Here is a 54,363-nt window from a genome sequence, read left to right as displayed (position 1 = left end):
GAAGAGAAGCAACGTGGTATTACTATCGCGTCTTCACACCAAGAGTATGAATCAAAGAATCGTCACTATGCACACGTTGACATGCCGGGACACGCTGACTACGTCAAGAACATGATCACCGGTGCTGCTCAGGTTGACGGTGCGGTATTGGTTATCGCTGCAACTGACGGCCCAATGCCTCAGACTCGTGAGCACGTTTTGCTTGCAAAGCAGGTTGGTGTGCCAAAGATCGTTGTCTTCTTGAACAAGATGGACATGGCTGATGAAGAAATGGTTGAGCTGATCGAAGAAGAAGTTCGCGAACTTCTTGAAAAGAACGGCTTCGACAAAGACGCTCCAATTATCAAGGGTTCTGCACTTAAGGCTCTTGAAGGTGACGAGAAATACGAAGACGCTATTATGGAATTGGTTGACGCAATGGACAGCTACATTCCAGAGCCAGCACGTGACATGGACAAGCCATTCATTATGCCAATTGAGGACGTCTTCTCAATTAAGGGTCGTGGTACAGTAGCAACTGGTCGTATCGAGCAAGGTGTTGTTAAATTGAACGACGAAGTTGAAATCGTTGGTTTGAAGCCAACTCAGAAGTCAGTTGTAACTGGTATTGAGGCCTTCAAGAAATCTCTTGACCAAGGTCAAGCAGGTGACAACGCAGGTGTCTTGCTACGTGGTATTGAGCGCAGTGACATTGAGCGCGGTCAAGTTTTGGCAAAGCCAGGCACAATTACTCCACATACTGAGTTTGAAGCTGAAGTTTACATCTTGAAGAAGGAAGAAGGCGGTCGCCACACTCCATTCTCAAAGGGCTACAAGCCACAGTTCTACTTCCGCACAACTGACGTTACTGGTGAAGTTGAATTGCCAGCTGACAAAGAAATGGTTATGCCAGGCGACACTGTAACCTTCAAGGTTAAGTTGCTTGCACCAATCGCTATGGAGCAAGGTTTGAACTTTGCTATCCGCGAAGGTGGCCGTACAGTTGGTGCTGGTGTTGTTACAAAGATTAACAAATAATCTTGATAACACAAGCCTAATTAAATCCCCCGAAAATTCGGGGGATTTTTTGATTGCCGCAAGAAGGAGTTAATTGACAAAGCGGTAATGTTTATGGCAGAATAAAGACATCTAATATAAAACAGAAAAAGGAGATTTTGGTGAATAAACAGAAATTGCTAATTGTTGGCGCAGGCGGAATGGTCGGTGCGACGGCGGCTTATGCGTGCGCGTTGCGTAGTGTTATCGAAGAGATTGTGTTGATTGACCGTAATGAGGATTTGGCTTGGGGTCAAGCGGCCGACATTAATGACGCGATGGGAATTGACAGAAATGTCGTGGTTCATACGGGAAATTATTCTGACATCAATGACGATGACATCGTTGTGATTACCGCGGGTGCGCCGCAGCTTCCTGGTCAGACTCGGTTGGAGCTGATTGACGTTAATGCAAAAATTATGCGTGATATCGTGAAGAATATTATAGCGAATGGCGCGAAGCCGTATTTGGTAATTGTCAGTAATCCCGTTGATGTTTTGACTTACGTGGCGCTTAAGGAATCTGGTTTGCCGAAAAATCGTGTGTTCGGGACGGGCACGACGCTTGATACTTCGCGAATGAAGTCGTATTTGGCGGACGCGTTCAATGTTGATAGCAAAGCGGTTGATGCTTATATTTTGGGCGAGCATGGCGATTCATCGTTTTCGACAATTGAGACGGCGCAAATTGGTGAAGTGCCAATTAAGGAATATCCCGGATTTACAGAGGAAATGATTGACGGAATTGAGCAGAAGGTTCGCGACCGAGCTTATCGGGTGATTGAAACAAAGAAATCGACATATTTTGCGATTGGGTTTGTTGTATCTAAGATTGTTTCGGCGCTCCGAAAATCGACACACACGGTTTATCCTGTTTGCTCTTTGGCTGAAGGTGAATATGGATTGAATAATGTTGTGCTTGGATTGCCATCAACAATCAGCAGCGACGGCGTGAAGATTTTGGCGGGCTATCCGCTTACTAAGCGAGAAAAAGAATCGCTGAATAAATCCGCTGGAATTATTGCGGAAATGATTTCTCATCTTGATAAAGCCAAAAATTGCTGATATAATCGCATAGTTAATAATAATTTATCTCGAGAACTCGATTGACTGTAAATAGGGCAATTAGAGGTTACGAGATTGCACATAAGAGGAGGAGCTATGGCTCAAGATACAGGAATTAAAATCCGTATTCGTCTGAAGGCTTATGACCACAAAGTCATTGACCAATCAGCAAAACAAATTATCGACACCGCAATTCGCACAGGTGCTAACGTGGCTGGTCCAGTGCCTTTGCCAACTCGACGCAGCACTTACACTGTCGTAAAGAGTCCGCACGTTTACAAAACTGGTGGTGAATCTTACGAGCGCCGCGTTCATAAGCGTCTAATTGACATTACAAACGCTACACCAAAGACGATTGACAGCTTGCAGAACTTGAATTTGCCAGCTGGCGTTGATGCTGAAATTCGTATGTAATTTAACGATATATAAAATTTCCGCCTCTTGAATGGGGCGGATTTTTTATGCTATAATTTCATTTAGCTTATGACAAAACAAAAAACTCGTACTTATGCTCGCAACCGCTCGAAGTCTAGCGAGCTATTTAGTCGCAAAGGGCGCGAACGCATTTATGACAATGACGGTTCATTTTTCTTGAAATTGGTGGTTTTTGTGATATTAAGTGCGCTGTGGCTTCGTCTAAAAAATCCAGTTGAAGTTGGCGGTTTGGTTGTCCAGGCTATTCCTGTCGGGCTATTTATTGCGTTGCTGCTGGTATTAAAGATTGAGAAATATCAATTCAACCGGAAAATTTGGTACGTCACGATAATTTTCATGGCAATTCTGACCTCGTTTACGCCGGTTGGCGTGATGATTTAGCTTATGCTTACGAAATATTAAGGGATATATTAATAATCTCTGCTATTAATGTAAATACTATGATTGACATTTTAGCTATTTTTTAGTATAATAAAAACATGGAAAACACTAGATCTAACTCTTCGTCGATCCCAACTATTTTAGACGGTATTAAAGCTGCTGATATAAAGGTTAATTATGGGCCGGATCTGCCATCAGATCCAGAGGTTGTAGAGTATTTTGACAAACTACGTCCAGATACTTGGTCTATAATTCCACCAGAAGAGGAGTTGAATCCTCAACAGAGAGAAGCCTTGGCTGTCTTCGGCAATGCTGACAATTTACGGGAAGATCCCGGCTATAAAATCATAACGACTACATCTCGTATGTTAGTAGAGGCAGAGGCAAGACGCCTCAGTAGGCAAAAAACAACACAGGTGGTAGATAAATGTATAAAGTCAGGGATGATTGCTAAAGAAAATAGAGATCGCTTGATAGATAGGCACGCTAAAGTAACTGAAGGGACGATCCTTACTCTGCGCCGTCAAGTGCTCGACGACGAACTAGATGAGGACAGCCTTCTTTGTGAATATCTTCAGCTTGGAGCTTTAAACTTAGGTAGGCTAGCTATACTGGAGTGTCTTGGCTTTAGCAAAGCGAGCGTCCGAGGAGCTATATCATGCGGGAGCATAGATGATTACGAGAGTAAGAAATCTAAAAGTGAAGAGTTTTTTGCCTTAACTGATAAGGAGCGTGAAGAGAAATTAGAAAAGCTTCTTAAACAATCCGAACGTGTAATCAAGCAACGGCGAGCAGACAGAAAAAAGCGCGAACAAGAAGCTGCCCTGGAAGCCGCCTATAAGAAAATGTTCGGGGATGACTTGGAAGAGGCTACTCGGCGGATCGAGAGAGACGCAGAATCACTGCGACAAGATGGCTATACATTACTAGATCTATCAGCAAAGCTTACACGTATTAGAGAGAAGGCCGAGCTCACTAAAGGAAGTCTAGCAGAGCTGCGCCAAGCCTTTCCAGATTTATGTTACCCAAGCGGACTAAACGCGCTTGATTATTTAGCAGAAAAATATTTCGCAGACACAGACACAGAAATAGCAGTGTTGGTTGGCGCTCAAGTTATGGGAACAGGTAAAGTATGCGCTCTTGATACAAACTTAGCAACTATTTATAAAAAATCAGATTCCTCAGAGGGCTGACCCTAGTCGGACTCGTTGACAGTCTATAGCTTCATGTGCTATAATTACGAGGTAATTTCTATTACGCGTAATATCAACTGTTCTCCTTGGTGAATGAGCAGGTCTGGTTATGAACGGGTGTTTATATTTAATATCCTCTCAGAATCCAGAAACCGCACATCATCAGGAGTATTTAAGTGGGAGTGAGGAAAAGTGAAAACACTTCTCGGTACCAAACTTGGTATGACCCAGCTCTTGGCTGAAGACGGCAAAGCCATTCCGGTAACGCTGATCCAAGCCGGCCCTGTCACCGTTACTCAGGTGAAGACTGTCGAAACCGACGGTTACAATGCGGTACAGGTAGCTTTTGGAGAGGGTAAGAACCTGAGCAAGGCCGTGGCTGGACACGTTAAGCCAGCCCAAGTGACCCCGAAACATATTCGGGAATTCCGTGTCGACCAGATTCCAGAGGATCTGAAAGTTGGCAGTGAAATTAATGTTTCCGCGTTTGAAGTCGGCGATTTTGTCGATGCAACCGGAACCAGCAAAGGTAAAGGTTTCGCTGGAACCATTAAACGCCACAACTTTAAGCGTCATCGTAAGACGCACGGTGGTAAAGGTAATACTCGTAAGCCAGGTTCAATTGGCTCGATGTATCCACAAAAAGTTTTCAAGGGTAAGACGATGGCTGGCCATATGGGTCACGAACGTGTTACTGTTAAGAACTTGGAAGTGGCATATGTTGATCCAGAGACCAATCTAATCGGGGTTAAGGGCGCTGTTCCTGGACCACGAAAGGGGCTGATTATTTTAGGAGGTAACAAGTAATGGCAGATTCAACCAAACTTCCTAAAGACATTTTTGCTGTGGAAGTGCCAAATCACGAATTGTTGAAATTGGCATACGACAGCTACTTGGCAAACGCACGCCTAGCTAGCGCTACAACCAAGCAGCGCGGCGAAGTTTCTGGTGGTGGTAAAAAACCATGGAAGCAAAAGGGAACTGGTCGAGCACGTTTTGGCTCAACTCGTAACCCAATCTGGCGCGGCGGTGGTGTGGTATTTGGCCCACGCGGCAACGAAAATTACACTAAAAAATTGTCAAAGACTGCTAAGAAAGTGGCAGTTCGCCAAGCTTTGACCGTAGCTAACGAAGCTAAGAAAATTGTCGTTAAAGATGTTAAGACTACTGGCAAGACCAAGGAAGTCGCAACATTCCTAGCCGACAACAAGTTCGAGCGCCGTGTTCTGATCGTTGTAGATGAGAAGACGCCAGAACTTATGCGCGCTACAAATAATATTCAGAACGTTTTGGTGGTTCGCGCTAATTATCTAAGCGTTTATCACATTCTGAATGCGGATACAATCGTTATAACACCGAAAGCTCTACCTGTAATTACTGCATGGTTGGGTAAGGAGGAAGCGTAATATGAAACAGACGATTATTATCCCACGCGTTAGTGAAAAGGCTTACGCACAGAGCGCTAACGGCGTATATGTGCTGCGAGTTCCACTTAACTTGAATAAGAACGAAATCAAATCAGCAGTAGAAGAACAATTTGGCGTTACTGTAGTTAAGGTTAAAACCTTAGTACAAGACGGCAAAGCTGTACGCTTCTCACGTGGCAAGAATCGTTATCCTGGCACAACAACGCGCAAGGATTGGAAGAAGGCTTACGTGACGCTGAAAGAAGGCGATAAGCTCGATGTGTTTGACGCAGTAGAGCAGCAGATGGAGGAGACCAAGTAATGCCAGTGAAAGCTTACAATCCAACCACTCCTGCTCGTCGCGGCATGACGAGTCAGGATTTGTCAGACATTACAACAAGAAAACCTCTTAAAAGTCTGATTAAAGCTAAAAAGCAAAATGCCGGTCGCAACAACCAAGGTCGAATTACTGTTCGTCATCGCGGAGGCGGCGTTCGTCGTCACTACCGCTTGGTGAACCATAATTTGCCAGCAGGCTTGACCTTGACGATTGAAGAAATCGAATACGATCCAAACCGCTCAGCTCGTATTGCTCGAGTTAAGGATCAGTACAATTTGTACCACTACATCTTGGCTGACACCTCAATGGTTAAGGGTAAAACTATCCGAACTGGCGAAGAAGCTCCAATTGAGGCTTCAAACCGCTTGCCATTGTCAGTTATTCCTGTTGGTACGATGATTTACGCTATTGAGTTGACCGCTGGTAAGGGCGCACAAATGGTACGCGCTGCCGGTGCTAAAGCTCAGTTGATGGCGAAAGAAGGCAACTACGCAACTATCAAATTGCCATCTGGCGAAGTTCGCAAAGTTCGCTTGGAAGCTACCGCTGCTATCGGTGTAGTCGGTAACGTTCAGCACCAAAATGTTAAGATCGGTTCAGCTGGTCGCAAACGCCGCAAGGGTATTCGCCCAACCGTTCGTGGTGTCGTTATGAACGCCGCAGACCACCCACATGGTGGTGGTGACGGTGGTCGCCACGGTACTGGTAAGGCACCACGTACTCCTTGGGGTCAATTGACATTAGGTTATCGAACTCGTCGCCGTAAAGGCTCGAATAAATTAATCGTACGCACGCGTCACGACGCGAAGAGGAAGAGGTAAATCACGATGAGTCGTTCATTAAAGAAAGGTCCATTCGTCGATGTAAAGCTAGCAAAGAAAATTGCTGCTCTTAGCCTTGACGATCGAACCGTTATCAAAACGTGGGCGCGCGCTTCGACTATTACACCAGAGATGGTTGGTCGAACGATTGCTGTTCACAACGGTAGAGTGCACGTACCAGTGCTGATTACCGAAAACATGGTTGGTCATAAACTCGGTGAGTTTAGTCCAACTCGTAAATTCCGTAAACACGGTGGAAAGGATAAGAAGTAATCATGGCTGATACAACTTATACTGTCCGTGCTTACGCAAAAGGTGTCGATCAGGCGCCACGTAAGGTAAGTCTAGTCGCAGCTTTGGTGCGAGGTCGTACTGTAGCTGATGCGCTAGTTATCTTAGAGCACGTTCCAAAGCGCGCTGCTAGCCCAGTTAAGAAGGCTATCGAAAGCGCTAAGGCAAACGCCATCAACAACCACGGCTTGGACGCTAAAAGTTTGATAATTACTACTTTGAGTGTTACTACTGGTACGCGTTTGCGCCGCTTTAAGCCTGCATCACGTGGCCGCGCTTTGCCATTCCAGAAAAAGACTTCAAATATTTTAGTTGAAGTAACTGGCACGGAAAAGCCAAAGAAAGCGCCTGCAAAAAAGGCCGAAGCTAAGGCAGAAGCAAAAACTGCTAAGCCTGCAGCTAAAAAAGCCGCTAAACCGGCAGCAAAAAAGGAGGAGAAGTAAATGGGTCAAAAAGTGAATCCAATCAACTTCCGCCTACAGGTCAATAAGAACTGGAGCTCTCGTTGGTTTACGGCCAATAAAAAAGAGTTTGCAGAGGCGATTCGTCAGGATCACGAAATCCGCGAGTTGATTGAAAAGAAATTTGCCTCACGCCCAACTATCAATCGCATTGAGATTGAGCGTAGCGCTAACTTGATCACGATTACAATTCACACGGCAAAAGCTGGTGTTGTTATCGGTCGCGGTGGTGCTGGCGTGAACGAATTGAAGAAGCAAGTTGAGAAGATTGCTGGCCAGCCAGTTCGTATCAACATTGAAGAAGTTCGCCGTCCAGAATTGGCAGCCAAATTGGTAGCTGAGAATATCGCTCGCCAATTGGAGCGCCGAATCAACTTCCGCCGTGCAACTAAAATGACCGCACAAAACACCATGAATGCTGGCGCGAAAGGTATTCGTATTGAGGTGGCTGGTCGTTTGAACGGTGCTGAAATGGCACGTCGCGAAAAGGTAATTGAAGGTTCAGTGCCTCTACACACCTTGCGCGCTGATATTGACTTCCACTGTGCTCGTGCTCAGACACCAGCTGGTATCATTGGCGTGAAAGTGTGGATTTATAAGGGAGAAAGGAGTCGCTAAATGCTGTTACCAAAGAAAACTAAGCACCGCAAAGTGCGTATTGGAAAAAACCGCGGTCAAGCAACTCGTGGCAATTACATCGCGTTCGGCGACTTTGCATTGCAATCACAATCAAACGAGCGCATCAACTCCCGCCAAATCGAGTCTGCTCGTCAGGCGATGACTCGTTACATCAAGCGTGGTGGTAAGATTTGGATTCGAATCTTCCCTCACACTCCAGTTACCCGAAAGCCACTTGGCTTGAAGATGGGTGGCGGTAAAGGTAACCCAGAGTTCTTCGTTGCTAAGGTAAAGGCTGGTACTGTTCTGTTTGAGATGCAGGGCGTTTCAGAGGAAGTTGCTCGCGAGGCAATGCGTCTGGCTAGCCATAAATTGCCAGTCAAATGTAAGTTCATCAAGCGGGAGGACGCATAATGGCTGAAACGAAGAAATCTGTTAAAGCAGCAGTTGTTAAGACGATTGACGACTTGAAGAAGGAATTGGCTGAAAAGCGAAACGACCTACTTCAAGCAAAGCGTTCTCACTCTGCTGGCGAATTAGTTAATCCAAAAGCGTTGCGTTCACTCCGAAAGGAAATTGCACGCCTGCTGACACAAATTAATAATACAAAGGAGAGCAAGTAATGGCCCGACGAACATTGATTGGCGTCGTAACGAGTGCCAAGCGCGACAAGACCATCACTGTGACGGTCACTAGCCGCGAAACGCATCCGCTATACGGCAAGCAGTACACCGTGACTCGCAAATACACTGCTCACGATGAAACCAACGAAGCAGGTGAAGGCGACAAGGTGCAGATCGAAGAGACTCGCCCAATTTCCAAGACTAAGAGCTTTACTCTAGTTAAGGTGATTGAAAAGTCTCGCGGTTCTATCAAACTAAAGGACGAAGTTTCTGGCGAAACTAAGGAAGAGGCCAAGGAGGACGACAAATGATCCAACAAGAATCTCGCCTTAAGGTAGCCGACAACTCAGGCGCTAGGGAAGTTTTGTGTATTCGCGTTCTTGGCGGTACACGACGCCGTTACGCTCGCGTTGGCGATGTAATCGTCTGTTCAGTAAAAGACGCTAGCCCAACCGGTAATGTTAAGAAAAAATCTGTTGTTAAGGCTGTAGTTGTTCGTACTCGCGATCAAATTCATCGCAAAGACGGCTCAACAATCTGTTTTGACGACAACGCCGTAGTGATTATCAACGATGACAAGCAACCAAAAGCTACTCGTGTCTTCGGTCCAGTTCCACGCGAACTTCGCGATATGGGCTACATGAAGATCGTCAGCTTAGCTCCGGAGGTACTCTAATGGCTCGAATTCATAAAGACGATACCGTAAAAATTATTGCTGGTAAAAATAAAGGCACAACTGGTAAAGTCCTGAAAGTTAACACAAAAGATCAAACTGTTTTGGTCGAAGGTGTTGGCGTTGGACATCGTCACGTTAAGCCAAGCCAGTACAATCCAAAAGGTGGCAAGAAAGATATTCACGTACCAATGGATATCAGCAAAGTCGCTTTGGTTGTTGATGAGAAATCAGGCAAAACCAGTCGGGTTGGTTTAGTAAAGAATGCTGACGGCGGCAAAACTCGTGTTGCTCGCCAGGTAAAAAATAAGGAGATTAAATAATGGCAGAAAAGAAAACTGTCGTGCCAGCTCCTCGCTTGAAAGCCTTGTATCAAGGAACTTACCTTAAGGAACTACAAGCCGAATTGAATCTAAAGAACGTGCATGAAGTGCCAGCTTTGGAAAAGATTGTCGTGAGCGTTGGTACCGGCAAAAAGAAAGATGACAAGCGTCATTTTGAAATTGTCAAAAACACTGTCGAGAAAATTACCGGTCAAGCACCAGTAGCTCGACAAGCTAAAAAATCAATCGCGACATTTAGCATTCGTAAAGGTATGGGTGCGCCAATTGGTGTTAGCGTAACTTTGCGCGGCGCTCGTATGTACGAGTTTATGGATCGTTTGATTAACGTTGCTTTGCCTCGCGTTCGTGACTTCCACGGCGTTGGCTTGAAGTTTGATAAAGGTGGCAATTATAATCTCGGCATTACCGAGCAATCGATTTTCCCAGAATTGACATTTGAGGAAACTCAAGTTTTGCACGGCTTGCAGGTTACATTTGTTATCAAGAACGGCAACAAGGAAGCTTCTAAGGCGTTGCTAGAAAAATTCGGCATGCCGTTTGAGAAGAAAGGAGGCGTCAAGTAATGGCTAAGAAATCAATGGTCGCTCGTGATAAGAAGCGTATGAAGATGATTGCCAAGTTTGCAGCGAAGCGCGCTGAGTTGAAAGAACTTGGCGACTTCGATGGTTTGCAGAAGTTGCCTCGCAATTCTAGCCCAACCAGGCACAAGAACCGTGATAGCATCTCTGGTCGCCCACGCGGCTACATGCGTCAATTCGGCTTGAGCCGTATCAATTTCCGCGAAAAAGCAGCCAAGGGTGAAATCCCAGGCATAACAAAGAGTAGTTGGTAAGAAGGAAAGGAGATTAGAATATGTCTATGCAAACTACAGACCCAATCGCCGACCTTCTGACTCGCATCCGTAATGCGAAATTGGTTGGCAAAACGGAAGTTCGTGTTCCGTCCAGCAAGATGAAGAAAGTCATCGCTGAGCAATTAGTCAAAAACGGCTACTTGGCAGATGTCAAGCTGGAAGACGCTAAGCCTCGTGGCGTGTTGGTAGTTACTATCAATGAAAAAGGAACTAACAGCACTATCAACGAAATTACCCGCATCTCAAAACCTGGTCGTCGCGTTTACGTCGGCGCTAGCGAGATTCCAAAGGTGAAAAGTGGCCGCGGTTTGGTACTTATCTCAACCTCAAAAGGCGTCATGACTGGCGCTGAAGCAGCCAAGGCTAAGCTTGGCGGCGAATTGTTGTTGAAGGTTTACTAAGCCTCGCGCGAATCAAATAAACGTCCTCATTGCAGGGCGTTTATTTTTATATCTATCTACACAGAGATAGTATAATAGTGATGTGATCGATCTTAAAAATGTGTCTTATGAAACCAATAGTCGAGAATTGTTTAGTGATGTAAACTTTGTTATCAACGCTGGAGACAAGATTGGACTAGTTGGTCCAAATGGCGCCGGGAAAACTACTTTATTAAAAATAATAAACGGAGATATCCAGCCTACGTCAGGTGATATTATTTCGAGTGGTGAAGAAATAGGTATTTTACCACAAAACCTGAATAAATGGCTCGACAAGACAGTTTATGATTTTATAGAAGAGGTGACCGGTGTTAAGTTGGCTAGAGAAGAATTTGATTATCAGTGCGAGAGGTTAGCTCAAGAGGCTAATGAAAAGACGCTATTAATTTATGGCGAAGCTCTGGAGAGGTATGAAAAATTCGAAGTAGCAAATTTTGACACGACGATTAAAAAGGCTTTATCGCGAGCAGATCTGGATGATATTGATCCGGATAGATGTCTGAATACATTTTCTGGGGGACAACGCACCCGGATAGCTTTGGCGGCAGTTTTTGCGTCTCGTTATGATCTAATTTTGCTTGATGAGCCAACTAATAACCTTGATGATAGTGGAGTAATTTTGCTTGAAGATTTTATCGACAATTCGCCAGCTTCATTTTTGATCGTGTCTCATGATCGGCATTTTTTACGTAACACTGCGGAACGGATTGTAGAATTGACTGGCGGCAAGGGTGTGAATAAGTACAATCTTGGTTACGATGAATATATTGAAGCAAGACGTGAAGCTCGTCAAGCAATGACTGATCGCTATGAGCAATATGAAAAGGAGAAAAAGCGACTATATCGTGTTGCGCGGGATGCGAGAATTCGTGCGAATTCGGCCAAAGCTAGCTATAAAAAATCGGACAGTGACAAGTTAAATGATAATTTTCGTAAAGAGCGCGCATCTTCAAATATTGCAGGGGCGGCTGGAGGTGTAGAGTCTCGTCTGCGACAATTGAATGAACCTGAGAGAGTGGAGGATGAAATTGCTATTAAGTTTGCTTTCGATGAAGTATCATCTAAGAAGCATAGCCTTATTTCTGTGCAATCGCTAAGTATTTCACATGATGGAGAGAAGATGATAGGGCCCGTTACTTTTAATGTACGTCCTGGTAATAAAATATTGATCCAAGGGGAGAATGGTGCAGGAAAATCTTCGCTCCTCAATTTTATTATGGGAAATAATACACCCGAGTATCATCGCGGAGAAATAAAAAAAAGGCGAAAATACAAAAATAATATACATGAATCAGTCGCAATCATTGCCGCTTAAAGACAACTCGCCTTTGGATAATTTGCGGTATTTATCGCCAAAGATTGAATTACACGACGCGATCAATATATTAATTCGTTTTGGTCTGGATAAACGAACAATCTCTTCGACAAAAGCAATAGACCTCAGCGGTGGCGAACGAGCTAAAGTTTTGCTTGCTGCTATGTCAACGAACTCTCCTGATCTTATCATCCTGGATGAGCCGACGAATAACCTTGATATTCCTACGATTGAAGCTTTGGAACTGGCGCTAGGTCAGTATAGAGGAGGCGTTGTGATAGCGTCTCATGATCAAGACTTTATCGAAAATATAGGGATAACGGAGAAAATTAAAATATAAAAAAGACTTGACGGAATAGCTTTTACTATTATTAGATAAAATTAATATTAAGATGATTCAGCATTTGAATGCTTAGGAGAAGCAGGAAGTGATAAAAGGACTACAATAATATCTCCAATTGAAAATGTTATAGTATCTTGTAATAAAATTCAGTCATCAGGCAATTGCAAAGGCGGCAAAGACTCGCCAAAATATGCTTTGTTTGGATGTGATGATATCAATTCTACTGCTTTTTGTATATTATAATTTAACTAAGGGGTAATTTTATGATAGTTAAAGAATATGGAAAATCTAATAAAGATATTATTATGTTATTACATGGTGGTGGATTATCATGGTGGAATTATGAAGAAGTGTCAGAAATATTAAAAAGTAATTATCATGTAATATTACCAATATTAGATGGTCATTCAGGAAGCGATAGAGATTTTACTTCTATTGAAAATAATGCGAATGAAATAATTGAATATATTGATAATAATTATAACGGAAATGTTAAACTTATAGGAGGACTTTCACTAGGAGCACAAATTTTATTAGATATATTGTCAAAAAGAGACAATATATGTGAATATGCAATAATTGAAAGTGCTTTAGTGTGTCCAATGAAAATGACAAATAAACTTATAGAATCATCAATTAATGTGTCTTATGGACTTATAAATAAAAAGTGGTTTTCTAAACTTCAATTTAAAAGTTTAAAAATAAAAGAAGAATTATTTAATAAGTATTATATTGATAGTTCTAATATAACAAAAGATAATATGATTTCATTTTTAAAAGCTAATTCCAATTATCATCTTAAGAATATAAAAACTAACAAATCAAAATCAATAGTGGTAGTAGGAAGTAAAGAAAGACCAATTATGATTAAATCTGCAAAAATAATACACGATGAATTAATTAATAGTGAATTAGAAATATTAAGTGGTTATTATCATGGAGACTTAAGTATTAATCATCCAAATGAATATGCAGAAAAAGTTAAGAAATTGATAAAATAACTGTTCGGAAAATTTTAGTAAACACAAGCAGTTTGAAGAGTAAATATGATGAGATCTGAAAGGTTCTTATTTTTATGTCTTTAAATCATATTCACTCTAAAAAGTTTGTAGTGTTAAGAATGGTAGTAGTATAATTATCTCTATTGCAAATGGCTTTTTACGCCCAGAGGATCAATATATAATTCCAGGAACAGAATTTATTGATATTTATAGAGGTTTTGATATAGTAAAAAAATTGTCAACGGAACTTCGTAATAATTGTTTTGAAAATATTAGATTTTTTCCTACAAATGTAGAACTTTTTTATCAGCTAAGGTAAAAAAAAATGATGTTAAATTTTAAAGGAAGTACTAAATGATTGAACAGAAAACATTCGGCCAGAAAGTAATAGAATTTAATAAAAAATTATCTAAAATATCAATGGAATTACCGGATGGTTTTAAAATTATAAATCCGTTTAATGGAAATCAAAAAGAAATAGTAAATGAAATTTCAACAACGTTCTACAAAAGGTTTTACAATGATTGTAATAAACGTCGTATAATATTAGGAAGTTCACCAGCACGTCGAGGAACAGCTGTTACGGGGGTGCCATTTGAGGATGCGGAACATCTTCAAAAAGAAACTGGTATTTTGATTGATAAGTTTTATATTAACAAATCGTCTTCAGGTTTTTTATATGATGTAATTGAAAAATATGGTGGATGCAAAAAGTTTTATTCTGATTTTTATATGAATTTTGTCTGTCCTGTTGGTATAGTTAGAGCCAATTCAAAGGGGAATGAGGTTAACTGCAATTATTATGATAGTAAAAAATTGCAAGAAACATTGTATTCTTTGATTGTTAGTTCAATACAGGCACAAATTGATTTTGGAATCGATACTTCTGTGTGTTATTGCATAGGAAGTGGAGATAATTATACATTTTTATCTAAAATAAACAAAAAATATAATTTTTTTGATGAAATCATACCTTTGGAACATCCGAGATTTATAATGCAGTATAATTCTAAACATAAATATGAATATTTTGAAAAGTATTTGACAGCTTTAAAGCAAAATCATGGCAAAGAAAAGGAGATAACATATCGTTAATAAAAATTTTAATGAAACATTAATACATGATGAGTTGTTCAAAAAGATTGATTATGTTATTTTGTTGCTGAAGGTTTACTAAGCCTCACGCAAATCAAATAAACGTCCTCATTGCAGGGTGTTTATTTTTTATGATAAACTTTTATCATATGGGAGCTGGAGTGCTAAAAGACATAAAGTCGGCATACCGAGTAGCGGTAAAGGGATTAGTGCGTGATGAATTAGGTAGACTGCTGTTCGTTCAAGAGAGAAGTGATTCATGGGACCTTCCTGGCGGTGGGCTGGAACATGGCGAGGATATTACAGAAGCGTTGAAACGAGAGTTTCTGGAAGAACTAGAGACAGATATCGAAGTGGCTGTAGAAAATCCCTTGATTATTCCAACTTGGAATACAAAGTTTGACGACCCCGTTTTGATTATTGCCTACAAAGTTACTCTATTAACGATACCTCGTAAAACAGATGAAGTTTCAAACTTTAGCTATTTTGATATTCATGAAATCAAGCAAGAAAAGCTGGATTCTACGCTGATTGGCAATCTTTCAAAGATATATCAAATTGACCGATAGTACTCTCGAGAGAAATATTTCTATGCTTTCCATACGGCAGACAGCACTGAAGATGCTCTCATGTCGCTCTGTGCTATAAAAGAAAACGCAGGACACTTTCTGACACCCGGGGATATAAAATATAATAGATTAGGCTGGCTAGCCCAGGCAATAAATTTAGGAGATATCATGGATACCATAAGAAAAACTATCAAAGCACGCACCTGGAAGGACGGTAAAGAAATTCACCCAGAAGATCAGGCTCTTCCAGTAAATCAGGTGTATGCTTGGCTTTTTACTCACGATAATAAAATAGCTATCGTCTCTAAAGATGGTCGAAAGTGGCAGCTGCCCGGTGGAAAACCAAATAAGAACGAGACTTACTTGCAGACCATTGTACGTGAAGTGGCTGAAGAGACGGGAATTAATACAGACAGCGTGTCTAGTCAGTATAAGTTCTTTGGCTATTACGATATCTTGGAAACAGATAGATTAAAAAATGATGACGAGTACTTACAGCTTAGGGTTAGTCTGAAACTTAGTAAGAATGCCGATGAGTATATCTTACATCAACAGAACGAGGACGAAGAACAAATGCAGGAAGAACAGATACGATATGCTAAATTTGTAACAGTTGATGAACTCACACAACACATTCCATGGGCAAGTGAGAGCGCGGAGTTGCAGGCCGCTATACAGAGCCAAATAAATTTTCCTGTATCACACTAGCACATTTTTCGACCGCAACCTCATGTCCGAGTAAATATCCATTACGCTTCAACTTCGGCAGTTCGCGCACTTCGTGAAACATCATATTAAGTTCGGGCACGAAAAATAATTCCCGAAACGGCATTCCTTTGAGCCGTGATTCCTCGCGTGACTCAGTTAAGATAACGCCAGAATTTTCTCCAAAAATTACCTCCTCACGACCATCAGGAAAATTTATTACAAGACACGTCGTGTATTGTGCTCGTCTGTTTGCCTTATTTTCAAGCTTCTTCAGACAATAATCTACGATTTCTTGATCGCTCATTTCGTGACCATTCCAGCGTCTTGTAAATACGCCAGGCTCGCCATTTAGGGCGTCAATCTCCATGCCGGAATCATCGGCAATAATTATCAGGTTTTTATCATTTTCATGTAAATGATTCCTTGTGTGTCGCGCCTTCAATAGGGCATTTTGTTCAAATGTCGTGCCTGTTTCTATGCAGTCAGGCATTTGATAGTCTAAATCTGCCAACGAAATAATTGACGTCTGCGGAGCGAATTTATGAAACGCGGCGACAAATTCTGCGTATTTGCCTGGGTTTCTGGTGGCGAAAAGTATAGTTGCTGTCATTGAGTATGATTATATCAATTATCATAAATATCGAAAAATTGCTAATTTGACGGCATTATAATATTATCAAACCAAGCAATGATAATTTCATCCATATACAAAACAGCCGATAACGACGGACTAATCGCTCATATTTATGAACATTTATTAGCTCAGTACGTTTTGAAGCGTCTTCAAGACAATGAGTTCTTTATTCTGAGCGATATCATACTGTCCGCAAAAACATATGGCGACACTTGTTTTATAGATGCTGAATTATATAGTCCGGAAGCGAAAAAGACATACGACGAGGCATTGCGAGAGTTTGATAAATTAGTCATTCCAGAAGATGATATTTTGAGGGCTGCTGGCGAGTGTGGAATAGAAATGAATCGAAATATAGTAGAAGTCGACCGAAGTGAACTGAGTAAAAAGCTACGCGAAGTTCAGATTTCTCTGTGGCGTAAGCAAATTGATATGGCGTATCGTAAGGCTCACGATGAAAGCTCTGTTAATACGCTTTTTCGTACTTCGTATATAAAATACAGTAAAGAGTCTGACGATCTTTTTCGTGAATGCGTTCTGGAGTATTCAATTGATGAAAGTCACATACAGACGCCTGTTGATCAAGCTCTGGCGGCAATTGTTATGCAGATTGTGGCTCTCAATTTCTTGACGGTCGTGCGAGAAAAATATACAGTGTATGATCGTGGCGATCAGTGGTCGGAGGCGTCAATTTCGGTTGGATACAGAATGTTTCTTGGACTATTGAAGAAAGATGACAAAATAATTAATCAATTGAGTTATGATTTCTTAGAATATATAAAAATTTTATCGTCGTCCGTCTTTTGTGATAATTTACAAAAAGCTCTTGTTCGATGTTCGGATAATCATAAACAGGTTATATTAAATAGGAGTACGCTAAATGCGATCCTTGGAGGGTGTGTTATTGGCGGCAAAGGTTGGTTGGAAATGGCGGATAGTGCTCGAATAAGGCAAATGGTTAATTCAATCGAGTTGGATATATATGAGGTTAATTCGTAGCTTGAAAACCTTGCTTTTTACCCCTAATCTGTGTTAAAATACTGAAGTTAATATCAAATCACACGAAAGGTGAGTAATGAGTCTGAGTCGAATCGGAAAACTGCCGGTGATTATTCCGGCCGGTGTGACAATCACGGTTGACTCTGGTGATGTGGTCGTTAAAGGACCAAAGGGTGAATTGAAGCAATTCATCACACCAGCAGTTGAGGTGAAAGTCGAAGACGGACAAGTCACGGTACATCCTAAGGACGAGTCCAAAGTAGCCCGTAGTCAGCATGGCCTGATGCGCGCGCTAATTAACAACATGGTAATCGGTGTAACCAAAGGCTATGAAAAGCGCCTAGAGGTTAACGGTGTTGGTTTCCGTGTTGGCTCAAGCAACAATGAGCTAGAAATGGCACTTGGATTTTCACATCCAGTCAAATACAAAGCCCCAGAAGGCGTAACTGTTACCAACGAAAAAATGATTATCGTTGTTAGCGGTATCAATAAACAACAAGTCGGCCAAGTTGCAGCGGAAATCCGCGCACTGAAGAAGCCTGAACCATACAAGGGTAAGGGTATCAAGTACGTCGACGAGCAGATTTTGCGTAAAGCAGGAAAGACAGGTAAGTAATCATGGCTGAAAATAAGAAGCTACTCAACCGCGCTCTTCGCAAAAACCGCGTTCGCGCTAAGGTTTCAGGTACAGCAGAGCGTCCACGCTTGACAGTTACTATTAGCAATTTGCATGTTAGCGCGCAATTAATTGACGATGTGGCTGGTAAAACATTGGCTGCAGCAACTACAGTTGGAACAAAAGCAACTGGCACGATGACTGAAAAAAGTGCTGCTATCGGTACTGAAATTGCTAAGAAAGCAAAGAAAATTAAGATTAGCGCAGTAGTGTTTGATCGCAATGGTCGTCAATACGCTGGCCGTCTAAAGGCTTTGGCTGACGCTGCGCGCCAAGAAGGATTGGAGTTCTAGTATGGCAGAGCAAGCTGCAAATACTACCCCACGTGCAGAAGGTCGTCGACCTCGAAATCCACGTGGTGGTCGCCGCGATGACCGGCGAAATGTGCGCGATGACGCACCAAAAGAATTTGAAGAATTGGTAATCAACATTGACCGCGTTTCTCGCGTGGTTAAAGGTGGTCGCCGCTTCCGATTTAAGGCTTTGGTGGTTGTTGGTAACCGCAAAGATAAAGTTGGTGTCGGTGTTGCTAAGGGTGCAGATGTTCAAGCTGCAGTCGCTAAGGCTACATCAGTCGCTAAAAAGCACCTAATTACATTGCCATTAAACGGCGAAACAATCCCGCACGACAGCGAAGTTAAATTCTCTGGCGCACGCGTATTGATCAAGCCAGCCGCTCCTGGTACTGGTATTATCGCTGGTGGTGTAGTTCGCCAAATTATCGGTGTAACAGGTGTTCGTAACCTATTGACCAAATCTCTTGGCTCAACCAACAAGGTTAACATTGCTTACGCGACTATTGAAGCTCTAAAGTCATTAGTTCCACGCGATCAATGGCTAAGCGCTCAGCCTGTAAAAAAGGTTGCTAAAAAGGAGGCTAAATAATGAAGTACAATGATCTCCAAGTTTCAGCAAACAGGAATAAAAAGCGTGTTGGTCGCGGTATTGCTGCTGGTCAAGGTAAAACTGCTGGTCGCGGTACTAAAGGTCAGAATGCCCGAACAGGTAAGAAGCTTCGCGTAATGTTCCAGGGCGGTCAGCGTCCACTAGCCCAAGCTGTGCCAAAGGCTCGCGGATTTAAGAGCTTGCGAACTCCAGCACAAGTTGTGTACATGGATCATTTGAACGCATTTGACGGCAAGACTGTTGACAATGCTTTGCTGTTCACTGAAGGCTATATTGCAACTCCTTTCCACACGGTTAAGGTGATTGCTCGTGGTGAATTGAAGGCTAAGGTTGACTTGAAAGTACAAGCTGCCTCAGCTTCAGTTGTTGCTGCCATCGAAAAAGCCGGTGGCTCATTCGAGAAAGTAGCTACACCTCTACGCCAAAGCGCGAAAGAAGCTGAAGAGAAATAATTTTTTTCTCGATAACGATAAATCCCCTTCGAAAGAGAAGGGGATTTTCTTTTGCTTTGATATTCTGGACTATTTTTCGCTACATTCTTGCGGCACGACTAGATAAATAGTCACGTTCCTGTCGGCGGTATCATCGCTACTGTCATGATTGGCAATTTTCGGTTCAGAGATAATAATCTTATTCTCAGGAAAACCTTGCGAAACTAAGCCTTGCTTGACTTTATCGGCGCGCTCCATGGCTAATTTTGTGCCAGCACTTGTCTTTGAACTTTCGTACGTCTGACCGACCAGCTCAATTGAAAATTCCTTTTGACTATTTGATTTGTATAGCGACCCCAGTTTAGCTAGTTCGTCAACGGCAATTTCTTCGTATGTATATTGCGTCGAATCCGCATTGAAGAAAACATTTTTAAAATTATATTTACCGTCGCTAAGCGTAAAATAGCCGTCTTTCATATAGTCATAGCCAGCTTTTCGAAAATCAGCAGACGTTAAACATTTTGAATTTGATTTAGCTAAATTCTGCTTTTTGTCTTCGTTTTTCTTCTCATCCTTAGGTTTGACTGCTTCTTTGCGCGAAATATTCGTGTCTTTTGAAGGAGCGGTTTTATTTGACATAAGAACAATTGCCACCACTATTCCGATTATCGCCAGCACTCCCACGATTGCCAATGTAACCCATAGCCATAATTTACTTTTCTTTGGTGGATAATTTTGGGGAAATTCTGGGTTTGGCGGTGGCGTAATTGGCGGAGTTGATGGGATTTCAGGTTGCTGCTGCATATAATACCTCGTTTACGTTATATTATTGACTCAATTATAACGCATACGCTTTTATGTTTTTAGTATGGAAATATCCGCTCAGGTAATGTATAATTAACAGAGTTAAGAATTGTTAGTGACTATGAGGGGCTAAAACATGAATTGGAGAATAATTTTCCGCTCGCTGAAAAATAAAGATATGCAAAAACGACTATTTATTGTCGTGGGAATAATCGTTGTTTATCGATTATTAGCGCACATTCCAGTGCCATTGGCGGAACCAACACAACTGCGTAACGCGATTTCGTCGGTGCTTGGGCAATCTGACCTCGGTGGAATTTTGAACTTGCTATCTGGCGGTGCGTTGTCGAGCTTCTCTCTGGTGTTGGTTGGTCTTAGCCCATTTATTACCGCTAGTATTATTATTCAGCTTCTGACCAAAGCCATTCCAAGGCTTGAGGAACTACATAAAGATGGTGAATCTGGACGTCGAAAAATTCAGCAATGGACGCGTGTTATTACTGTGCCGCTTGCTATTGTCCAGTCAATCGCTTTCATCTTCATCTTAAGGCAAACAGTTCTTCAAGGCGGTAGTACGACATTAGCCGACCCTACGATGATGGAATGGATCGTTTCAATTACTTCAATGACAGCAGGATCTGTTCTTCTGATGTGGCTTGGCGAGTTAATTACAGAACAGGGAATCGGTAATGGTATTTCTATCGTAATCTTCGCTGGTATCATTAGCCAATTGCCACAAATGCTCGCGTCATTAATTTCATCATTATTCAACACCTCATCTGGCAGCTTGAACGTCTTCAACTGGTTTACTCTCCCTGTAAACCCAGTTATGTTCTGGACTATATTAATCATGTCAATCGCCGGACTTATCGTCCTTTACTTCCTAGTTAAAATCAACGAAGCTCAGCGCGTCATTACAATTAACTACGCAAAGCGCGTTCATGGAAACAGTAATTACGGCGACGTAAAAAGCATTTTGCCGGTTAAGTTGATTGCTGCGGGAGTTATTCCGGTCATCTTCGCGGTTGCATTCCTAAGCTTGCCGCAATTCGTTGGTCAAGTTATGAAAGCGTCTGGTAACGCCGATCTTCTGCCGACCGCCAACAAGCTTATCACTTGGTTCCAAGCTCCAAACGCCGGCTCATTCACCGGCAGTACCGCAGAAGCATTTATTTACCCAACGCTATACTTTATCCTGGTTATCGCCTTTACATATTTCTATACTGGAATCGTCTTTAACGCTAACGAAATTGCCGAAAATCTGCAGAAGCAAGGCGGATTTATTGAAGGTGTGCGTCCAGGCGCTCAGACTGAAAAATACCTTATGAGAACCGTCAATCGCTTGATTTTGTTCGGCTCAATTGTCCTGGGAATCGTGGCTATTTTGCCATTCGTCGCGGAATATCTCACGTACAATTTAACAGGCTTGCAAGGTTTGCGTTTGTCAATCGGCGGTACAGGAATCTTGATTGTCGTATCAGTTGCCCTTGAGACTCTGCGACAAGTCAACTCTCGTGCGCTGATGGTTACATATGACGATTTCGATCCAGACGAGCTGCTTGATAACGACAAAAAGAAGAGCAAGAAGCGTCGTTTGTTTAAGAAAAAATAATTGACATTAAAAATCCCCGCCGAAAAGCGGGGAATTCTTTTTTTGTGAATGGATTATCGTATTTTGTAATCGTAAGATAAATTGTCGCCAACTTTTTTCTCATTTTGGCAGACTGGCGCAATCTCATTACTAATATTATTTTCATCAACCATCTTACAGCTCGGAATTTCAAATAGGTTAAATTGATTGGTTGGGGAAATCGCCTTCCATCCGTTATCTTGCTTAACTGCGAACATTCGCGCCGCAGAATTGCCGCAGCCATAGCCTAGTAGTAATTGTTTCTCATCCTGGGAATGGGCAATTACCGCAGTTACGCCGTTGTTATCCTTACAGCCCGACTTTTTTACGTCTGCTTTCAGAAAATCGCGAATCTCTTGTGTGACTGAATCGTTGCGAATAACTAATTTATCTCCTTCAATTCGGAAGCCTAGAGAACCCAAGTTCACGGATCCACCGTCAACATTTTCGACTGTTTGAAACGTCTTGTCGGAAGTTTGGTTGGCGTGTAATAAAATTACGCCAATAACTATTACTATCAAAGCCGTCGCCAGACCGATTAGCACCGCGGTCATTGTCTTATTTTTCGATTTTGTAACCTTAAAGTTTGCTGGTTTTTTCTTGCTTGCCATAAAAATCCTTATGTTAAATTTGATGACTCAATTATAGCACGCAAATTTACAGCGAAAACCCCTTGTCAAACTGTATTTAGTACTGTATAATTGACAACTGTAACTTATGGCGAGTCAAAAGGAAGTCATCAAAATGGTAGGAAAGGTAGTGGAAGCACTGCCTAATACTCAATTTAAGGTGGAACTGGAGAATGGCCATAGTATCATCGCGCACATTTCAGGACGAATGCGCAAGCATTATATTCGTCTAGTGCCTGGTGATAAGGTTGAGGTTGAGATGACCCCTTACGATCTTACAAAGGGACGAATCAGCTTCCGCCTACGTGACGATCGACCTCAAGGTCGGTAGTTAAATATTAACGGTAATCTCGGGTTTACTCGGGAAGGGAGATTTAAGCACTTTATGAAAGTTCGTGCAGGTGTGAAAAAAATCAGTCCCGATGATAAGTTCGTTCGCCGCAAAGGCCGACTATATATCATCAACAAGAAAAAACCTAAGAATAAGCAAAGGCAGGGTTAAGCATGGCTCGAATTGCTGGGGTAGTTATCCCAACAGAGAAGCAGGTGCAAATTGCGCTCACCTATATTTACGGTATTGGGCCAAAGCACGCTTCGAGCATCCTTGCGGCGGCTAAAATTGAGCCGACCACTCGGGTGAAAGATCTCACCGAGGCTGAAGAAAACAAGATTCGCGAAATTATTGACAGCGAATACACCGTTGAAGGTGATCTCCAGCGCTTGGTGACAAATAATATTAAGCGCTTGAAGGATATCAACGCCTATCGCGGTCTTCGCCACAAAGCAGGACTGCCAACACGCGGACAGCGGACTCGTACGAATGCACGAACTCGCAAGGGTCGCGCCATCGCCGTGGGCGGTACACAACCAAAAGCAGCAAGTAAGACCTAAAGAAAGGACTAAGAAATGGCAGACGCAAAATCTACCAAGAAGAAGCAGCGCCGATCAGTCCCAGCTGGTCAGCTGCATATTCAGGCAACATTTAACAATACTATCGTTACTTTTTCCGACAAGAAGGGTAACGTGCTAACCGCTTCATCAGCTGGTGCATGTGGTTTCCGTGGAAGTAAAAAAGGTACAGCCTATGCTTCACAGGTTGCTGCTGAAAAAGCTGCTGAAGCTGCGAAATCTCAATACGGCTTGAAGTCTGTTGACGTTTTCGTGAAAGGTGTCGGCTTGGGTCGTGACGCCGCTATTCGTGCGGTCAGCGCCTTCGACATCTCAGTAGAAAGCATTAAGGACGTAACTGGCGTGCCTCACGGTGGTGTTCGTCCACGAAAGGCACGGAGGGCATAATTATGGCACGAGATAATTCACCAATTGTCAAGCAAAGCCGCCGCGAAGGTTATGCGCTTCATCCAAAAGCACATAAAATTTTGGCGAAAAAATCTGGCATTCCAGGTCAGCACGCACATGGTCGTCAGAATAAGCCAAGTCTATACGCTACACAGCTTCGTGAAAAGCAGAAGGTTCGTCGCTTGTATGGTCTAGTCGAGAAGCAGTTTGCTCGCTTGATGAAAGAAGCAACACGCGCTCAAGAAGGTTTGGCGGGCGAAAACTTGTTGAAGCTATTAGAGCGCCGTTTGGATAACGTCGTTTATCGTTCTGGATTTGCCGTATCACGTCGCGCAGCTCGTCAACTAGTTAGCCACGGACACTTTGAATTGAACGGCCGACGCGTCGATATTCCATCGATTCGCGTTAAAGCTGGCGATGTCATCACAGTTCGTCCAAAGAGTACCAAGTCAGAGTACTTTACACGAATTGACGATGTAATCAACAATTCAGTCCAAGGCCCACTAAGCTGGCTAAAAGCGGATAGCAAGAAGCTGAAGATTGAAGTAACTGGTTTGCCAAAGCGCGAGGAAGCAGAAGCTGACATCAACGAGCAATTAATTGTTGAGTATTACTCACGATAAAAGAAGGGTTAGGGAAGAATTATGGCAAAAGCAATTTACAATCCAGCACTCGCGAGCGTTGATGACATTTCAGCAAACAGTGCTACTTTTCTAATCGAGCCACTTCACCCAGGCTACGGTAATACTCTTGGTAACTCATTGCGACGCGTTCTATTGTCAAGCGTTCGCGGTGGCGCGGTTGTAGCTTTCAGGATTGAGGGCGCAACTCACGAGTTTACTACTGTTGAAGGCATCAAAGAAGATGTTGTCGACATTATGTTGAACTTGAAGAACGTTCACCTACGCGTATTTACTGACGATCCAGTTGAGCTACGCATTGAGAAAACTGGCGCTGGCGAAGTAACTGCCGCTGACATTAAAACTAATGCTGATGTTGAAGTTGTTAACCCAGAGCAAGTAATTGCTACAATCGACGACCCGAACAAGCATTTGGTTATGGATTTGGTAGTTGAGGCAGGTTGCGGTTACCAGACAATTGAAGAGTCAAGCGAAAAGCGTTTGCACAGTGACATGATTGCTATCGACGCAATGTACTCACCAGTTCTACGCGTTCGCTACAAAGTCGACTCAACTCGTGTTGGTCAGGAGACAAACTTGGACAAATTGGCAATCACTGTTGAAACTAACGGCACAATCACACCTCGTGAAGCGTTTGAAGAAGCAGCAGCGATTCTTGTCAATCAATACACAGCTTTGGCTGGCAACACGATGGTAACTGGCGCACCAGCACTTGGCGCAGCTAAGGAAGACGAAGAGTCGGAGTTAGCAATGCCAATCGAAGAATTAAACTTAAGCGCCCGCACGACAAACGCGCTAATTAACAATGAAATCCGCACTATTCGCGATTTGGTAACTTTGACTGAGCAAGATTTGCGAGAATTGAAAGGCTTCGGTTCAAAGGCACTAGACGAAGTACGTGACAAGATGGCGGAGTTGGAGTTTTAACTATGCATAGACACGGATATCAAGGGCGCAAGTTCGGCCGCGAGCGTGATCAGCGACGAGCCCTACTCAAAGGTCTGGCTACCAGCTTGGTTGAGTACGGAAAGATCGAGACCACCTTGCCAAAGGCTAAGGAACTAAAGCGTCACATTGAAAAAATCATCACCAAGGCTAAAAAGGGCGACCTAGCAAGCCGACGTCAGGTGATTGCAGCATTAAGCACACGCGCCGCTGCTTACAAACTAGTTGATGAAATCGCACCACAGCTAAGTGGTCGAACCAGCGGACACGTTCGCGTTGAACGAACACGTTTGCGAGTCGGCGACGGCGCTCAAATGGCGATCATCGAGTTTGTTGACGATATTAAACCAATGCCAAAGGAAGGAAAATAAGATGAAGACTTATTCACAAAAACCATCTGAAGTTTCTCGCCGTTGGGTATTGTTTGACGCTAGCGAATTACCACTTGGACGTTTGGCTACAGAAATTGCCAAGCATTTGACTGGTAAATACAAGCCAACCTACACTCCTCATATTGATGGTGGCGACTACGTAGTTGTTATCAATGCTGCACAGACAGTCGTTACTGGATACAAGGAAACTGATAAGTATTACTATCGCCACAGTGGTTTCCCAGGTGGAATTAAGGAAACGCAATTCAAAGAAATGCGCGAACGCCACCCAGAACGAATTATTGAAGAAGCTGTTAAAGGTATGTTGCCAAAGAACAAATTGCAAGCAGAGCGCCTAAAGCGTCTACGCATTTTTGCTGGCAGCGACCACGCTCACACAGCACAAACACCAGAGAAAGTTGAGGTAAAGTAATATGGCTGCTGATACTTATTTCTACGGCCTAGGACGACGCAAGAGTGCTTCAGCAAGCGTTCGCCTACTTCCTGGCAAAGGCACCATTACAATCAATGGCAAACCTGCCGCTGAGTACCTGGACGGCAACAAAACCCTACTAGCAGAAGTAACTGACCCACTTGCTATCGTCAGCAAGCAAAAAGAGTTCGACGTTACTATCTTAGTTAAGGGTGGCGGTCTGGCTGGTCAAGTTGACGCCATCAAGCTTGGCATCGCAAAGGCTTTGACAGCTGCTCACGCTGATCTACGTCCAGTTCTGAAGAAGGCTGAGCTATTGAAACGTGACCCACGCGAGAAAGAGCGCAAGAAGTATGGTCTTCGTTCTGCTCGTAAACGCGAACAATTCTCTAAGCGTTAGTACAGAAAAGGCTATCACAAAATACTCCGTTTCACATGCAGGCGGAGTATTTTCATAGTATACTAAAAATATGTTGGACAAGATTATCCATCGCTGGTTGCGGATTCCGTATGCATTGAACGTGCATTATTTTTCTCGTCCAGAAAAACCGAAAGCGACGATTTTACTTATTCATGGATTAGGCGCATCCTGGAAAACATGGATGCCGCTGGAGCCGTATTTACCGAAGGACACGCGAGTTATAGCAATTGACATGCTGGGATTTGGCAATTCGCCCAAGCCTGATTGGAAGTCCTACAACGCCCACGACCAAGCCGCAAGCATCGTCGCCACTTTGCGTAGGGAATTCATAAATCACGTCGATATCGTCATCGGTCATTCTATGGGCTCGCTGACTGCCGTAGAGCTCGCCAAGCAATATCCGAAGTTGAGCAAGTCGCTGATTTTGTGCAGCCCGCCGATATATTATCCGAGGGTCGACGAAAAAATTCATCATCCAGAGAAGATTTTGCGTGCGCTTTATGAGTTTTTCAATAGTCATCCGCGCAGTTCGAAACGCTTTTTGCAATTTGCTGATCGGCACAATATTTGGCCTGACGCTGGATTTAAGGCTGATGAGGTTACCTCCGAGTCGTTTTTAATCGCCCTGAACACCGCGATTATCAATCAGACGACAATGAATGACATTGCTAAGCTCACTCTTCCGATTGCTATTTTGTCTGGAAAGCTTGATCCACTGATTGTAGAGAGAAACCTGAAGAAATTAGCAAAAGATCATAACAATATCACTCATACGTCAATGGCAACTCAGCGGCACGAAATAACCGACAAATATGCGAAGAAATTGTCGGAAATTATGAAAGAATATCTGACGGGAAAATATTCACCGAAAACGAGTCGTCTTATAGCAAGGTCCAAACGAGGAAGCTTATGATTGAAGTAGAGTCTAAATTTAAGATATCGGGTGGCATAACGCAGCGCGATCTTCTCGCCATACTAAAAAGCCAATTCATCGCACCCATCTCAAGCAAACGCCAAATTGATACAGTGTTTTTATTGCCCGAGCAAGTTGATGCGCCAATTGTTCTCGGCTCCAAAATTATGCGAGTGCGCGATGTTCTTAATCCGGAAACTGGTGAGCTGCAACGGAGCTTGATGACGCTGAAAGTTGAAGGACAGGCAAAATTGGTGTCTGATGAATATGAATTTGCGGTTGATGACGGAAATGCGGCGCGCCAAATGCTCACAGCGCTGGGCTGGCAAGAAATTGTTACGGTTGATAAAGTCCGCCTTGAATCGAAAACTGAGGACTATACGATCTGCATCGACGAAGTTGCTGGACTAGGACTATTTATTGAACTGGAAATCCTGACAGAAGACGATGCCAACGTAAAAAACATTCAGCAACAAATGTGCAATTTTCTGAAAAACCTGAACATTGACGGCAAATTATGGAAAATTCCGTACGACACAAGCATTAGAGATCTGCAAAATAACGTTAGTTAGCGTATACTTGATTAAATTTAGGAGGTCTTATGTCGGTTGAAATTAAAAGATCCAAAAAAGACATATCGGCTGTCTTTACGCGCGTGAAAAATAAATTAGCGCTAGTGCTTGCGGATAGTCCGCAAATTCATCATGTCGGCAGTACCGCGGTACTTGGCTTGGATGGTAAAAATATCCTAGATATCCTTATTTCTGCTAAAGATAGCGAACACATGAACGAGTTGCGGGACAAATTGGTAGCAATTGGATATTTTCCTTCATTAAATCCAAGTTCCCGTCAAGGGTATATCTTCCTGGCGTCCCGACAAGAAGAAACTGGCGAGGGCGATATTCATATTCACCTCGCGGTCGCGAATACTGAAACGCACGATAACTTCTTAATTATCAGAGATTATCTAAGGTCTCACAATGACGAAGCTGATCAATATTCAAAGATAAAATATCAATATGCCAAGCAAGCAAATTACGACAGGTCAGCGTATAAAAAACTTAAAGCAGCTTATGTCGATAAGTTATTGCAACGTGCCAGGCAGTGGAAAAATGGCGGCTAATCTCCTCATTCACATTCCGCACGACACAAGCATTAGAAATCTGCAGAATAACGTTAGTTAGCGTATACTTATTAGTATGAAACAAGAGAATAGCCCAATTTATTTCATCACTTCCAATCACAGTAAATTCACTAGCTTTCAAGAACTCCTCCAGCCGCTTGGTGTTGATTTAAGGCAGCTCGATTATGATTTTGACGAAGGGCGAGGACTAGATATTCAGACGATTGCAAAAAGCAAATTATCTCAAGCCAAGAAAGCGTTTCCGAACAAGCGCCTGGTCGTTGATGACCGCGGTTTTTTCATTCCGGCGCTGAAAGGTTTTCCGGGACCATTTGTTAAATTGCTACTGAATAGCTTTAGTTATCCCGGCATTATCAAGTTGATGAAAGGCGAGGCTGATCGTCGAGCTATTTTTTCTTTTGCGGTTGGCTATTTTGACGGTAATGAAGACCATATTTTTGTAGCCAACGAAGAGGGATTTATCGTCGACGAGCCACGTGGCAATAATCTCCATGGCTGGACGGAATTGTTATATATTTATGGACACCCGAGCTTTCCTGGCCGTAGTTTGGCAGAACTGAACGACGAAGAATGGCAGGAATATCTGACGATAATTGAGAAAGTTGATGGGCTCGCGATGCTGCGGGATTATTTAATAGATGCATGAAAGCTGATAATAACCGTATACGACAGACTATCATTGCTCGCGAAATCATTGATCTCTACCGAGATTCACAAGACAAAATCGGGACGGCCGTGTCGCTTGATGTATTGTGTTTTGCAATGGCGAGATTGACTGACTGCGATAAAGTTGACTATCCAACAATTGACTGGGATGATTTAGCAAGTAACTTTGATGGCATAGCAACATCCAAGCCAGTGATGCATCAACTATACGAAAGATAGAAAATGATATAGCGTCTACATATAAAAAATCTTTAAAGATTATAAAGCAACAACTAAGCTGAGCTAGGAAGAAAGACTGCCGCTCCTTAATGTCATTTTACTAATCGTAGCCTCTGTGTTCGGTATGGTAATCGGTTTCGCTGTTTGTCTGGCTGAATCGCTGCATATTTATACTAAAATCGGGTTCTTAGCGATGGTAGAATTTATCATTTCGCTGCCAACATGGACAATATTATGGAAAGCAAATCCGATGGCCGTCCTATCTCTCTTATTCTCAATCGGTTTATCTATTTACATCATTTTATGGGTTTGGCTCATATCCAAGCGAGCTGTTTTATAGAACGTTTGCGAATTTTAGCAATTAGCGTTATAATCACCCCATGACTATAAAACGGCAATTCATCAACACCGCCTGGCAAAGCACGCGTTTTCGCCGCGGCTTGTTGAATTGTTCGTAAATTTCTTCTGAAAATACCAACCATGGCTAGAGGCCGCGCGCGGTCTTTTTTATATAACCCAAAGGAGAAATTATGAAGCAAAGAATAATTATCATCGGCGGCATGGGGCCGCAGGCAAGCTTGGAACTACACCGGCGGATGATTCAGCAGGCGCTGGCAGATGGCGCGAAGGATGGCACGGATTTTCCGCATATAGTTCATTTGTCGCTGCCGGTTCCTGATTTTATCGCCAATGAATCGCGGCGCAGCGAAGCCTTGGAAATTATCATAAACGAACTGAAAAACATTGACGCGTCGACGGACGACGTTATTATAATTGCCTGCAATACTGCGCATTTGTTGCAGCCCGATATTGAACAGCGGCTGAATATTCGCATAACTTCCATGGTAGATGCCGCAATTGATTATATTAAGCCGCCATTATAAAACAATTAGGCTGCTAGCGTCGCCGACGACCATCCACACTGGACTATATGACAAGCCATTGAAAGCCGCCGGAGTAACCGTATTAACGCCGGATAAGGACGAAGAACAAGCGCTGGAAGTGATAATTCGCGCAGTAATTTCTGATCAGGCAATACCGCAGTCGGTACTGGATAAAATACCAATAACAACCCAGTACGAGCAGGCAAACGCAGTAAACTATATCAATAATTGCCCCAGCAGTCCGCCAGTATTATTAGGCTGCACCGAATTATCCTGCGCCTTCGCCGAAAAACCAAACACCATTGACCCAATAAACATTTTGTTACGTTACTTAACAATCAAAGGAGTGTTATAATGAATACAATGAAACCATCAAAACCCGTCATCCTCACTGGCGTGCGCGCCAACAACAACATCCACATAGGTAATTACTTTGGGGCTATTTTGCCAATTATCAACATGGCGAAACGTCGCTCGGACGAATATGACATCAATCTATTCATCCCAGATCTCCACAGTTTTACGACGCCAATTGACCACAGCAAGTTGTATGGCAGCATCCTGAACAACGCGCGAGTTTATACCGCCGCTGGATTGCCGCTGGACAATCCTTCCATTCATCTTTACCGCCAAAGTCGCATTTCGGCGCACAGCGAACTGGCGTGGATTCTGGACTGCTTCACTGGATTTGGCGAGATGAGCCGAATGACGCAGTTTAAGGATAAGGGAAGTAAAGGCGATGTCTCCGTTGGGCTATTTAACTATCCCGTTCTGATGGCTGCCGACATCTTGCTTTACGGCGCAACTTACGTGCCAGTCGGCGACGACCAGACTCAGCATTTGGAGTTCACGCGTGATATCGCTGAGCGAATGAATCGTAAGTTTGGTGATCTATTTATCGTGCCAAAACTCGTAATTCAGCAACATCAATTCTTCGGAAAAGATCAAGGATTGAGGATTAAAGATCTCGTGAATCCAGCGAAGAAAATGAGCAAATCTGACGAAAGCGGCAAGGGAATTATCTTCCTTTCTGACGATCCAAAATCGGCACATAAGAAAATAATGAGCGCAACAACAGATTCAATTGGTAAAGTTCAATACGACAAGGAAAACCAGCCGGGAATTTCTAATTTGCTAGAGATTTTGACTTTGGTTCGGCAAGATGCTGGCAGGGAAGTTACTCTGGAGCAAATCGCCAACGAGTACTTCGGTATGGATCGTTATGGCGATTTCAAGCGAATCGTGGCTGACGAAGTTGCGGAATTTTTGGAGAATTTCCAGAATCGGCTTGCGGCGGTTGATGAGCAAGCAATTGAAGAAAAGCTGGCTTCTAGCGAAAGAGGCATGAATATCGTCGCTAATGAAACTTTGTATCGCGTTCAAAAAGCTGTAGGGCTTCGAAAATAGGGGGCAAATCGCGTGAAAATATTACCTCGGACAGTGCTGAAAATAGCTAGATTGTACAAATTAGCAGATGACAATACGCCCGTCAAATCACTGCGTCGATTAGAAATTCAAACAGACAAATCTCATGTTTTTGCGGATTTTATTTTGAACAAGCAGCATTTTGCACTGCTTTATGGTTCGATTGTCGACGAAGAGTCCATTGACGAATTGTGGACAGAAAGACCAGATAATGCCGAGATTTTACCGAATCCACTAGATCCAGAATTTATCGAAACGCCGTTCCAGGGAAAATATGTCATAATGTTCAAAATTTCGCCAACCAAAGTGCGCTTGGATATTTATTTATCGACCAAATTCGACACGACAATTTCTCGAAGTCTTTGGCAAAAATACATAAAAGCCGGATACGTTTCGGTCAATAATAAAGTCGCGACGACGCCGAAGTTTGAGGTTGATGAAACTGATGAAATTGCGCTTAATTTGCCAGAAAAAGAGCAAACGGACGTAGATTTGCCGATTTTATATGAGGACGATGATGTGATTGTCGTCAATAAACCAAGCGGGCTACTGACGCACGCGAAGGGCGGACTTTCTGACGAGCCAACGGTTGCGGAGATAATTCGCCCGAAAACTTCATTTGCGACGAACACGGATCGTCCGGGAATTGTTCATAGGCTTGACCGCGATACTTCGGGACTGTTAATTATAGCCAAAAACCCAGAATCTGCTGCGTATCTACAGAGGCAATTTGCCGAGCGAACCGCCAAGAAAACCTACATAGCGATAACCGACGGCAAGCCAAAGTTGAATGCTGCAAAAATTGACCTGCCAATTGGTCGCAATCCTTCGGCGCCGAGCACGTTCCGCATAGAGCCGAACGGAAAACCAGCTCAGACAACTTACCATGTTTTGGCGGAAAATAACACTCAATCACTCGTGGAGCTGAAGCCGACCACTGGTCGAACTCATCAATTGCGCGTCCATTTGGCTCATTTGAATGCACCGATTCTTGGCGATCGAGTTTATGGAAAGTCTTCGGATTGTCGTATGATGTTGCATGCTCAAAAATTAGAGATAATTTTGCCGTCTGGCGAGAGAAAAGTTTTTGAAGCCGCAGTTCCTGACGAATTCAAGAAATTCTTCCCAGAGGATTCATAGATGTCTGAAATGATTATATCCGCTCGAGACGCTCAAAAAATCAGCCAGATTTCATCGCAGTTGCCTCACGCGCTTTTGGCAATTGCGGATTACGGGCTCGATGGACTGGGCGTGGCTAAAATGCTAGCAAAAAATAACGATACTTTTCACCTGAAGCCGCTTCCAGAAAAGCAAACCATATCTGTTGATCAAATCCGCGAGCTCATCTCTATGCTCCGAACTTACGCCATAAATCGTCGAGTTATTGTCATTGACGAAGCCGATTCAATGACCGAGCCATCGCAAAATGCATTCCTGAAAGCACTGGAGGAGCCGAATAAAAATACCAATTTTATCCTTGTCGCGAAAAACCCGAAGTTGATGCTTGACACTGTTAGATCTCGTTGCCAGACATTAACACTTCATAAAACGACATCCGCTCAGGATAAGAAACTGCTTGAAAAGTACAATTTAGACCCAGCTTCTAGCCAGCAGATCCTTTTCCTCGCGGCTGGGCGACCATTGTTGATTAAAGAATTGGCGGAAAATCCAGAAAAATTCGCCGAATATCGACAATTAGCCACCGACGCAAAGCAAATTTTAGCCACAAATCGGGAATACGACACGTTTAAGAATCTCATCAAATACTTTCCTGACCGCCAAAAAGCGATATTGCTGACGGATATTATAGTGAATATGATTCGTTTTCAATCTTTATCTCGCGGGATGAATTCGTCGCTTGAGGAGCAACTTGAAAAAACCACCTCTGTTGCGAGCGCGTTAAAATCCAACGCCAACGTCAGGCTGGCACTGACACAACTTGTGATATAATAGTATAGATATGTTTGGATTACTCCTCATTCTGATTTTAATGATTTGGGCGATTTTTTATCATCCGTCAATCAAAGAAACTGGCGATTTGCCAACTAAGATTACTAATAAACTTGATCAATTATGGGAAATTGCCCAGGAATCAATTCGTGAGAATAAATATTTGCGAGCGGAAAAGGCTTTATTGACAATTTTGCGAGTCGACGAGAAAAACGCCACGGCATACAATCGTTTAGGAATTTTATACGCCAAGCAGCGCGCATATAAAGACGCTATCGAGTGTTTTGAGATTGCCCAGAGTTTGGAGCCAAGTGCTTCCAGCCTTCATAACGTCGGCTTAATTTACTATGAAACAGAGAATTACGAAAAGGCGTCGCTAGCATTTGAGCAAGCACTGGAAATGGAAGATGATTTGGCGGCACGCTACATCGCTTACGCTAAGGTTCAGGAAAAAATAGGAAACACAAAGAAGGTTATCAACGCCCTAGAAAAAGCTGTCGAATTAGAGCCGATTCCTCAGACATTGAAGATTTTAGCGGAAGCGTATGACAATGCTGGACAGACCGAGCTGGCTGAAGAATTGCGTAAGAAAGCCACAAAAATGCTAACTCCGACGACATCATCAAAGAAAGCTGACGCGCCACGTCCACGCCAACAGCGCAAAATACATCAACCACGAAAAATAGTTATGTAAACTCTTGTCACAGAGAGAAAAAATTGATAAAATAAATTCAGTTGCCGCTTTAGCTCAGTTGGCTAGAGCAACGGTTTTGTAAACCGTAGGTCCTCGGTTCGAGCCCGAGAAGCGGCTCCACATCACGCTGGAATCGTGTAGTGGCAATCACAGGAGACTGTAAATCTCCCGCCGTAAGGCTTCGTAGGTTCGAGTCCTACTTCCAGCACCAAATTTGAAACATCGTCGCCTTCTTCGGGCGACTTTTTTGATAGTACAAAGTAGTAATATTGACTTTTATAAGCATATGTGCTATTATATGGGTATGTTTGAATTTACAAAATCTATTCTGACACTATGGAATAGCGAAAAAAACCAACGATTGAAATTACAGTACGCCTACATCATGTTGGCCATAATTGGGCTGGCTGTAGCGGGATTATTGACATTATTTAACGCTTCATCAGCGCACTTGGCGGCATCAGCTTCAGGAATATTGTTCGTTACATTCTTAGTCAATAGCATAGCGTGGGGAATAGTAGAGGCATTTGTCACGCCAAAACTGCCAAAAGAAGCCGGCACGCCAGCCAAAAAATCCACTCGTAAAAAATAACTCAGTTGATTAAATACGGCTTAATATGCTAAAATTAAGCCTGTTACGCCGCGATAGCTCAGTTGGTAGAGCGCATCCATGGTAAGGATGAGGTCTCGGGTTCAAGCCCCGATCGTGGCTCCACATGAAACACGGATTCGCAGAGATGCGGATCTTTTTTTATTTCGCCTTCATTAAGTTTATAAATTTAACTGTTTTTCCTTTTTCCCAATCCATAATAAAGACATATTTGCCATTATGCTTAAAGTGATCGTTATTTTTACACCCAGCACACTCATTCTTAATAATCTTTGGAGATTCGCCCCATAATTTGATCATAGGGGGAATTTCTTTTTCTATCACTTCATGGCGACAACTCATCGGTATCACGTTTTTAATTCCGTCCATCTGGAAAATGTTCCAAGAAATAATTTCCGCAACCCGTAATAACATTTCCATTTTTTCTTTTGATATTTTCCTGTCAAGATTTATCTTATCGTTAGGGAATTTATCATTCCAGTAGTCGATGAAAGTGTATAAAAGATTCTCTCTGGCTAGAAGAAGATTATCACCTTGCCATTCATATCCGTAAGAGCATTGAAAAGCAACAACCGCCCATTCCAACCACTCTTCCTTATCATTACAATACGAACCGACAACCTGAAGTTTACGGTCTAAAAATCCCACTCTGTCAGACAGTTTCAATACTTTTTTCCCGCTGGCGGCATTGTATCGACCGACTATAAACGGCGCCTCACCACAGGTTATCTCCAGACGAAGTTCTTTGACGTAATCCTTCCAATTACTCTCGTCTGCAGGCCAGTTTCCTGAACTCCAGTCTATCTGTCTATTCATCTGGCTGACAATATTCTTTGGCGTAAAAACCTCAGCCTTATCCTTTGTGCGGCTTTTTTGCTCTTCCTTTGATTTGGCAATCCTGGGCTGTATCAAATATGTATTTGACCCCGTGATGTCTAAAATCGATATTTCTTGCTTTGGATTATGACCGACGTAAGAGTCGGTAGCCCACAAGATATTATGCGATTTTCGCTTCGTCGTCCGCGTCCTGTCCAGTAAAAGAACATCCAACAAGTCGCCGTGGCGGCGAATGGTGTTTTCAAGAATGTCAACTTGCTTCAACTGCATTATTGCTCTACTGGCGCGAAATATTTATAATATTTGATTCACTGCAGGGTTGAATGTTATTAAAAACAAAATCTTGAATATCCTGGGGAATATCATACTTTTTCATCAGACATCTGTCTATTTCGTCAATTGATAAACACCACCATTTTTCAGAAAAGTCCTGAACTGGCACAGCACCCCATGATGTAGTTGAATGTTGACTATGCTTATTTAGATATAAAAGTGCTCTAACAAATTTTGTATTTATATACTTTGCAAGATTCCAGGCAGACTCCTCATCGTCATACCCTCCTTGTTCTTGAAAAGTTTCAGTACAGGCTTCATTCGGTCCAGCTACGATAACATTAGCATAGGCACCACCTAAAAATGGCGAACTCGCAGACCAATTTCCCCATGCATAAGGTACGAATACCTTATATTTTGACAATTGATTATCTAAACTAGGAAACGGATAATCATGCGGTACATAAAATACCTTCCCCTTGGATGAATATAATCTTATATCTGTTTTGCTCATTCTTTTATCATGTATATCAGGCAATCCATATTTTGAAGAATCCCTGATAACGTCGGTGCGCAAGCCATACGGCTTGAGCACCGACGTTATCGTTTGCATTGACAAAAACCCAGAAAATGATTGAATTTTTTCAGCCAGGTCTATAATTTCTTGAGGTTTTTTAATATCCAATTTACTTATAGGAAGAAGTCTTTTTATCGGATTTTCTCCATTTTCAAATACCAACTGTCTTCCATCTAGACCATTGTTGTATCCTTTTTTCCATAATATTATGTTTGTCCACTTTGCCCCAGAAACACCAGGAAACGCATCTTCTATATTATCTATTTTTACTATCTGCCTATCTCTTTTTACGCTTTCTTTATTCATCTTTCGCAGATTATTAGCATCCTTAGGCTCCTGCCATCCAACAGGGAAGATCATGCAAGATACATCAGCAATCTTTATGGATGCTGTCCAGAAATCTGGATAAATCTGCTGACGATTCTCTCCCTGATACGGCGGATTTCCAACTACTGCTGTAAATTTCATGTTTAACGTCTCTCCCTTTTTAAACGCGTCAGTTAAATCTAATTGCTTAAGATTGCTATCATCAATACCCGAAAATGTCCCGTAAATGTACTTGCGTGCGATATTGTAGATAATATTCGTTGGCGCAAATCCATAAAGTTGCTTCTCAAGGATGTGTTTTACTCTTTCCGATTTGTCTGGTATTTTACTCTCAAGTCCTCTATTTAACCTCTTTGCTATTTCCGTAAGATACAATCCACTCTTTACATATAAATCCGCAAATGTCGTATTTGGATCTTCAAATATGCCAGGATTATTTTCTTCCAACAAATCAAGCATTTTATTCACAACTCCCCTCGGCGTAAAAATCTGATTTGTTTTTAACGGGCGAATGTAAGAGAAAATGTCTTCTTTGGCGCCAGGGGAGAGGTAATCTGCAATTTCCTGTCGCTTCTCTTCAAACTCTCGAATGGCGGCGTTAAATGTATAGCGATTAAAAAATCCTTCGAATGTTTCGCCGGTTTCTGGATTTGTCCATGGGCCGCGAATTTTACGGAAGTCGTCTTTTGTAAATGGCTCACTGTCTTTTTCTGTGAATAATTCCTCAAAATCCTTGTCAGAAACAGTATCCTCGATGTTATCTAATGTGATTTTATCTACATCTGTACTGGCAGCCATAATAAATGAAGGAATAGCGCGAGTAAATGTACGCAATTTCCTCCTAATTTGGTCCATTTCAGATTTTTCTTCTTTTTCGTACTTATCCTCTTCTTTATGAATGACGGTATCGTTAGGGAGATCTTTCTCAATTATATTCGCCAGACTATCCGTTAACTTATCCTGAGCTATTCTGTCTGCTATATCGCCAGACACAAACTCTTCTGCCGCTTCTTTAACCTTTTCGTAGAGTCCACTTTTAATATTGTCAAGCTCTGTCTTTGAAGGAGAATAGGAGGAATCTTTATATTTCTCAAGGGGCTCAGATATTTCAGACATGCAGTCAGCGATAATTTTTTCAACGATCTCATCTGCCTCCATATCCGAATCAACCGCAGACAACACAATATCCTGCATTCTTGAAGTGTAAACCTTATTACCGAGTAGTTTATCCTTATTTACAGATATTCTGTGGTCTCGATTCTTTTTACGATCTGGGTCGTGTTGAACTTCTTCGCTTTTAGTCTGCTTATCAGTGTCGCTAGTCGAAGGAGCCTTATTCAGTGCCGCAATCACCTCAGAAGGAATATTAAAGACGTTGTTAATGTTTACAAATAGCAAATTAGTAACAAAACCGCGGTTAACAACCTCCTTCGCGACGATGGCTTTAGGGAAAGTCAAAACTTGCTCTGCATCCAATTCGATCATCTTGCCGGATTCATCTTCCGCTAAGACAGGGAAGTAGTTCAGCAATTCTGCTACGTTCTGCTCTCTGATTTTTTCTGTAGCTTCACCTCTCGCTACGTCCGCCAATAGACTATTGGCAAACTTGTCATAAACTTTAAGCACGCGATTCGGCGAAAAATCAAAGACATAAGCCGACTTTTTACGGCAGGGGTTGCCGTTATTATCTATAAATTCATATGGGTTCTGAGAACGAAATATTGCCTGCATATACAACGATTCAGATTTAATATCAGACAGCATAAGCACAGCAGACCACTCTTTAATGGTAACTCCAGTTGTCAATTGCCCGACAGATAAGGTTATGGTGCGGTCATTCTCCTTGATGGTCTTTTTAACCCTACTCAGAGCTTTCTCGTTAGCTGCAGTATCCTTCATTTCATCTTCAGATGAATTACCGTCAGACTGAGATCTTCCATTGCCCGCAGCAAGCACTATTTTATATTCACTAAATACTGGGTGATGGCGCAACATTTTCTCCATAGCCTTCGCTGAAGCAACACGGTTTCCTACCAACCAAAACGTGTGTTTTAACTGGTCTCTTAACTCAGGAGTTGAGAATGGATATTTTTCATTTGAAGTTAATTGATTTAAGAATGTTGAAATATCATCCTCATGAATAAACTTGCCGCTTGCGTCTGTTGCAAACATTTCATTCAACTCAAAAGCATAATCGATATTTTCATCATCCATCTCCATGCCTTTTTCAAGCCGATCAGAGATAATATCAGACATCTTGTAGGTAAACAATCTCATATCTGGCAAATTAACGTGATCACCCGAATCGTCCAAGTTCTTCAGTTCTTCTTGCTTAGCTTTTTGCTCATCAATATAAGTCCAGTTAAATATCTGATTGTCCTTAAAATGTCCATCCGCTATTGCCTTAAATGGCGTCCCAGATAAGTGTAGCGTGAACCTGCGTTTAATTTTCTCAAAAGCTTCATTAGTTCTGTCTGTATCAACGCCCTCATGAGCCTCATCTATAATCAACAAATCCCAGTTCAGATCCGCCACCCATTTTAATTTGTTGTGCGGTCCACCAAAAACCTTGCCACCCTTTAAGTCCTGTAGACTTAAGAAAGTTATCTGTTTATCCTCACTTGATGAATTGGTTTTATTGATAAAATCATCCCTAGACAAAGTTTCACGCTCTTTCAATGAATCCGCGGTCGAAATAAAATAATATCCGTCAATAAATTTATCGAAATCATCAAACCACGAATTAGCGATTGCTGGACGATTAGTAACTATCAAAACATTCTTAGCATTGAATTTTTTTGCAAAATCGTAAGAAGAGAGAGTTTTACCAAAACGCGGTTTTGCGTTCCATAAAAATTCCGCTTCTTTATTTGGCGAAGAAAAATCTGTAGTCTGGTGAGATTCTGCATAAGCAAGGGTTTGAGAAACGGCACGTTCTTGCTCCTTTCTCAACTTATACGGACTTTTCTCGGAAGATCGACTGAATAAATTGCCATTAGCGTAATCATCAAACAATTCTTTAGATTTTTCTGGCGTACCATTGAAGTAAAACCACTCTTCACCTAATCCGCCATCGTCCTGTTTTTTACTCTTCTTGATTCCATTCTTTATGTAATATTTGTGAAGATCTTTGTCCTTGAAGAATTCGTGAGTTGCGTTAGAAAAAGAACTAGCACTCCACAATTTCTCATATCGCAATTTTACAGCCGCAGTCTTAGTCTGTTCTAATATTCGCGAATCAACGTCTTTACGTTCTGTATATCCGACTTTTTGCCAACCTTTATTTGCTGGAATATCTGGCAGAGTATAAGAGTATATTTGAGGATAAATCCTCTTTGTGGTTTTTATTATTTTCTTATCATCATTCATAAATATCCTCCGCAGTCACTAAGTGAGTAACCTTTCTGATAATTATACTATAAAACGACCACTAAAAGTTTGGCTAATGATATAATCTTAACAAGGTTAGGAGGGTGTTATGACGAAACAATCGATAGAGCAGAGAATTGATAAAGTGCGCGGGTCAATGTTGGGCGGGGCAATTGGCGATGCGCTCGGCTATCAAATAGAGTTTGAGCGCGACATAGTGCCGAGATCAACGACTCGATTTACGGATGGAATTGGTATAATTTCGGACGATACGCAGATGACGCTATTTACAGCTTGCGGACTTTTATGGCGATCTACGCGACTTCAAACGCGTGGCATAGCGCCGCTTCCGTCGAGGGCGATATATTTGGCATATTTGGATTGGCTTGATACGCAACAAAAAGCTGGACAGGTCGAGCACACGCCAGTAGCTTGGATAAAAAATATTCCAGAGTTAAACGCCGTGCGAAGTCCAGGAATGACGTGCCTTGATTCACTTTCCTCGGGAGAGATGGGAACATTAGAAAGCGGTCTCAATGGCAGTAAAGGTTGCGGCGGGGTTATGCGAATTGCGCCAATTGCCCTGTATTGCAAAGAAGACGTTGTCGGTGAAATTTCCGCCAAATCTTGCGCGCTGACTCACGGACATCCTCTGGCAATTCTTTCTGCGTATGCGCTGGGATATATAATTTATTATGCACTGGACGGAAAATCGATAGAAGAAGCTGTGCAAATCGCAATCCAGAAAATGAACGACTGGACTACCGAGAAGGTTTATGGAGATCAAGATCCTTTTGAGATTGGTTGTGATAGCGAAAAAGCTGAGCTGACCAAACTGTTTAATAACGCCGTTCGCTTAGCCAAATCTGACGTTGAAGATCAAGAGGCCCTTTATCAACTCGGAGAGGGTTGGGTAGCCGAAGAGTCGGTTGCGATTGCTATTTATTGCTCGATCAAGTATCAAGATGATTTTGAGGAGGCGATCATTGCGGCGGCAAATCACGACGGAGATTCGGACTCAACGGCGGCAATAACTGGAAATATCGTTGGGGCGAGGGTCGGCTATAAAAACATACCGGATTATTACAAAGATAATATTGAACTCAAGGACGTAATATTGGAGCTTGCGGATGATATGGCAAAAAATATGCCGCTTAAAAAGATTGACGGCAGGCACCTTGAGCCGACAGACGAATGGCTGGATAAATATTTGTACTTGGAAAAGAAAGATTAGAGTCCGGCGCGCCTTATCAATTGGCGAAGTAAGTATGAAAATTAGTAAAATCTGATATGGTACTAGCATTTTCACTTCACCCATGCTATAATTAGTCAAGACGTTTTATAAAATCTAACGAGTAAAGAGATGGCAAAGAAGAATACGAAACGAAAGCTGATTGGTTTGGTGAGTAACTTGAGCAACCACCGAACTTACTATACTACTGTTAACACCCAGAACCGCACCACAAAAGGTCAGGGTAAATTGACACTACGTAAGTACGACCCGATTGCAAAGCAACATGCTACTTACACTGAGACTAAGAAAAACCTTGGTCGCAACGAAGTTAAAGCTCGTAAAAGCTAATTTAACAGGATTACACAGAAACTCCCTCGCATTCAGAGGGAGTTTTTATTTGGCAAGAATGTTTGGCTATTTCCTCAATCGAGATTTCATATCACGAATGGTATTCATATAGTAAAGAAAAGCGTCGTATGGCGAATCATACGGGCTAAAATAAGCGTGGACGTCGCCATCGGTGAAATTCTTCGTTCCCATGTAATAGAAGTGATCTGAAGTTTGCAACTTTCGCCAATCGCTAATTAAACCTTCGTCTTTGCTATTCAAGACCTCATCTTCAAGCTCATAGACATATCGCAAAGCTTCTTTCTGCAGACTGTTTCCGTTCCAAGCCGTCAAGTCCCGCTCGGCGTCCGCCCACGTTACAGGCGACGGCATACTTATTTCACCAGCAGGCGCATTCGCGTCTAATGCTTCGCTAACGGTATAGAAGGTATTGCCACTAGCACTCAGCCATTTATCAACAAACTTCTCAAAGAAGCCGAAAATCCCAGATTCCGCCCATTGATGTTCGCCGAAAGTTTCATAGTCCATAAACAAGTTAAGTAGCGGCGCGTAACGAACAGAATCCTCCACCCACGTATTAAACTTGTCCGCGGTCAGCGGCCATTCATTCCATTTTCGATCACTAAACCTAAACGCCAAATCATCGCTCAATCGATAATTCTTAAGTAGCAATCCAATTTTCTTCGTGCCTCTTGGGCGATATACATAATTCGGACTGCGCCAATTCAAAATCGGATCCCAGCCTTCAGCCAACACGCCCTTGAAACCATCCTGCTCAGCCCATTTTGCCAAGTCATCGCTATATGCCAATTCTGTATTTGCCAAAACTCGCGTTTCCGCACCAAAAATCTCACGAATCTTCCAGCGGTGAAGCTCAACTTGACGCTCGAATTCCTTGCGCGAATAGAAAAACGCCAGACTGTGATGATACGGACTTGATAAGATTTCTACTTGACCAGTTTTTGCTAAGCGCTTGAAGCTCTCCAAAACCTCAGGATTAAACCTTTCGGCTTGCTCTAAAAACGTTCCGCTAAAACTCAGCGAGATCTTAAAATCAGGATATTTTTTCAATAATTTTTCAAGCAAAGCATTCATCGGTAAATACGACTTTTCTGCAACTTTTTGGAATATTTTTTGATTGTCCTGATCTGGATTTTGACCGCCAGAAAAATAATTATGCTTCCAAGCCACGTCAAATATACTATACTCGCGTATTCGCCACGGTTGGTGCACGTGTAGATATAAAACTATTCCTTTATTTTTATTCATGCCAGCGCTCCTTTATACAGTTTCAGACATTTTCTAGCGGCATCTTGCCAGGAAATTCTCGCGTATTCATTCTTAACGTTTTTCTTCAAAGATTTCTGTAAAGCAGGCGATTCAGCGATATTAACAATTTCATCCGCCAATTTATTTACGTCCCAATAATCAAACCGCATAATATTATTCAGAACCTCGCCGACACCAGATTGACGACTAATAAGTAACGCCGTGTCATGATGCGCCGCCTCCAAAGCAGTTAAACCAAATGGCTCAGAAACCGAACTCATCACAAAAACATCAATCAAACAGTAAATATCTCGCCACTGTTTTCCGCGCACAAATCCCGTAAAAATCATCTTATCGCTAATCCCTAAATCTGCCGCCAGTTCAATCAGTTCATCTCTTTGCTCGCCATTTCCAGATAAAACAAAAACAATTTTCTCATATTTATCAAGCGCCTTCGCTGCAGCTCGCACAAAATACGTCAAACCTTTCTGAACCGTGAGTCGCGTCAACGCGCCAACAACCGTATAGCCATCCTTTTTCAACTCCTCCAAATATCTGTAAGTACTGGCGTCATACTCATGTGGCGGCAAATCAGCCAAATCAATCGCGTTATAAACCACCTCAATTTTCTCTGGCGGAATGTGATAATTCTTAACAATTATTTCCTTCGTAATTTCACTAACGGCGATTATCCGATCAGCCATCAGCAAGCCTTGTTGCTCAATTTCGTGAACCAGAGGATTTCCGGACTGCTCGCCAGAACGGTCAAATTCCGTCGCGTGAACATGCACAATTAGCGGCGCGCCCGTCATTTCCTTAGCAATTATTCCAGCTTCCATCGTCAACCAATCATGCGCGTGAATCGCGTCGGGCTGATGATTTTTTACAAACTTCCGAACATATTTACCGTAACGCCTCTGTACGGCACGCATCGGTGAAAGACCGTACTCGTCCTTAGCGTTCTCACGATCTTCCTCCGAACCGTTATTATACGCACCCAAATCGTGATAATTCGGCGGCAAAGGAGTAGCTGAATAGATATTCATATAGTCAATTCCGGGATGCTCAGCGGTGTAGGGAATGATAAAGTCGATATCAACGCCCTCCAAAGCAAGCGCCTTCGACATCTGATAGCAAGCAACGCCAAGTCCGCCACTATTGTGCGGAGGAAGTTCCCACCCAAGCATTAAAATTTTCATCTCTGAGTTAATTGTAGAACTACGCTTATGTTTTTTCAAGGGATTTTGGGATCTTTTTCACGAGTTTTTTATTTTTCACAATTTTAACATTTGCGACAAAGCTAATTCGTGATAAAATAGTTGCTATAGGAGTGTAGCTCAGGTGGCTAGAGCACTGGTCTCCAAAACCAGGTGTCGGGGGTTCGAGTCCCTCCACTCCTGCCAAGATTCTCGCTTGAAAGAGAATCTTTTTTATTAGTCAAAAATCTGCTATAATTTTTCAATATGAAACCTTTATCACCTTCACTTCCGCATATTATCGCCATGGTTGGTGCGCCAGGTTCAGGGAAGACGCAATTCGCTGTAGAATTTGCGAAGATTTTCAATTCTCCAGTGGTAAGTTCTCGACAATTTGAAGTTTTTACGGACAATACAAAAACCATTTCTGACGCAACATTGTCGCTTTTGGAAGAATTTTTGAAGACTAAGCAGACTGTTATTTTGGACGGATCAACGGATCAGCGCACGAATCGTATGCGTATCAATCGCCTTGCCAGGGAATATGGATATAAAGTCCTATTTGTTTGGGTACAAACCGATCCCACCACAGCCAAACATCGCTGGATAAAGGCTTATGGTGGAAATGACGAATCTTTCGAGCGACGATTGAAGCAATTCTCAGCGCCGCACAGCAGCGAATCTTACGTTGTGATTAGCGGTCGACACACCTTAAGTAGCCAAGCTCGCACCGTTCTTAAGCAAATTGGTGCCAGCCGCCCAGAAGCTCCACGCCGCCCAATTGCCGGAAATCGCATTAACATAGGTTAGTCATGGCAATTATTACCGACGAAGAATTCGGAGAAATTGTCGTTAAAAAACGCAGCCTAGCGAAGACTGTTAGTTTGAAAATTGCGCCAGATGGACGAATACAAATCACAATGCCGCCATATGCGCCGCTGCTGACTGCAAAGACATTGGTTAAAACCTCCCGGAAGCAAATACGCGAATTAGTTTCTCAATACCGAGAAGAACTTTCTTACACGGAGAATCAGCAGATCGGCAAAAGTCATAATTTATTGATACAAACGACCACGAAACCTTCGAGCGTGAAAATCGTCGGAACGCAGATATTGGCAGAAATAAATGAAGCAGAATCTGTTGAATCTACCACAAACCAACAACTTATTCGCAGTAAAATTCTGATCGCACTCAGAAAAGAAGCCAAGTCATATCTGCCGAGGCGATTGTCATTTTTAGCGAAAGAACACGGCTTTTCTTTTGCTCGAAGTAAAATCACGCACTCGTCAAGTCGCTGGGGAAGCTGCTCTTCATCTGGAACGATTAGCTTGAACATCGGGATGATGAACTTGCCATTTGAGCTAATTGATTACGTAATTATCCACGAATTGTGCCACACCAGGCATATGAATCACTCGACGAAATTCTGGGACGAAGTTGCCAAATTTGATCCGCATTATAAAATCCACCGAAATGAATTGAAAAAATATTCGCCATACATATAGAAACGCATATGCTTATGTTATACTTTAGCTATGTGGGCGCTAATTTTTCTATTGATCACTCTGAGTGTTGCTTTAGGTGTTATAGCTATTGTTTTACATAAAATATTGTCGGAAATTAGCGATAAATCTGATTGTAAGAAAAACCATAAAAAAAGCTTCAGTGAACACCAAAGAATGATCACGCTTATCAATAATATTACCGACGCGATCCTCAGTACGGACGAGCATGGAATTATCAATACATACAATTCGGCGGCACTTAATTTAATTGACACGAATAGCGGAATTAACGGCGAACATATCAGTCAAGTATTGAACCTTGAAACGACGGATAAAAAGCCGATTGACATTTTTAAGGAACTCACCAAGTCTTCCGCAATTCGCCAGCGCGACGACGTTCTGATGAAAATCGAAGATGGCGATTATATTCGCCTGGAAGTTACGCTTGCGCCAGTTCAGGGCGGCGACAAGATGACGCCGGACGGATATGTGCTTATTTTGCGCGACATTACGAAGACGAAGAGCCTCGAAGAGGAGCGCGATGAGTTTATCAGCGTAGTTAGTCACGAATTACGCACGCCAATTGCTATTGCTGAAGGTTCGCTGAGCAACGCCAAATTACTGGTCGAGCGTAAAATGACTAGCAAAATTCCCGAAGCCATTGACGAATCTCATAAACAAATTTTATTCTTAGCGCGAATGATCAACGACCTCAGTACGTTATCACGCGCCGAGCGAGGAGTAGCCGATGAAACGGAAATAATTGACGTGACAGAGTTGGCGGCTCAGATAAATTCCGAATATTCACCTCAGGCGGGCGAAAAAGGCTTAGCTTTCAATTTGGATATCGGCGGGCGACTTGGCGTGGTTAAGGTTTCTCGTCTATATCTGGAGGAAATTCTCCAAAACTTCATTACCAACTCTATTCGATATACACAAAAAGGCTCCATAACTTTATCCATCAAGAAAAATAAATCTGGCGAAATCACCTTCAAGGTTATTGACACGGGAATTGGCATTAGCAAAGCCGACATGGCAAAAATTTTCGATAAGTTTTACCGCGCAGAAGATTATAGAACTCGCGAGACGAAAGGCACGGGATTAGGTCTATATGTTTCCGCTAAGTTGGCGAAGAAATTGGGCTGCAAAATTGAGGTAGAAAGCCGATTGAACCACGGATCGACGTTCGGATTCAAACTAAAAGAGTTCAAAAAAAATGACAAATAATATTCGGTCAACTTGTTTTTTTGGACTGGATGAATTACAATGGCTATTGACAGTCTGTGAAAAACAGACTTTTTAAATTGGGAGAAAATATGGCACAGAAGGGCAAGGCAAGCAGCAAAACTACGGTTCGTCGAATCAAGGCTACTGACGACGCGCCAAAAAAAGAAAAAACTGTAGCGAAAAAAATCAATAAACCAACAAAAATCACCACAAAAACACCTAAAAAGTCTGGCGAAAAAGGTGGATTGATTGGATATTTTAAGGGCGCCTGGGAAGAGCTGAAGCTAGTTCGCTGGCCAACCCGCTCAGCCACTTGGGCAATGACAGCGGCAGTGCTTATCTTCACCTTTGTGTTTGTCGTTCTGATTTTATTACTTGACGCCGCATTTAACTGGGGCTTTAACCAAATTTTGAAGTAAGGGAGAGATTATGAGTTCAAAACGATATGACGATAGCAAGCAATGGTATGCAATTCACACTTATTCTGGCTATGAAGAAAAAGTTGCCGAATCAATCCGCCAGCGAATCAACGGTGTCGATATGGCTGATAAGATTTTTGACGTTATCGTGCCAAAGGAAAAACAGATCCAAATTCGCAACGGCAAACGTAAAATTGTTGAGGCTAAAATTTTCCAGGGCTATGTCTTGGTTGAGATGAAATTGACCGATGAAACTTGGTACATCATCCGCAACACGCCAGGTGTAACAGGATTCGTAGGCGCCGACACTACGCCAACTCCAGTTTCTGAAAAAGAGATTGCGAAAATTAAGAAGCGAATGGGCGTTGAAGAACCAAAGCATCAGATTGACTTCTCAGAGGGCGAAGTTGTTTCAATTATCGACGGTCCGTTCAAGGGCTTTGATGGCGCAGTGAGCGAAATTGACGCATCTAAGGGTACTTTGAAGGTTATGGTCAGCATGTTTGGCCGTGACACTCCAGTCGAGTTGGACGCCCTGCAGGTTAAAAAAGTTTAGCTTGCAATTTTAAGCATTTTTCGATATAATATTCGAGTTACGCACTACAAACTATAAGGAAGAACTATGGCAAAGAAAATTATTGGTAATTTGAAATTACGCATTCCAGCCGGTCGAGCAACAGCAGGTCCTCCAGTGGGATCAACGCTTGGTCAGTGGGGATTAAACATGATGGACTTTATCAATCCATTCAATGATGCTACAAAAGACATGATGGGTAAGGACGTAATTGTTCACATTCAAGTTTACGAAGACCGAACATTTACTTGGAACTCACTTGGTCAGCCAGTTGACGATATGATTCGCGAAAAAGCTGGCATCCAAAAGGGTAGCGGCAAACCACACTCAGACAAGGTTGGTAAGATTACTCGCGCACAATTGCAAGAAATCGCTGAAGCGAAAAAAGACCAATTGAACGCAATCGACATCGAAGGAGCAATGAAAGTTATCGCCGGATCAGCACGATCAATGGGCGTTGAAGTCGTCGACTAATCTACAGAACTTTTAGCAAATAGCCCCGGACTTCTCGGGGTTATTTTATGGGAAGATGTAATAAATGATTGTGAAGAATATTTTAGATGACGGTGTAATCTCCGCGCTTAAAAATGAGCAATTGATAATTGCTAAAACTGACACGATTTACGGAATATTAGCCGCTGCCAATTCAGAAAAAGCCGTCGAGAGATTATATAAGGTTAAGCGGCGCTCCTTAGATAAACCCGTTATTATTTTGGTTGCGGATATTGACGACATTCCTAATCTTGCGCCGTCGATCAAACGCAAATATCAAGAAATCTCCAAAAATAGACCAACAACAATCATCACCAAAGTAAGTCCTAATTTTCTGCCACATCTTCCGAGAAATGGTGGAACATTGGCATTCAGAGTCGTGCCAGAATCTCCGTTGGCAGAGTTAATTCGAACCGTTGGTCTTTTGGTCGCGCCCAGCGCAAATCCATCGGGAGAAGAACCGGCAAAAAACATCACCGAAGCGATAAATTACTTCCACGAATTAGTGCCGATTTATGTCGATTCTGGAGAAGTCGCCAACACTCAACCGTCGCAAATTGTCCGAATCAATGAGGGCGGGGAAATTGAGTTTTTAAGAAGATAGTCCTCGAATAATTGTCAAAAAAATCGCCAAATAAAAAAGACTTCCTCTGAATTACGGGGAAGTCTTTTTGTGAGAGTTACTTCACAAACGGATGTGCAATCTCCAAATCTGGGCGCTTTTCCGCAATTCTCAGCAGCTCGTTATACTTAGCAATTCGCTCTGACCGCGACATTGAGCCAGTCTTAATTTGACCCGTGCCCAAACCGACCGCCAAGTGAGAAATCGTTACGTCCTCCGTCTCGCCAGATCTGTGACTCATCACTGTATTCCAGCCAGCGTTCTTCGCCATCAAAACAGCCTGAATTGTCTCAGTCAATGTACCAATTTGGTTCGGCTTGATTAAGATAGCATTGCCAGCCTTTTCTTCAATTCCGCGCTTCAATCGCTCGACATTCGTCACCAAAAGATCATCGCCAACCAATTGCGCAAAATTGCCCAAATCAGCCGTCATTTTCTCCCAATCCTCCCAAGCTTCTTCGTTCAATCCATCCTCAATCGAGAGAACAGGGACGCGCTCCAGCAGAGCTTTATACGTGCGAATCATTTCGTCAGCCGACAGAATTCGGTGCTCAGTCGCCAAGTTATATTTGCCGTCCTTGTAAAGCTCGCTCGCTGCAACATCCAGCGCAAAGCCAAAGTCCACGCCTAATTTATAGCCAGCCTGCTCGATGGCGCGAGATAGTAACAAAATAGGCTCCATATTACCATTCCTGACATGAGGCGCATAGCCGCCTTCATCGCCAACCGTTGTAGGATAGCCTTCATCTTTCAGGATTTTTGCCAATGCATGAAAAACTTCAGCACTCATTCGAACTGCGTCCGCAAAAGTTGCCGCGCTAGTTGGGATAATCATATATTCCTGAAAATCAGTCGCGCCCAACGCATGCTGACCGCCGTTCATCACGTTGATCATCGGCATCGGCAGGCACATTGCAGGACTTCCAGCTAAGCTATTGACGTATTGATACAACTCCACGCCACGCGACTTAGCGGCAGCTTTCGCTACAGCCAGCGACACCGCCAAAATAGCATTCGCACCCAAACGTGCCTTATTCGGCGTACCGTCCAGACTCTTCATTTTTTCATCAATTGCGGTCTGGTCGAACGGATTAGAACCTTTCAAAGCCTGCGCAATCTCACCATTGACATTTTCGACCGCACGAAGCACGCCTTTACCACTAAACGCCAACTCGCCGTCCCGAAGCTCAACAGCCTCGAAAGAGCCAGTGCTTGCGCCAGACGGAACAGCCGCACGACCGAACGAACCGTCACTCAAAGTAACGTCCGCCTCAACCGTCGGATTTCCACGCGAATCTAAAATTTGCCTTGCTTGTATGTTTGTAATTGTTATATCCATAATTACTATTTTACCAAACATTTGCCTCAATCTCTGAAAATATGGTATAATTTCGACATTATCAATCAATGTTGGGAGGCTGATTTGTTAAGATGACAAATTGCCGTTCGTACCACAGAAAGGATTTTTATGGCAAAGAAAGCCGAGTTGCTAGAAAAAGCAGCAGAACTAAAATTAGAGGTCAGTGAGAAAAATACAATCGCTGAAATTGAAGCAGCAATTGCAGAAGCTACAGACGTAAGCAAATCTCACGACAACAAAGACAAAGACGTTGTTGCTGAGCGCGAAGCTACTGTCGCTAAGTCTGGCAAACGCAGCCAAAAAGCCCTAGATGAAGCTGCTGAAAAAGCAGAGAAGGAAGCTCGCAAGGAAGCTGGCGACACTACTCCACAATCAGACGACGCTGAAGCTCACGTAAAGAAAGGTCCAAAGCCAGTTACTCGTCCACGTTTGGAGCGCCGCGGTAAAAAATATCAAGACGCTGCAAAAAACGTTGAAAAGAACAAATTGTACAGCTTAGACGAAGCTTTGAAATTGGCTACTGAAACCAGTCCAGTCAAGTTCGACGCTAGCGTTGAAATCCACATCCGCTTGGGTGTTGACCCACGCCAAGCCGACCAAAACATTCGCTCAACCGTAGCATTGCCACACGGTACAGGTAAGGACGTTCGCGTAGCAGTTTTTGCACCAGAATCAGAACACGCTGCCGCTAAAAAAGCTGGCGCCGACATCATCGGTGATGAAGAATTCCTAAGCCAATTGGACAAGGAAGAATTGAACTTCGACATTTTAGTCGCAACTCCACAGTACATGCCAAAGCTTGGTAAATACGCACGTTTGCTTGGTCCACGCGGTTTGATGCCAAATCCAAAGTCTGGCACTGTCGCTACTGACGTCGCTAAAGCCGTTTCTGAAGCAAAAGCCGGAAAAGTTGAATATCGCGTTGATAAGCAAGCCATCGTTCACTTGTCAATCGGTAAGGTGTCATTCGGCGCTGAAAAATTGTCAGAAAACGCACGCGCATTCTTAACTAGCTTGAACTCCCAAAAGCCATCCAGCTTAAAGGGCGTTTACGTTAAGAGCGTTGCAATTGCCACAACTATGGGTCCTGGCATTAAAGTAGAGAACTCTCTATAATCTTTATATTTCAGGCAATTAAATCCCGTCGATTCTGGCGGGATTTTTGTGTTACTATTGCATTTTTCATTTTTTATGATAAAATAGTAAAGTCCACCTAGATGCTGATGTTCGGATCCGATTTCCAGCATGGCTGGATAAGGACCTTAACATCTATCTCTGCATCTAGATACCAACAACCATAGGAGGGCGCAGAAATGCGTAACCGCAACAAGGCTCCGCTGGGAGTCTCGGTCGTGGCGATTTTCGTCACGATCTTTGCGATGCTCCTCTTCGGAGGAGTAACGCACGCCGCCGACGAGGCGCAGTCAGCAGCCCAGTCGACCACCGCCCAGTCGGTCGGTGCTACTACGGTAGCGGTCACCGACGAGGCTCAGTCGAGCAGCAGCAGTAATGCTGCAGCGGTTGCTAACAACGACGCTCAACCCGCCAACAGCGGACACGGGTGTATTTCCCGGGACATTTCTCCTGGGGAAATCGAAACGTCCCTAGTAACCTCAGACGGTTCCTTGGAGTTCACCGCCTACGAGGCGGTGAGATTTTCGGTTACTTTGACCCTCGAGGAGGGTCATTGTGCGGGGGACCATATCGACATTACTGTCCCGAGTGAGCTCGGGACAGACGGTAATGATAGCCCCATCCCGATGACGACTCCTTCCGGAATTATCATCGGATACGCCACGTATAATGGTACCGCCCACAAGGTGACCGTTACGTTGACCGACGAGGTCGAGGTTTCTGAGCGTCAGGGCTTCCACGCAGACGCGTGGTGGCTCGTGCACATGAGCTCCGTCCTTGTTCCCGGGGAAACCCGGGAATTGGTTTGGAATATCGACGGGGTCGTCCGCAGGACGACCATCCAAGTAGGTGTCTGCGACGGCTGCTCCACCATCGGCGCAGAGCCCTCTAAATGGGGTTCTGTAGATGACTCTAAGCAGCACGTCACCTTGGTTCTGCCAACGGCAGAACACGACGGACAGACATTTACGGTCACAGACACACTGACCTCACCAGGTCAGTCTTTTACCTGTGACCAACTGCTGACTGGACGGATTGGCGTCTATTCTGAAGCTGGCGACTGGGGTCAGCCGATGTATACAAGATACATCGAGCCTGATGTCGTTAGCTGCGATAATACTAGGGCGACCATCAACGTTAAGTTGGATAAGGGCGAAAAGGCCCGTTTCCAACTTAACGTCAGCGTCAGCGCCACGGACCCCGGTCCGTGGCGTGACGTTGCCAATATCACTTCCCAGGATAAATCCTGGGAAGTGGCTGCCCGAATCATACGTCGAGAATCTGGCGGTAACGCCGGATTCGACACCAACCCCGTGGTGCCCACGCCGACCCCGACTCCGAGCCCGAGTCCGTCGGCACCAAGCCCGACACCGAGTCCGAGCCCGACGCCAACGCCTGTGACGCCAACTCCGGCGCCATCGGCATCACCGAGTCCGAGCCCAACACCGTCGACATCTCCGGAGCCGACTCCGAGCACGACGCCGGAACCGAGTCCGTCGGCAACGCCGTCGACATCTCCGGCACCCACGCCGGAACCGACATCGACTCCGAGCCCATCGACGACACCGTCGGCAACACCGGTGCCGACACCCACGCCGTCGACAACACCGGCACCCGTGCCCACGCCGACTCCGACCCCGAGCACGCCGCCCCGGCAGTTCCGACTGCCGATAACCGGCGGCGCCGGGAGCAGTGCGATCGCTGTCGCGGTCGCGCTTCTGACTGCCGGAGTCGCCACCTTCTGGATGCGCCGCCGCCAGACGACACACCCAGAAGGATAACCAACCTTTCGCTGAGGGGTGTTAGTTTAATCGACTAGCGCCCCTCAGCGGAGAACTCAGGTACAGAGAGAAAGGAGGTTCCATACCCGCTCCATTACGGAGCGGGTTTTCTCTTTGGTTAGACATAGACACCTATTGATTTTATTACGTTATTATTGTAAAATAATCGGCTGGAAAATAATCGCCATAACTCTTGTTTTTCGTTGTCATTTCTGCTACAATGATCTAGAACATTACCAAAGACAGTGGCGACTTGGTGTAAAACAAGTATAAAAATGCCACCGAGGGATGAAACTAACAGTTTTATTTGACGTCTTTGGTAGTGCGAGAATCAAAGACGTTTTTTGATTCTCCATTACCGTACGTTAACAAATTGGCACATAACAAATTAACTCAATCAAAGAAAGGATTTTTATGGCAATTTCACGCGATAAAAAACAAACTTTGGTTGCTGAACTGACAGAGCTATTAAAAGACGCTAAGGGTACG

Annotated in this window: 73 protein-coding genes, 4 tRNA genes, 1 pseudogene and 1 other annotated feature (2 of these 79 cut by a window edge); of the genes and pseudogenes, 69 read left to right on the top strand and 9 right to left on the bottom strand. The window is 43.2% G+C overall.

All coding sequences use genetic code 11. The annotated features are described in order from the left end of the window. The 26 genes from tuf to LRM44_RS02635 form a co-directional block, all read left to right on the top strand. A protein-coding gene (tuf, locus tag LRM44_RS02755; protein ID WP_129630995.1) for an elongation factor Tu crosses the window boundary here: on the top strand, positions 1–1,017 show its 3' portion. The gene continues 168 nt to the left of window position 1, outside the view; 1,017 of the gene's 1,185 nt are visible here — the last part of the coding sequence; its start codon lies beyond the left edge, outside the window; the stop codon is at positions 1,015–1,017. A gap of 140 nt (positions 1,018–1,157) precedes the next feature. Continuing rightward, on the top strand, positions 1,158–2,099 hold the full coding sequence (locus tag LRM44_RS02750) for an L-lactate dehydrogenase (RefSeq protein WP_243803657.1): 942 nt from the start codon (positions 1,158–1,160) through the stop codon (positions 2,097–2,099). A 96-nt stretch (positions 2,100–2,195) separates the two neighbouring features. Then, positions 2,196–2,513, top strand: coding sequence for a 30S ribosomal protein S10 (rpsJ, locus tag LRM44_RS02745; RefSeq protein ID WP_129630989.1), 318 nt, complete (start codon positions 2,196–2,198; stop codon positions 2,511–2,513). Between the two features lie 69 nt (positions 2,514–2,582). Beyond that, positions 2,583–2,915: a hypothetical protein gene (locus tag LRM44_RS02740; protein ID WP_129630986.1), complete on the top strand. Its 333-nt coding sequence runs from the start codon at positions 2,583–2,585 to the stop codon at positions 2,913–2,915. A 98-nt stretch (positions 2,916–3,013) separates the two neighbouring features. Further along, positions 3,014–4,108: a hypothetical protein gene (locus tag LRM44_RS02735; protein WP_243803656.1), complete on the top strand. Its 1,095-nt coding sequence runs from the start codon at positions 3,014–3,016 to the stop codon at positions 4,106–4,108. Between the two features lie 192 nt (positions 4,109–4,300). Next, positions 4,301–4,915: a 50S ribosomal protein L3 gene (rplC, locus tag LRM44_RS02730; protein ID WP_129630980.1), complete on the top strand. Its 615-nt coding sequence runs from the start codon at positions 4,301–4,303 to the stop codon at positions 4,913–4,915. Further along, on the top strand, positions 4,915–5,514 hold the full coding sequence (rplD, locus tag LRM44_RS02725) for a 50S ribosomal protein L4 (protein WP_129744859.1): 600 nt from the start codon (positions 4,915–4,917) through the stop codon (positions 5,512–5,514). Before rplC ends, rplD begins: the two co-directional genes overlap by 1 nt. 1 nt (position 5,515) lies before the next feature. Next, positions 5,516–5,836, top strand: coding sequence for a 50S ribosomal protein L23 (locus LRM44_RS02720; RefSeq protein WP_146423287.1), 321 nt, complete (start codon positions 5,516–5,518; stop codon positions 5,834–5,836). Beyond that, positions 5,836–6,675, top strand: a complete 840-nt coding sequence (gene rplB, locus LRM44_RS02715) for a 50S ribosomal protein L2 (RefSeq protein WP_129630971.1) — start codon at positions 5,836–5,838, stop codon at positions 6,673–6,675. Before LRM44_RS02720 ends, rplB begins: the two co-directional genes overlap by 1 nt. Positions 6,676–6,681: 6 nt before the next feature. Next, positions 6,682–6,948, top strand: coding sequence for a 30S ribosomal protein S19 (gene rpsS, locus LRM44_RS02710; RefSeq protein ID WP_129630968.1), 267 nt, complete (start codon positions 6,682–6,684; stop codon positions 6,946–6,948). A gap of 2 nt (positions 6,949–6,950) precedes the next feature. Further along, a complete protein-coding gene (rplV, locus tag LRM44_RS02705) occupies positions 6,951–7,409 on the top strand; it encodes a 50S ribosomal protein L22 (protein ID WP_146423619.1) in 459 nt (152 codons plus the stop codon). Next, complete coding sequence (gene rpsC / locus LRM44_RS02700; protein ID WP_129630962.1) at positions 7,410–8,045, top strand: 30S ribosomal protein S3; 636 nt, start codon at positions 7,410–7,412, stop codon at positions 8,043–8,045. Then, positions 8,046–8,459, top strand: coding sequence for a 50S ribosomal protein L16 (rplP, locus tag LRM44_RS02695; protein WP_129635102.1), 414 nt, complete (start codon positions 8,046–8,048; stop codon positions 8,457–8,459). Continuing rightward, positions 8,459–8,668 carry a 50S ribosomal protein L29 gene (rpmC, locus tag LRM44_RS02690; protein ID WP_243803655.1) on the top strand — a complete coding sequence of 70 codons (210 nt, stop codon included), beginning with the start codon at positions 8,459–8,461 and terminating at the stop codon, positions 8,666–8,668. The genes rplP and rpmC overlap by 1 nt, the downstream gene beginning before the upstream one ends. Beyond that, positions 8,668–8,979, top strand: coding sequence for a 30S ribosomal protein S17 (gene rpsQ, locus LRM44_RS02685; RefSeq protein ID WP_129630953.1), 312 nt, complete (start codon positions 8,668–8,670; stop codon positions 8,977–8,979). The genes rpmC and rpsQ overlap by 1 nt, the downstream gene beginning before the upstream one ends. Further along, positions 8,976–9,344 carry a 50S ribosomal protein L14 gene (rplN, locus tag LRM44_RS02680; RefSeq protein ID WP_129630950.1) on the top strand — a complete coding sequence of 123 codons (369 nt, stop codon included), beginning with the start codon at positions 8,976–8,978 and terminating at the stop codon, positions 9,342–9,344. The genes rpsQ and rplN overlap by 4 nt, the downstream gene beginning before the upstream one ends. Then, positions 9,344–9,664: a 50S ribosomal protein L24 gene (gene rplX, locus LRM44_RS02675; protein ID WP_129637438.1), complete on the top strand. Its 321-nt coding sequence runs from the start codon at positions 9,344–9,346 to the stop codon at positions 9,662–9,664. The genes rplN and rplX overlap by 1 nt, the downstream gene beginning before the upstream one ends. Then, positions 9,664–10,248 carry a 50S ribosomal protein L5 gene (rplE, locus tag LRM44_RS02670; protein WP_243803654.1) on the top strand — a complete coding sequence of 195 codons (585 nt, stop codon included), beginning with the start codon at positions 9,664–9,666 and terminating at the stop codon, positions 10,246–10,248. The genes rplX and rplE overlap by 1 nt, the downstream gene beginning before the upstream one ends. Further along, complete coding sequence (gene rpsN, locus LRM44_RS02665; RefSeq protein WP_243803653.1) at positions 10,248–10,517, top strand: 30S ribosomal protein S14; 270 nt, start codon at positions 10,248–10,250, stop codon at positions 10,515–10,517. Before rplE ends, rpsN begins: the two co-directional genes overlap by 1 nt. Positions 10,518–10,537: 20 nt before the next feature. Beyond that, on the top strand, positions 10,538–10,939 hold the full coding sequence (rpsH, locus tag LRM44_RS02660; protein WP_129630940.1) for a 30S ribosomal protein S8: 402 nt from the start codon (positions 10,538–10,540) through the stop codon (positions 10,937–10,939). A gap of 82 nt (positions 10,940–11,021) precedes the next feature. Continuing rightward, positions 11,022–12,293, top strand: a complete 1,272-nt coding sequence (locus tag LRM44_RS02655; RefSeq protein ID WP_253073851.1) for an ABC-F family ATP-binding cassette domain-containing protein — start codon at positions 11,022–11,024, stop codon at positions 12,291–12,293. Continuing rightward, the gene (locus tag LRM44_RS04150; protein ID WP_253073850.1) at positions 12,265–12,633 is read left to right on the top strand and encodes an ATP-binding cassette domain-containing protein; all 369 of its coding nucleotides are present in this window, start codon (positions 12,265–12,267) and stop codon (positions 12,631–12,633) included. The genes LRM44_RS02655 and LRM44_RS04150 overlap by 29 nt, the downstream gene beginning before the upstream one ends. A gap of 266 nt (positions 12,634–12,899) precedes the next feature. After that, positions 12,900–13,637 (top strand): alpha/beta hydrolase, encoded by a 738-nt coding sequence (locus LRM44_RS02650; protein ID WP_243803652.1) that lies wholly within the window; start codon positions 12,900–12,902, stop codon positions 13,635–13,637. Positions 13,638–13,991: 354 nt separating this feature from the next. Beyond that, the gene (locus tag LRM44_RS02645) at positions 13,992–14,732 is read left to right on the top strand and encodes a uracil-DNA glycosylase family protein (protein ID WP_243803651.1); all 741 of its coding nucleotides are present in this window, start codon (positions 13,992–13,994) and stop codon (positions 14,730–14,732) included. A 149-nt stretch (positions 14,733–14,881) separates the two neighbouring features. Further along, positions 14,882–15,301 (top strand): NUDIX hydrolase, encoded by a 420-nt coding sequence (locus LRM44_RS02640; RefSeq protein ID WP_243803650.1) that lies wholly within the window; start codon positions 14,882–14,884, stop codon positions 15,299–15,301. A gap of 168 nt (positions 15,302–15,469) precedes the next feature. Further along, positions 15,470–16,009: an NUDIX hydrolase gene (locus LRM44_RS02635; protein ID WP_243803649.1), complete on the top strand. Its 540-nt coding sequence runs from the start codon at positions 15,470–15,472 to the stop codon at positions 16,007–16,009. Here LRM44_RS02635 and LRM44_RS02630 read toward each other — a convergent pair. Continuing rightward, positions 15,972–16,619 (bottom strand): non-canonical purine NTP pyrophosphatase, encoded by a 648-nt coding sequence (locus tag LRM44_RS02630; RefSeq protein WP_243803648.1) that lies wholly within the window; start codon positions 16,617–16,619, stop codon positions 15,972–15,974. The genes LRM44_RS02635 and LRM44_RS02630 overlap by 38 nt on opposite strands. A 78-nt stretch (positions 16,620–16,697) precedes the next feature. On the opposite strand from LRM44_RS02630, the gene LRM44_RS02625 reads away from it, so the two are divergent. The 5 genes from LRM44_RS02625 (at position 16,698) to rplO (ending at position 19,676) form a co-directional block, all read left to right on the top strand. Continuing rightward, positions 16,698–17,642, top strand: a complete 945-nt coding sequence (locus tag LRM44_RS02625; protein ID WP_243803647.1) for a hypothetical protein — start codon at positions 16,698–16,700, stop codon at positions 17,640–17,642. Between the two features lie 82 nt (positions 17,643–17,724). Continuing rightward, a complete protein-coding gene (gene rplF, locus LRM44_RS02620; RefSeq protein WP_445083032.1) occupies positions 17,725–18,258 on the top strand; it encodes a 50S ribosomal protein L6 in 534 nt (177 codons plus the stop codon). A 2-nt stretch (positions 18,259–18,260) separates the two neighbouring features. After that, a complete protein-coding gene (gene rplR, locus LRM44_RS02615) occupies positions 18,261–18,611 on the top strand; it encodes a 50S ribosomal protein L18 (protein ID WP_129745349.1) in 351 nt (116 codons plus the stop codon). Between the two features lies 1 nt (position 18,612). Further along, positions 18,613–19,203 (top strand): 30S ribosomal protein S5, encoded by a 591-nt coding sequence (gene rpsE / locus LRM44_RS02610; protein WP_129632920.1) that lies wholly within the window; start codon positions 18,613–18,615, stop codon positions 19,201–19,203. After that, on the top strand, positions 19,203–19,676 hold the full coding sequence (gene rplO, locus LRM44_RS02605) for a 50S ribosomal protein L15 (RefSeq protein ID WP_129745344.1): 474 nt from the start codon (positions 19,203–19,205) through the stop codon (positions 19,674–19,676). Before rpsE ends, rplO begins: the two co-directional genes overlap by 1 nt. 69 nt (positions 19,677–19,745) lie before the next feature. Here the strand turns inward: rplO and LRM44_RS02600 are convergent, their stop codons facing one another. Further along, positions 19,746–20,459: an OmpA family protein gene (locus LRM44_RS02600; RefSeq protein WP_243803645.1), complete on the bottom strand. Its 714-nt coding sequence runs from the start codon at positions 20,457–20,459 to the stop codon at positions 19,746–19,748. A 136-nt stretch (positions 20,460–20,595) separates the two neighbouring features. On the opposite strand from LRM44_RS02600, the gene secY reads away from it, so the two are divergent. Next, positions 20,596–22,071: a preprotein translocase subunit SecY gene (gene secY, locus LRM44_RS02595; protein WP_243803644.1), complete on the top strand. Its 1,476-nt coding sequence runs from the start codon at positions 20,596–20,598 to the stop codon at positions 22,069–22,071. 53 nt (positions 22,072–22,124) lie between these two features. Here the strand turns inward: secY and LRM44_RS02590 are convergent, their stop codons facing one another. After that, positions 22,125–22,700, bottom strand: a complete 576-nt coding sequence (locus tag LRM44_RS02590) for a hypothetical protein (RefSeq protein WP_243803643.1) — start codon at positions 22,698–22,700, stop codon at positions 22,125–22,127. 106 nt (positions 22,701–22,806) lie between these two features. On the opposite strand from LRM44_RS02590, the gene infA reads away from it, so the two are divergent. From infA to LRM44_RS02470, 24 genes are all read left to right on the top strand, one after another. Continuing rightward, entirely contained in the window at positions 22,807–23,049 is a 243-nt protein-coding gene (gene infA, locus LRM44_RS02585; RefSeq protein WP_129635133.1) for a translation initiation factor IF-1, read from the top strand. Positions 23,050–23,103: 54 nt separating this feature from the next. Beyond that, on the top strand, positions 23,104–23,220 hold the full coding sequence (gene rpmJ / locus LRM44_RS02580; RefSeq protein WP_129637195.1) for a 50S ribosomal protein L36: 117 nt from the start codon (positions 23,104–23,106) through the stop codon (positions 23,218–23,220). A gap of 2 nt (positions 23,221–23,222) precedes the next feature. Next, complete coding sequence (gene rpsM / locus LRM44_RS02575; RefSeq protein ID WP_039327369.1) at positions 23,223–23,609, top strand: 30S ribosomal protein S13; 387 nt, start codon at positions 23,223–23,225, stop codon at positions 23,607–23,609. Between the two features lie 15 nt (positions 23,610–23,624). Next, the gene (rpsK, locus tag LRM44_RS02570; RefSeq protein WP_129745336.1) at positions 23,625–24,014 is read left to right on the top strand and encodes a 30S ribosomal protein S11; all 390 of its coding nucleotides are present in this window, start codon (positions 23,625–23,627) and stop codon (positions 24,012–24,014) included. 2 nt (positions 24,015–24,016) lie between these two features. Next, entirely contained in the window at positions 24,017–24,637 is a 621-nt protein-coding gene (gene rpsD / locus LRM44_RS02565) for a 30S ribosomal protein S4 (protein WP_243778156.1), read from the top strand. 21 nt (positions 24,638–24,658) lie between these two features. Then, entirely contained in the window at positions 24,659–25,582 is a 924-nt protein-coding gene (locus LRM44_RS02560) for a DNA-directed RNA polymerase subunit alpha (protein WP_243803642.1), read from the top strand. Between the two features lie 2 nt (positions 25,583–25,584). After that, positions 25,585–25,971 carry a 50S ribosomal protein L17 gene (gene rplQ, locus LRM44_RS02555; protein WP_129636875.1) on the top strand — a complete coding sequence of 129 codons (387 nt, stop codon included), beginning with the start codon at positions 25,585–25,587 and terminating at the stop codon, positions 25,969–25,971. A gap of 1 nt (position 25,972) precedes the next feature. Next, the gene (gene rplM, locus LRM44_RS02550) at positions 25,973–26,404 is read left to right on the top strand and encodes a 50S ribosomal protein L13 (RefSeq protein ID WP_129632888.1); all 432 of its coding nucleotides are present in this window, start codon (positions 25,973–25,975) and stop codon (positions 26,402–26,404) included. Between the two features lies 1 nt (position 26,405). Then, positions 26,406–26,804: a 30S ribosomal protein S9 gene (rpsI, locus tag LRM44_RS02545; protein WP_129632884.1), complete on the top strand. Its 399-nt coding sequence runs from the start codon at positions 26,406–26,408 to the stop codon at positions 26,802–26,804. A gap of 70 nt (positions 26,805–26,874) precedes the next feature. Then, positions 26,875–27,738, top strand: coding sequence for an alpha/beta fold hydrolase (locus tag LRM44_RS02540; RefSeq protein WP_243803641.1), 864 nt, complete (start codon positions 26,875–26,877; stop codon positions 27,736–27,738). Beyond that, on the top strand, positions 27,735–28,310 hold the full coding sequence (gene cyaB / locus LRM44_RS02535; RefSeq protein WP_243803640.1) for a class IV adenylate cyclase: 576 nt from the start codon (positions 27,735–27,737) through the stop codon (positions 28,308–28,310). Before LRM44_RS02540 ends, cyaB begins: the two co-directional genes overlap by 4 nt. A gap of 29 nt (positions 28,311–28,339) precedes the next feature. After that, on the top strand, positions 28,340–28,861 hold the full coding sequence (locus LRM44_RS02530) for a GrpB family protein (RefSeq protein ID WP_243803639.1): 522 nt from the start codon (positions 28,340–28,342) through the stop codon (positions 28,859–28,861). A 76-nt stretch (positions 28,862–28,937) separates the two neighbouring features. Beyond that, positions 28,938–29,528, top strand: coding sequence for a non-canonical purine NTP pyrophosphatase (locus LRM44_RS02525; protein WP_243803638.1), 591 nt, complete (start codon positions 28,938–28,940; stop codon positions 29,526–29,528). Beyond that, on the top strand, positions 29,525–29,767 hold the full coding sequence (locus LRM44_RS02520) for a hypothetical protein (RefSeq protein ID WP_243803637.1): 243 nt from the start codon (positions 29,525–29,527) through the stop codon (positions 29,765–29,767). Before LRM44_RS02525 ends, LRM44_RS02520 begins: the two co-directional genes overlap by 4 nt. Before the next feature lie 530 nt (positions 29,768–30,297). After that, positions 30,298–30,651: an aspartate/glutamate racemase family protein gene (locus LRM44_RS02515; protein WP_243803636.1), complete on the top strand. Its 354-nt coding sequence runs from the start codon at positions 30,298–30,300 to the stop codon at positions 30,649–30,651. Beyond that, a complete protein-coding gene (locus tag LRM44_RS02510; RefSeq protein WP_243803635.1) occupies positions 30,617–31,006 on the top strand; it encodes a hypothetical protein in 390 nt (129 codons plus the stop codon). Before LRM44_RS02515 ends, LRM44_RS02510 begins: the two co-directional genes overlap by 35 nt. 8 nt (positions 31,007–31,014) lie before the next feature. Next, positions 31,015–32,058 carry a tryptophan--tRNA ligase gene (gene trpS, locus LRM44_RS02505; RefSeq protein ID WP_243803634.1) on the top strand — a complete coding sequence of 348 codons (1,044 nt, stop codon included), beginning with the start codon at positions 31,015–31,017 and terminating at the stop codon, positions 32,056–32,058. A gap of 12 nt (positions 32,059–32,070) precedes the next feature. Continuing rightward, a complete protein-coding gene (locus LRM44_RS02500; RefSeq protein WP_243803633.1) occupies positions 32,071–33,216 on the top strand; it encodes an RluA family pseudouridine synthase in 1,146 nt (381 codons plus the stop codon). Further along, a complete protein-coding gene (locus tag LRM44_RS02495; RefSeq protein WP_243803632.1) occupies positions 33,217–34,026 on the top strand; it encodes an AAA family ATPase in 810 nt (269 codons plus the stop codon). 10 nt (positions 34,027–34,036) lie between these two features. Further along, positions 34,037–34,720 (top strand): tetratricopeptide repeat protein, encoded by a 684-nt coding sequence (locus LRM44_RS02490; RefSeq protein ID WP_129745405.1) that lies wholly within the window; start codon positions 34,037–34,039, stop codon positions 34,718–34,720. A 43-nt stretch (positions 34,721–34,763) separates the two neighbouring features. Then, positions 34,764–34,840 (top strand) — tRNA-Thr (locus LRM44_RS02485). Between the two features lie 6 nt (positions 34,841–34,846). After that, positions 34,847–34,931 (top strand) — tRNA-Tyr (locus tag LRM44_RS02480). Between the two features lie 93 nt (positions 34,932–35,024). Then, on the top strand, positions 35,025–35,312 hold the full coding sequence (locus LRM44_RS02475) for a hypothetical protein (RefSeq protein WP_243803631.1): 288 nt from the start codon (positions 35,025–35,027) through the stop codon (positions 35,310–35,312). Positions 35,313–35,359: 47 nt separating this feature from the next. Next, positions 35,360–35,435: transfer RNA gene (locus LRM44_RS02470), tRNA-Thr, on the top strand. A gap of 36 nt (positions 35,436–35,471) precedes the next feature. Here the strand turns inward: LRM44_RS02470 and LRM44_RS02465 are convergent. Both LRM44_RS02465 and LRM44_RS02460 read right to left on the bottom strand, forming a co-directional pair. After that, on the bottom strand, positions 35,472–36,437 hold the full coding sequence (locus LRM44_RS02465; protein WP_243803630.1) for a hypothetical protein: 966 nt from the start codon (positions 36,435–36,437) through the stop codon (positions 35,472–35,474). Between the two features lie 7 nt (positions 36,438–36,444). Then, positions 36,445–40,713, bottom strand: a complete 4,269-nt coding sequence (locus LRM44_RS02460) for a DEAD/DEAH box helicase family protein (RefSeq protein WP_243803629.1) — start codon at positions 40,711–40,713, stop codon at positions 36,445–36,447. Positions 40,714–40,822: 109 nt separating this feature from the next. Here LRM44_RS02460 and LRM44_RS02455 point away from each other — a divergent pair, with 109 nt between their 5' ends. Together LRM44_RS02455 and rpmG are read left to right on the top strand one after the other, a co-directional pair. Beyond that, positions 40,823–41,947, top strand: a complete 1,125-nt coding sequence (locus LRM44_RS02455; RefSeq protein ID WP_243803628.1) for an ADP-ribosylglycohydrolase family protein — start codon at positions 40,823–40,825, stop codon at positions 41,945–41,947. A 129-nt stretch (positions 41,948–42,076) separates the two neighbouring features. Continuing rightward, positions 42,077–42,295 (top strand): 50S ribosomal protein L33, encoded by a 219-nt coding sequence (gene rpmG / locus LRM44_RS02450; protein WP_129632843.1) that lies wholly within the window; start codon positions 42,077–42,079, stop codon positions 42,293–42,295. A gap of 66 nt (positions 42,296–42,361) precedes the next feature. Here the strand turns inward: rpmG and LRM44_RS02445 are convergent, their stop codons facing one another. Continuing rightward, positions 42,362–43,564 carry a glycoside hydrolase family 57 protein gene (locus LRM44_RS02445; protein WP_243803627.1) on the bottom strand — a complete coding sequence of 401 codons (1,203 nt, stop codon included), beginning with the start codon at positions 43,562–43,564 and terminating at the stop codon, positions 42,362–42,364. Beyond that, positions 43,561–44,763 (bottom strand): glycosyltransferase family 4 protein, encoded by a 1,203-nt coding sequence (locus LRM44_RS02440; protein ID WP_243803626.1) that lies wholly within the window; start codon positions 44,761–44,763, stop codon positions 43,561–43,563. Before LRM44_RS02440 ends, LRM44_RS02445 begins: the two co-directional genes overlap by 4 nt. Before the next feature lie 127 nt (positions 44,764–44,890). Here LRM44_RS02440 and LRM44_RS02435 point away from each other — a divergent pair. The 8 genes from LRM44_RS02435 to LRM44_RS02400 all read left to right on the top strand — a co-directional run bounded on the left by LRM44_RS02435 (position 44,891) and on the right by LRM44_RS02400 (position 49,581). Further along, a tRNA-Trp gene (locus LRM44_RS02435) sits at positions 44,891–44,967 on the top strand. 60 nt (positions 44,968–45,027) lie between these two features. Beyond that, complete coding sequence (locus LRM44_RS02430; protein ID WP_243803625.1) at positions 45,028–45,570, top strand: P-loop nucleotide/nucleoside kinase family protein; 543 nt, start codon at positions 45,028–45,030, stop codon at positions 45,568–45,570. 2 nt (positions 45,571–45,572) lie between these two features. Next, positions 45,573–46,265, top strand: a complete 693-nt coding sequence (locus tag LRM44_RS02425; protein ID WP_243803624.1) for a YgjP-like metallopeptidase domain-containing protein — start codon at positions 45,573–45,575, stop codon at positions 46,263–46,265. A 30-nt stretch (positions 46,266–46,295) separates the two neighbouring features. Beyond that, the gene (locus LRM44_RS02420) at positions 46,296–47,492 is read left to right on the top strand and encodes an ATP-binding protein (protein ID WP_243803623.1); all 1,197 of its coding nucleotides are present in this window, start codon (positions 46,296–46,298) and stop codon (positions 47,490–47,492) included. A gap of 89 nt (positions 47,493–47,581) precedes the next feature. After that, entirely contained in the window at positions 47,582–47,911 is a 330-nt protein-coding gene (gene secE, locus LRM44_RS02415) for a preprotein translocase subunit SecE (RefSeq protein ID WP_129634978.1), read from the top strand. 10 nt (positions 47,912–47,921) lie between these two features. Then, positions 47,922–48,467 (top strand): transcription termination/antitermination protein NusG, encoded by a 546-nt coding sequence (gene nusG / locus LRM44_RS02410; RefSeq protein WP_129632621.1) that lies wholly within the window; start codon positions 47,922–47,924, stop codon positions 48,465–48,467. Between the two features lie 66 nt (positions 48,468–48,533). Then, positions 48,534–48,959 carry a 50S ribosomal protein L11 gene (rplK, locus tag LRM44_RS02405; RefSeq protein ID WP_129632624.1) on the top strand — a complete coding sequence of 142 codons (426 nt, stop codon included), beginning with the start codon at positions 48,534–48,536 and terminating at the stop codon, positions 48,957–48,959. 64 nt (positions 48,960–49,023) lie between these two features. Beyond that, complete coding sequence (locus tag LRM44_RS02400) at positions 49,024–49,581, top strand: L-threonylcarbamoyladenylate synthase (RefSeq protein WP_243803622.1); 558 nt, start codon at positions 49,024–49,026, stop codon at positions 49,579–49,581. A 76-nt stretch (positions 49,582–49,657) separates the two neighbouring features. Here LRM44_RS02400 and eno read toward each other — a convergent pair whose 3' ends face one another. After that, complete coding sequence (gene eno, locus LRM44_RS02395) at positions 49,658–50,938, bottom strand: phosphopyruvate hydratase (protein ID WP_243803621.1); 1,281 nt, start codon at positions 50,936–50,938, stop codon at positions 49,658–49,660. 450 nt (positions 50,939–51,388) lie between these two features. Between eno and rplA the strand changes: the two genes are divergently transcribed. Next, positions 51,389–52,075, top strand: coding sequence for a 50S ribosomal protein L1 (gene rplA, locus LRM44_RS02390; RefSeq protein ID WP_129632827.1), 687 nt, complete (start codon positions 51,389–51,391; stop codon positions 52,073–52,075). A 197-nt stretch (positions 52,076–52,272) separates the two neighbouring features. Continuing rightward, positions 52,273–52,800 (top strand): annotated as a pseudogene (locus LRM44_RS04200) (Ig-like domain-containing protein); the annotation flags it as partial. 359 nt (positions 52,801–53,159) lie between these two features. On the opposite strand, the gene LRM44_RS02385 reads toward LRM44_RS04200, so the two are convergent. After that, positions 53,160–53,717, bottom strand: coding sequence for a hypothetical protein (locus LRM44_RS02385; protein WP_243803620.1), 558 nt, complete (start codon positions 53,715–53,717; stop codon positions 53,160–53,162). A 375-nt stretch (positions 53,718–54,092) separates the two neighbouring features. Next, positions 54,093–54,229, top strand: a sequence feature (ribosomal protein L10 leader region). Positions 54,230–54,288: 59 nt separating this feature from the next. Between LRM44_RS02385 and rplJ the strand changes: the two genes are divergently transcribed. Next, on the top strand, positions 54,289–54,363 hold the beginning of the coding sequence (gene rplJ, locus LRM44_RS02380) for a 50S ribosomal protein L10 (protein ID WP_243777592.1). Its footprint extends 450 nt past the window's final position; only the first 75 of its 525 coding nucleotides appear in the window; the start codon lies at positions 54,289–54,291; its stop codon lies off the right edge, out of view.

This window comes from Candidatus Nanosynbacter sp. HMT-352 (genome assembly GCF_022819385.1).
GTDB lineage: Bacteria > Patescibacteriota > Saccharimonadia > Saccharimonadales > Saccharimonadaceae > Nanosynbacter.
Note: the sequence above shows the minus strand (reverse complement) of the source record. Positions and strands in the feature narration are given on the sequence as shown.

Bases quoted from the DNA above. Each gene is read 5' to 3' on its own strand.
- rpsJ (WP_129630989.1), top strand. From the start codon at position 2,196: ATGGCTCAAGATACAGGAATTAAAATCCGTATTCGTCTGAAGGCTTAT.
- LRM44_RS02740 (WP_129630986.1), top strand. From the start codon at position 2,583: ATGACAAAACAAAAAACTCGTACTTATGCTCGCAACCGCTCGAAGTCT.
- LRM44_RS02735 (WP_243803656.1), top strand. From the start codon at position 3,014: ATGGAAAACACTAGATCTAACTCTTCGTCGATCCCAACTATTTTAGAC.
- rplD (WP_129744859.1), top strand. From the start codon at position 4,915: ATGGCAGATTCAACCAAACTTCCTAAAGACATTTTTGCTGTGGAAGTG.
- LRM44_RS02720 (WP_146423287.1), top strand. From the start codon at position 5,516: ATGAAACAGACGATTATTATCCCACGCGTTAGTGAAAAGGCTTACGCA.
- rplB (WP_129630971.1), top strand. From the start codon at position 5,836: ATGCCAGTGAAAGCTTACAATCCAACCACTCCTGCTCGTCGCGGCATG.
- rpsS (WP_129630968.1), top strand. From the start codon at position 6,682: ATGAGTCGTTCATTAAAGAAAGGTCCATTCGTCGATGTAAAGCTAGCA.
- rplV (WP_146423619.1), top strand. From the start codon at position 6,951: ATGGCTGATACAACTTATACTGTCCGTGCTTACGCAAAAGGTGTCGAT.
- rpsC (WP_129630962.1), top strand. From the start codon at position 7,410: ATGGGTCAAAAAGTGAATCCAATCAACTTCCGCCTACAGGTCAATAAG.
- rplP (WP_129635102.1), top strand. From the start codon at position 8,046: ATGCTGTTACCAAAGAAAACTAAGCACCGCAAAGTGCGTATTGGAAAA.
- rpmC (WP_243803655.1), top strand. From the start codon at position 8,459: ATGGCTGAAACGAAGAAATCTGTTAAAGCAGCAGTTGTTAAGACGATT.
- rpsQ (WP_129630953.1), top strand. From the start codon at position 8,668: ATGGCCCGACGAACATTGATTGGCGTCGTAACGAGTGCCAAGCGCGAC.
- rplN (WP_129630950.1), top strand. From the start codon at position 8,976: ATGATCCAACAAGAATCTCGCCTTAAGGTAGCCGACAACTCAGGCGCT.
- rplX (WP_129637438.1), top strand. From the start codon at position 9,344: ATGGCTCGAATTCATAAAGACGATACCGTAAAAATTATTGCTGGTAAA.
- rplE (WP_243803654.1), top strand. From the start codon at position 9,664: ATGGCAGAAAAGAAAACTGTCGTGCCAGCTCCTCGCTTGAAAGCCTTG.
- rpsN (WP_243803653.1), top strand. From the start codon at position 10,248: ATGGCTAAGAAATCAATGGTCGCTCGTGATAAGAAGCGTATGAAGATG.
- rpsH (WP_129630940.1), top strand. From the start codon at position 10,538: ATGTCTATGCAAACTACAGACCCAATCGCCGACCTTCTGACTCGCATC.
- LRM44_RS04150 (WP_253073850.1), top strand. From the start codon at position 12,265: ATGAATCAGTCGCAATCATTGCCGCTTAAAGACAACTCGCCTTTGGAT.
- LRM44_RS02650 (WP_243803652.1), top strand. From the start codon at position 12,900: ATGATAGTTAAAGAATATGGAAAATCTAATAAAGATATTATTATGTTA.
- LRM44_RS02645 (WP_243803651.1), top strand. From the start codon at position 13,992: ATGATTGAACAGAAAACATTCGGCCAGAAAGTAATAGAATTTAATAAA.
- LRM44_RS02640 (WP_243803650.1), top strand. From the start codon at position 14,882: ATGGGAGCTGGAGTGCTAAAAGACATAAAGTCGGCATACCGAGTAGCG.
- LRM44_RS02635 (WP_243803649.1), top strand. From the start codon at position 15,470: ATGGATACCATAAGAAAAACTATCAAAGCACGCACCTGGAAGGACGGT.
- LRM44_RS02630 (WP_243803648.1), bottom strand. From the start codon at position 16,619: ATGACAGCAACTATACTTTTCGCCACCAGAAACCCAGGCAAATACGCA.
- LRM44_RS02625 (WP_243803647.1), top strand. From the start codon at position 16,698: ATGATAATTTCATCCATATACAAAACAGCCGATAACGACGGACTAATC.
- rplR (WP_129745349.1), top strand. From the start codon at position 18,261: ATGGCTGAAAATAAGAAGCTACTCAACCGCGCTCTTCGCAAAAACCGC.
- rpsE (WP_129632920.1), top strand. From the start codon at position 18,613: ATGGCAGAGCAAGCTGCAAATACTACCCCACGTGCAGAAGGTCGTCGA.
- rplO (WP_129745344.1), top strand. From the start codon at position 19,203: ATGAAGTACAATGATCTCCAAGTTTCAGCAAACAGGAATAAAAAGCGT.
- LRM44_RS02600 (WP_243803645.1), bottom strand. From the start codon at position 20,459: ATGCAGCAGCAACCTGAAATCCCATCAACTCCGCCAATTACGCCACCG.
- secY (WP_243803644.1), top strand. From the start codon at position 20,596: ATGAATTGGAGAATAATTTTCCGCTCGCTGAAAAATAAAGATATGCAA.
- LRM44_RS02590 (WP_243803643.1), bottom strand. From the start codon at position 22,700: ATGGCAAGCAAGAAAAAACCAGCAAACTTTAAGGTTACAAAATCGAAA.
- infA (WP_129635133.1), top strand. From the start codon at position 22,807: ATGGCGAGTCAAAAGGAAGTCATCAAAATGGTAGGAAAGGTAGTGGAA.
- rpmJ (WP_129637195.1), top strand. From the start codon at position 23,104: ATGAAAGTTCGTGCAGGTGTGAAAAAAATCAGTCCCGATGATAAGTTC.
- rpsM (WP_039327369.1), top strand. From the start codon at position 23,223: ATGGCTCGAATTGCTGGGGTAGTTATCCCAACAGAGAAGCAGGTGCAA.
- rpsK (WP_129745336.1), top strand. From the start codon at position 23,625: ATGGCAGACGCAAAATCTACCAAGAAGAAGCAGCGCCGATCAGTCCCA.
- rpsD (WP_243778156.1), top strand. From the start codon at position 24,017: ATGGCACGAGATAATTCACCAATTGTCAAGCAAAGCCGCCGCGAAGGT.
- LRM44_RS02560 (WP_243803642.1), top strand. From the start codon at position 24,659: ATGGCAAAAGCAATTTACAATCCAGCACTCGCGAGCGTTGATGACATT.
- rplQ (WP_129636875.1), top strand. From the start codon at position 25,585: ATGCATAGACACGGATATCAAGGGCGCAAGTTCGGCCGCGAGCGTGAT.
- rplM (WP_129632888.1), top strand. From the start codon at position 25,973: ATGAAGACTTATTCACAAAAACCATCTGAAGTTTCTCGCCGTTGGGTA.
- rpsI (WP_129632884.1), top strand. From the start codon at position 26,406: ATGGCTGCTGATACTTATTTCTACGGCCTAGGACGACGCAAGAGTGCT.
- LRM44_RS02540 (WP_243803641.1), top strand. From the start codon at position 26,875: ATGTTGGACAAGATTATCCATCGCTGGTTGCGGATTCCGTATGCATTG.
- cyaB (WP_243803640.1), top strand. From the start codon at position 27,735: ATGATTGAAGTAGAGTCTAAATTTAAGATATCGGGTGGCATAACGCAG.
- LRM44_RS02530 (WP_243803639.1), top strand. From the start codon at position 28,340: ATGTCGGTTGAAATTAAAAGATCCAAAAAAGACATATCGGCTGTCTTT.
- LRM44_RS02525 (WP_243803638.1), top strand. From the start codon at position 28,938: ATGAAACAAGAGAATAGCCCAATTTATTTCATCACTTCCAATCACAGT.
- LRM44_RS02520 (WP_243803637.1), top strand. From the start codon at position 29,525: ATGAAAGCTGATAATAACCGTATACGACAGACTATCATTGCTCGCGAA.
- LRM44_RS02515 (WP_243803636.1), top strand. From the start codon at position 30,298: ATGAAGCAAAGAATAATTATCATCGGCGGCATGGGGCCGCAGGCAAGC.
- LRM44_RS02510 (WP_243803635.1), top strand. From the start codon at position 30,617: ATGCCGCAATTGATTATATTAAGCCGCCATTATAAAACAATTAGGCTG.
- trpS (WP_243803634.1), top strand. From the start codon at position 31,015: ATGAAACCATCAAAACCCGTCATCCTCACTGGCGTGCGCGCCAACAAC.
- LRM44_RS02495 (WP_243803632.1), top strand. From the start codon at position 33,217: ATGTCTGAAATGATTATATCCGCTCGAGACGCTCAAAAAATCAGCCAG.
- LRM44_RS02490 (WP_129745405.1), top strand. From the start codon at position 34,037: ATGTTTGGATTACTCCTCATTCTGATTTTAATGATTTGGGCGATTTTT.
- LRM44_RS02475 (WP_243803631.1), top strand. From the start codon at position 35,025: ATGTTTGAATTTACAAAATCTATTCTGACACTATGGAATAGCGAAAAA.
- LRM44_RS02465 (WP_243803630.1), bottom strand. From the start codon at position 36,437: ATGCAGTTGAAGCAAGTTGACATTCTTGAAAACACCATTCGCCGCCAC.
- LRM44_RS02460 (WP_243803629.1), bottom strand. From the start codon at position 40,713: ATGAATGATGATAAGAAAATAATAAAAACCACAAAGAGGATTTATCCT.
- LRM44_RS02455 (WP_243803628.1), top strand. From the start codon at position 40,823: ATGACGAAACAATCGATAGAGCAGAGAATTGATAAAGTGCGCGGGTCA.
- rpmG (WP_129632843.1), top strand. From the start codon at position 42,077: ATGGCAAAGAAGAATACGAAACGAAAGCTGATTGGTTTGGTGAGTAAC.
- LRM44_RS02445 (WP_243803627.1), bottom strand. From the start codon at position 43,564: ATGAATAAAAATAAAGGAATAGTTTTATATCTACACGTGCACCAACCG.
- LRM44_RS02440 (WP_243803626.1), bottom strand. From the start codon at position 44,763: ATGAAAATTTTAATGCTTGGGTGGGAACTTCCTCCGCACAATAGTGGC.
- LRM44_RS02430 (WP_243803625.1), top strand. From the start codon at position 45,028: ATGAAACCTTTATCACCTTCACTTCCGCATATTATCGCCATGGTTGGT.
- LRM44_RS02425 (WP_243803624.1), top strand. From the start codon at position 45,573: ATGGCAATTATTACCGACGAAGAATTCGGAGAAATTGTCGTTAAAAAA.
- LRM44_RS02420 (WP_243803623.1), top strand. From the start codon at position 46,296: ATGTGGGCGCTAATTTTTCTATTGATCACTCTGAGTGTTGCTTTAGGT.
- secE (WP_129634978.1), top strand. From the start codon at position 47,582: ATGGCACAGAAGGGCAAGGCAAGCAGCAAAACTACGGTTCGTCGAATC.
- nusG (WP_129632621.1), top strand. From the start codon at position 47,922: ATGAGTTCAAAACGATATGACGATAGCAAGCAATGGTATGCAATTCAC.
- rplK (WP_129632624.1), top strand. From the start codon at position 48,534: ATGGCAAAGAAAATTATTGGTAATTTGAAATTACGCATTCCAGCCGGT.
- LRM44_RS02400 (WP_243803622.1), top strand. From the start codon at position 49,024: ATGATTGTGAAGAATATTTTAGATGACGGTGTAATCTCCGCGCTTAAA.
- eno (WP_243803621.1), bottom strand. From the start codon at position 50,938: ATGGATATAACAATTACAAACATACAAGCAAGGCAAATTTTAGATTCG.